Here is a 56130-nt window from a genome sequence, read left to right on the forward strand (position 1 = left end):
TGGAAACCCTCCTCAGCGACCCCGCCCTGCGCGACCGCATGGGCGAGACGGCCCGCACCAACATCCAGCGCTACGCCACCGACGAGATCGTCCAGCGCTGGGAGAACCTCTTCACCTTCCTCCAACGATGAAGCGGTGAAGCACGCCAGAGGTTGATCAAAGGATGAACCGTCCCTCCTGGCAGCGGCCACCGGCCTGTCTTCGCGGTGGCCGCTGCCAGGGGCTCATCGGACCGTGCCGGTGGCCACTATGGACGGGTCAGCAGGTGCGCCCCACGTAGTGCGCGCCGTCGATCTTCCCGGAAGACCCGAGCCAGGTGACCCCGGGGCCCACACAACGCTCGTAGTTGGGGCCGAACACCTCCACTTCGATGATCACGCGTGAGCCGTCGCTCGTGCAGTGGTGGTAGTACGCGTCCCTCGAAGTCTCGTAGAAGCCGCAGGGGTTGGCGGACGCGCCGGGAGCGCCCGCGACGGACATGCCGAGCGCGAGGGCCGTGGCGCCGAGAGTCGCCAGCAGGGAACGGCGAAGGCTCATGTGCATGACTCCTTGTCGAGGTAGGAAGATGTCGACCTTCCGATGCCGGGCGGGAGTCGCCTCGGCACGTGGAGAGCGTCGCTTCGGCCCCCCGGGACCGTCAGGTCGTCTCACTCGTACGGGGATCGGAAACCACCGGTTCGAGTGCTGTGGTGGATTACGTGAGTTCGGCGGGAGCGGTGGCCGGTGGCTCAAGGGCGAACCTCTCCGTCCGGTACTAATCAAGCTTGACTAGTTGCTCCGTCGGGCGTACTTTCCTTCTGCGCGGCCACGTGGGGTGGGCGCGCGTCCGAGACCGATCGAGGGGAACCGCGCGTGACCTTTCTGCCCGACACCGGCTACGTACCGACCGACGAGGACCGTGCGAGCCTGGACGCCTGGTTCGCGGAGTACGACGCACGGAGCGCGAAGCGCGACGTCGCGCGCATGGCCGACATGGCCGTCTTCCCGCTCAACCTGGTGAGTGACGACTCGGCCGGCGACGGCCGTTCGGCGCAGTGGGACCGGGAGCAGTACGTCGCGACCATGACCCAGGTGATGGGCGAGGGGAACGAGGACATCACCTTCACCTCCACCCGGACGCCGGTCTTCCTCTCGCCCGCGATGGCCGTGGTCTTCACGGACTCGACCATGACCCAGGAGGGCCGGAGCCAGCAGCTGCGGTACGCCGACATCCTGATCCGGCGGGACGGGCAGTGGGCGTTCCAGACCATGATCCAGGGCGGCTGGGGCGACAACCTCTGAACCCCACGCGGTCGCCGGTACGGCGCGTGAGCGGGGCAGTGTAAGGGGGCGGCGCACCGGGCGGGCGGAATTCATCGCGTTGCGCGAAGCGCTGAGTCGGTGCCTCTGTGCCCTCCGTAGAACTGGGTGCCCACCGTGCACGGGGGCCACTGCGCCATCACGGCGTACGTCCCCGTGTGCTCCCCCGTGGCCCAGTTGGAGGTCGGAGAAGTGAGCCATCGATACGTGAGCGAGAGCCATCGGCATGTGAACAAGCGGACCGGCGTCCTCGTCGGCGGCGCGGCAACAGCCCTCGTGGCGGCGGCGATCGTGCTGCCGCAGGCCAATGCGAGCGCGGAACGGCCAGGGCCGCCGCGCAGCTTCTCCTCCGAGTCGGCCGCGCGGGTCGCCTCGTCGCTGAAGGCGGATCTCGGCGCCGACCGGACGGCGGGCTGGTACCTCGACGCCGGGCAGGGGCGGCTCGTGATGAACGTCCTGTCGGCGGACGACGCCGGGAAGGTCCAGGCGGAGGGTGCCGTGGCGCGCGTCGTACGCAACAGCACGAGCGAACTGCGCGCGGCAACGCGCGCCTTGCGTGACACCGCGGCCGTCCCCGGGACCGCGTGGTCCATCGACCCCAGGACCAACCAGGTCTCGGTCGTCGCCGACCGTACGGTCACCGGTGCGAAACTCGCCGCTCTCACCGAAGCAGTGGAGAAGGCGGGCGGCGGTGGCATGGCGAGGATCAAGCGGACGGCGGGGGAGTTCCGGCGGTATCACGGCGGGGGGAGTGCCGCGGGGGCGACGATGGACACCGGCGGTTCGGAGGGCTCGGGTGGCTCCGATGGCGGTTCGGACAGCTCCGGTGGCTCCGGTGGTGGCTCGGACGGTTCCGGTGGCTCCGACGGTGGAACGGCCGACTCCGGTGGCGGCTCGGCCGGAGAGAGCGGCGGAGGTACGGGAGCGCTGCCGGTCGGAGGCAGCGCCATCTTCGGGGGAAACGCGCGCTGTTCGCTCGGCTTCAACGTCACCGTTCAGGGTGCTCCGGCCTTTCTGACCGCGGGGCACTGCGGCAAGGGCAGCACGACCTGGACGGCCGACCAGGCGGGGGCGCAGCCGCTGGGTACGGTGGCCGACGCCCGGTTCCCCGAGAGCGACTTCGCCCTGGTGACCTACGACGATCCGGCCGCCCGCCCGGACAGCGCGGTCGACCTGCGGAACGGCGGCACTCAGCAGATATCCCGGGTGGCGGAGGCCGCCGTAGGGATGCCGGTGCAGCGGTCCGGCAGCACGACCGGGCTGTCGGAGGGGACCGTCACCGGCCTGGACGCGACGGTGAACTACGGCAACGGCGACATCGTCAACGGGCTGATCCAGACGGACGTGTGCGCCGAGCCCGGCGACAGCGGCGGTTCGATGTTCTCCGGCGACGCGGCCGTGGGACTGACCTCCGGCGGCAGCGGCGACTGCACGCAGGGCGGCGAGACCTTCTTCCAGCCGGTCACCACGGCACTCGAAGCGACCGGCGCCGAGATAGGAGCAGCCGGCGGCGGCAGCGAAGCAGACAGCGGCGGCGGCGGGGAGCGTTCGGCAGGACGGTAGTTCACCGCTCGTCTGGGCCGTCCGGTGCCGGGTACCTGGTCTGGAACCTCGGCTCGTCCGTCCGAGCCTCGGGGGACCTTATGGACGAAGGGCCCGTATCGGCCCACGGCGGCGTCTCGCCCGCACCGACCGTCACCCGACCAGCTTGCTGGTCCCTTCCCTGTTCGAAGCGGGAGTGGCGGGGCTCCTGGTCGGGCTCGGCTACCAGCCGCTGTCGTCGGTCGTGGACTCGCTGTGGGCGCCGGACCCGCGCCTGCCACCCTGGTTGATCGGTACGTGCTACGCCGTGCTGCTCTCCGGCGTGCTCGGCCTCGCGGTGTGGCGCTCCGTGGTGGAGGGCGGGCCGCCCGTACCTTCCCCTCGGCGGCCGCCACCGCGGGAATCCTGGCGGGACAGGTCCTGCTGCCGCTGGTGCTGTTCCACGTGCAGGTGGCGATCTGCGGCTGGAGCGACATCGAAGCGTGCTTCACCGAGCAGCTGCCCTTGCGGGAAGCCGTCGTCTTCGGCCGCTGGATGCTGCTGTGCGGTGTGTACGTCGCTCTGGCAGCCATGCTGATCTTCGTCGCCGTACTCGCCGTAGGCGCCCTCGTTCCCGTACGCCCCCTTCTCTCCGTACGGTCCCTCCTCCCGCGACGGACAGGTCCGGCGTCCCGTACGCGGGTCCGTCCGGAATCGGCGCTGGTGTCGGCGTTGGTGTCGGCGCTGCACTTCTGGTGGGCGGGGACCGTGACCCTGTTCGGGTCGAGCGACGATCCCGGGCTGGTGGCCCTCGCCGCCGCCGGGCGGGGGAGCCTGCTGGATGAGAACGACCTGAGTGTCGCGCAGGTCCTCACCGACGCCGAGGCGCACTGCCTGTACCGGTTCCAGTCCCGCGGCACCGCGCGCGAGCAGGTACTCCGTCCACCGCACCGGTTTACGCCAGTTCCTCCCGCGCGTACGTGAGGAAGCCGCGCGGCGGGCGGCCGGTGACGCGCTCGACGGTGTCGGTGGTGCGATCCTCGGAGCCTGCGGCGATAGACCGGTCCAGGTCGGCCAGCAGCGCGGCGAACTCTTCGGGGATGCCGGTGGCCAGGCGGTCGCGGAACTGCTCGTGACTGAGCCGCCGGTGGATCACCGGCCGCCCCGTCACGCGTGTCAGAACGGCGGCGACCGTGTCGTAACTCAGCGCTTCGGGGCCGGTGAGGACCAGGTCGGTGCAGGGGGCGCGCCGGTCGGTGAGGGCATGCGCGGCGACCGCCGCGATGTCGGCCGCGTCGACGAACCCGACACGGCCGTCGCCGGTCGCGGTCGCGATGACACCGTCCTCGCGGATGCTCCGCGCGTGCGCGTGCTCGCCGCCGAAGTTCTGCATGAACCACGACGGCCGCAGGACGGCCCACTCCTCGAACAGTCCTGGCAGCGCGTCGTGCACCTGGCCGACGGCAGGGCCGCCCCGGGCGATGGCGGAGGAGCTGAGCAGCACCACGCGCCGCACCCCGGCCGCACGGGCCCGTTCGAGGAAGGGCAGGACGACGGTGGCCGGGTCGCGGTCCCCGACGGGCGGTACGAGGTAGATGCCGTCCGCACCGTGCAGGGCTTCGGCGTGCGTGGCCGGGTCGTACCAGTCGAAACGGACGGGCCGGGCGCCGCCCACGGGTGTCGCACGGCGGCTCGCGGCCCGGACCTCGCAGCCGAGCGCGGCCAGCCGGGCCACGAGTCGGCCGCCGGTGGTGCCGGTGGCCCCGGTGACCAGGACGGTGCGGTGGGACTGGGACTGGGCCCGGGATTCGGACCCGGACGGGGAGTGGGATACGGAATCGGGCATGGACGGCCCCTTCCCCTACGATGTGGACCGTAGGTCCGTTTAGCTGGACGAGGGCAACCATACGGACCGGCAGTCCGCTTTGTAAACGGGTGCCGCGACGACCGAAGGAGAGACCGTGGCCGTACGCAAGGAGCGCGTGGACGCCGCACGCAACCGGGAGGCCGTACTCGCCGCCGCCGACGCCCTCTTCGCCCGCAGTGACAGCCCGCGCGGCGTGTCCATGGACGATGTCGCGGCCGCCGCCGGGGTCGGCAAGGGCACCCTCTTCCGCCGGTTCGGCGACCGCACCGGTCTGATCCGCGCCCTCGTCGAGGCGCGGATCGAACCGCTGCGCCAGGCCGTCGAGAGCGGCCCGGCGCCGCTCGGCCCCGCCACCCCGCCGTACGAACGGGTACCGGCGCTGCTCGACGCCGTCCTCGGCTTCAAGCTGGCCAACCGGCATCTGGCTCTCGCCCTGGAGGAAACCGGCAGCGGCAGCCCGTACCAGGCAGAGCACTACCAGTGGTGGCACGCCACCCTCCGGCAGACACTGGACGGCCTCCCCGGCCTTGCCGACAGCAGCTTCACCGCGCACGCCCTGCTGGCCGCCACCCGCGCCGACCTCGTCGAGCACCTGGCCGGTACGGAAGGCATGACGGCCGAAGGGATGCGGACGCACATCGCGGCGTACGCGAAGCAGGTGCTGGGCCAGTAACAGCAGTACTGGGGCAGCAGGGACCGCGCCGCGCGCTCCGCAGCCGTACCCCGCCTACGCCGTGAGGTAGGACAGGGCCACCGCGCCGTGCACGGCGGCGCCGACGGCGAGAGCCTGTTCGTCGTGCACGACCCGGCTGGAATGGTTGTCGGGAGCCTGGCCCGGGGGCTGCCCCGGCGGGCAGGCGCCGAGGAACGCCATGGCGCCGGGCACCCGTTCCAGGACGAAGGCGAAGTCCTCCGCGGCCATGATCGGGTGGGGCAGCAGCTGGACCTGCCCGGGACCGAGGAGATCCGTCGCCGCACGGGTGACGAGACCGGTGAAGCCGGGATCGTTGGCCACCACCGGCGTGACGTCCGGCAGTTCCACGTCGGCGGTCAGACCGTGCGCCGCCGCCACACCGTCCGCCACCCGGACGATGCCGTCCCGGACCTTCTTACGGGTGGCGTCGGACAGGGTGCGGAAGGTGCCGGTGATCTCCGCCGTGTCGGGGATGATGTTGGACGCTGTACCGGCGGTGACACGGGTGACGGTGAGGACCGCCGGTTCGAAGACATCGACCGTACGGGTCACCATCGTCTGCAGCGCCTGGACGATCTCGCAGGCCACCGGCACGGGATCGAGGCCCCGCTGCGGCGCGGCGGCGTGTGCGCCCCGGCCGTGGACGGTGATGGCCAGCATGTCGGCGGCGGCGGACTGCGGACCTGGCCGCAGATGGACGGTGCCGGACGGGTGCCGGGTGGTGATGTGCAGGGCGAACGCCGCGTCCACCGCGCTGCCGTCCGGCGTCTCCAGCACGCCTTCCTCGATCATCGGCTGCGCGCCCCCGCAGATCTCCTCCGCCGGCTGGAACATGAACACCACCCGGCCCGCCAGCCGTTCGCGGCGGGCGGCGAGCAGGTGGGCGGCGCCCAGCAGCATCGCGGTGTGCGTGTCGTGTCCGCAGGCGTGCATGACGCCCGGCGTGCGGGAGGCGAAGTCTAGCCCGGTCTCCTCGGTCTGCGGCAGGGCGTCCATGTCGGCACGGAGCAGGACCGTCCGCCCCGGCCGGGTGCCGGTCAGCGTGGCGGTGACGGAGGTGAGCCGGTCGCCCGTGGTGACGGTCAGGGGGAGGCCGGACAATTCACGGAGCACGGTCTGCTGGGTGCGGGGCAGCGCGGTCCCCAGTTCCGGTGCGCGGTGGATCTCGCGGCGTACGGCGGTGATCCGCGGCAGCAGCCGCCGGGCGTCCCGGAGGAGCGTGCCGCAGCGGGGGCCTCCCCCGGGCCCGCTACCGGTTCCCTCGGACCCGCTACCGTTCCGCTCGGGCCCGCTGCCGTCACCCGCCAGTCCACTGCTGTCTCCCTCGGGCCCGTTGCTCTCTCCCTCGGGTCCGCCGTAGTCCGTCCTGGGCCCGCCGTCGTCTCCCATGGGCCCATGATGAGATCGCGGCGGCCGTACGGCCAGAGGGCGCGCCCCGGTTCCGGCCGAAGAGCCGCGGGGGGCGGAACCGGACTCCGGCGGTGGTGCGCGAGCCGCCCGTACGGCCCGCGCACCACCCTCGGATCAGGCCGCGGAGGCCTGCCGGGGACGCAGCCTCGTCAGAACCAGGTGCGCCACGACACCGAACACCAGCCCCCAGAACGCCGAACCGATGCCCGCGATGGTCACCCCGGACGCGGTGGCGAGGAACGTGATCAGAGCCGCCTCGCGGTCCTTCTCCTCCTTGACCGCGGCGGTCAGGCCGCCGGCCAGGGCGCCGAAGAGCGCGACTCCGGCCACCGCGGCGACCAGTTCCTTGGGCAGCCCGGCGAACAGCACGACGAGCGTCGAGCCGGACGCGCCGATCAGGAGGTAGAAGAAGCCGCAGGAGACACCGGCCACGTACCGGCGGCGCGGGTCGCGGTGCGCCTCGGGACCGGTGCAGATCGCCGCGGTGATCGCGGCCAGGTTGATCGCGTGCGACCCGAACGGGGCCAGGGCCGTGGACGCCACCCCGGTCGAGCCGATGAGCAGCCGGTCGTCCGGCCGGTAGCCGGACGCGCTGAGCACGCCCATACCGGGGGCGTTCTGCGACGCCAGCGTGGCCAGGATCATCGGTACGGCGATGCCGATGAGCGAACCGGCCGAGAACGACGGCGTGGTGAACACCGGCTTGGCCAGCTCCACATGGTCGATGTGGATGTCCAGCCGCGAGGTGAGCGCGCTGAACAGCACACCGGCCGCCAGCGCCAGCAGTACCGCGTACCGCGCGATGAAGCGTTTGCCCAGCAGATAGGCCACCAGCACCGCACCGGCGATCCACGGCGCGGTCTTCAGCGACGTGAACACCCCGGTGCCGAAGGAGAACAGGATGCCCGCGAGCATCGCCGACACCACGGCCGTCGGTATCTGCCGCATCAGCCGCCCGAACACCCCCGTCAGCCCGACGAGCGTGATGACGAGCCCGGTGACGACGAAGGCGCCGACGGCCTCGGCGTACGAGTACGCGCCCAGGCTGGTGACCAGGAGCGCCGCGCCCGGGGTCGAGAAGGCCGTGATGACCGGCATCCGGGTGCGCAGGCTGAGTGCGACGCAGGTGACGCCGCTGCCGATGGATATGGCCCACACCCAGGAACTGGTCTGCCCCTGGTCCAGATGCCCGGCGTGGGCGGCCGCCAGCACGATGACCAGCGGCCCGGAGTACGACACGACGACGGCCACGAAGCCGGCCAGCACGGCCGACAGCGAGGCGTCGCGGAACAGCCCGGGCCGGGTCTCCGGCGAACCGTCCGGTGGTGCGCCCTCCGTGAGGGGGCCGGCCGGCGGCTCCGGCGGGGGAGGGGTGCCGGTCGGCTGGATGTTGCTCGTGGTGTCCGAACTCAACGGTCTTCCTTTGCGGCGCGTTCCAGTGCCTGCTCCAGGTCGGCCACGAGGTCGGCCGGATCTTCGAGCCCGATGGACAGGCGGATCATGTCCTTCGGGGAAGTGCTGCCCGGCCCCTCGAAGGTGTAGCGGTGTTCGACCAGACTTTCCACCCGCCAGGGACGTGGCACGGGTGAGGAGTTCGCAGTGCTGCGCCGTACGCGGGGACCGCTGCCAGCCCCCGCTGACGTGCAGGGACAGCATCCCACTGAAGCCCCCGCCCAACTGCCGGACCGCGATCTTGTGACCGGGATCGCTCGGCAGCCCCGGGTACGCGACCCGGCTGACGTGCACATGGTCGGCGACGTGGCCGCCCGGCGCCCGCGCGGTGGCCGATATCTGCCGCATCCGCGGGAAGAACATACGGATGCCGCGACGCCGTCCGGTCTATTCGTGCGGAAGGCCGTCGGGAGGACGGGCAGCGTTTTCCGGCGGCAGCGGCTCGCCTGACCCCGGCTCACCCGCCCGCTCCCGCACCCGCTCCCGCTCGATCAGCTCGGACAGCTGGACTTGCAGGCCCCTGGCCTCGCCCGACCGGTGCTGGCTCCGGTACAGCTCCAGCGCCTGCTCCCACGCCTCACGGGCCTGGCCGAACCGGCCCAGGGCGGCGTGCGCCTGGCCGATGCCGTGCAGCAGAACGGCTTCGTGGTAGGTGTTGCCGATGTCGCGCAGGAGGCCGAGGGCCTGCCGGCCGTGTTCCAGGACGTCGGCGTACCGGCCCGTGCACAGGCCCAGATAGGCGTAGATGCCCAGCGACAGCGCCTCACCGTTGCGGTTGCCGTGGCCGCGGTGCAGGAGCAGACCCTTCTCGCAGTAGGCCTGCGCCTGCTCGAAATGGCCCAACTGCGCGGAGTACCACGCCGACTGGTTGAAGCCGCGGGCCTCCCACTCCTGGTCCTCCACCGCCTGGAACAGGGCGAGGGAACGGGTGGCGTGCTCCAGCGCGGACCGGGCCTGCCCCTGCTGCCCCCAGGCCCAGGCGAGGACGCGGTGGGTGTGCGCCTGGCTCCGCACGTCGGCGGTACGTTCGGCGAGGTCGAGCGCCTGGTGGAGGCGGTCCATGGCCTCGGTGTGCCGGCCTGTCAGGGCGCACGCTTCGGCGAGGAGGCGCTGCGCCGGAGCCTGGGTCGCCTCGTCCCCCAGCTGCCGCGCGGCGGCCAGCCCGTCGCCCGCGACGGCGACCTGATGGGAGAGCAGCCCGCGCCGCCAGTGATAGGTGTGCAGCGTCGGCGCCAGCTGCCACACGGCCCGGTGCCACCGCTGTTCCACGGCCAGCCGCTGCGCGGCCATCAGACAGGGATGTTCGGCGTCCAGCCAGGCCAGCGCCCTGGTCTCGTCCGGCAGCGGCTGGGGACGGCAGCCCGGCCGGGGCGGGGCCGGCGCCACCGACTCGCGGTGCGGATCGAGGGCCTGGTCACCGGCGTAGGCCGTGTGCAGATAGAAGTCCACCAGCCGCCGCAGCGCGTCGTCACGGCTGTCCGCCGTCTGGTGGGCGTGGGCCTGTTCGGACGCGTAGAGGCGGATCAGGTCGTGCATCCGGTAGCGGGAGGGGGACGGCTGCGAGACCAGGTGCGCGGTCTCCAGCTCCCGCAGCAGCGCCCGGGTCCGGGGCACGGACAGCCCGGCGAGCGAGGCCGCGGCCGGCAGACCGATGTCCGGTCCCGGCGCCAGCCCCACCAGCCCGAGCAGGACGGCCGCCTCGGACGTCAGCGCGTCGTACGAGGACGAGAACGCCGCCCGCAGGTTCAGCGGGATCTCACCGGCGTCCAGCTCGTCGAGCCGGGTGGTGTGGTCGCGCAGTTCCTCGGCGAGCAGACGCAGCGGGAAGCCGGGGTGAGCGGTGGCGCGGGCGGCCACGATGCTCAGCGCCAGCGGCAGCCCGCCGCAGCACTCCAGGAACGCGTCCACCGCCTCCGGCTCGGCCGCGACCCGCGCATCACCCAGATGACCGGCCAGCAACTGGCGGGCCTCGGCCGCGGGGAGCACGTCCAGGTCCAGCGGGCGGGCGCCGTGGGTGGTGACCAGGCCGGCCAGCTGACGGCGGCTGGTCACCAGCACCGTACAGGCCGAATCGCCCGGCAGCAGCGGGGTCACGTGCGGGGTGTCGCGGGCGTTGTCCAGCACGATCAGCAGACGCCGGTCGGCGACCAGACTGCGGTACAGCCCCACCTGCGCGTCGAGGTCCGCCGGCATCCCGGCCGGGTCCACACCCAGGGCGCCGAGGAACCCGCGTACCGCTTCCGTCGCCGTCACCGGCTCGCCGACGGGCGTGAATCCCCGCAGATCGACGAAGAGCTGGCCGTCGGGGAACCGGTCGATGTGCTGGTGCGCCCAGTGCAGCGCGAGCCAGGTCTTCCCGATGCCCCCGGCGCCGCCGAGCGCGGAGATCATGAGCGTGGCGCCGGTCTCCGCCGCGTCGTCGAGCGCGGCCGTCAGCGCGGCCAGTTCACCGGCCCGGCCGGTGAACACCCGCGGCGCGGCGGGCAACTGGTGCGGCACCACCGGGCGCTCACGCCCGGCGTGCAGGTGGACCCCGCCGTGCACCACACCGGCCTGCACCACGTGGCCCTCGACCGGCGCGGACACCTCGTTGCGCACATCGCGTACATCGCGTACGTCCGCTCCGGGCAGCTCGCGGCCCTGGCTGTCCTGTTCCGTCGTCACCGCCTCCACCTTCCGACCCGGCACTCCGACCCAGCACTCCGGCCCGTCGAGTGTCCCGCGTAAGCGGAACCGGTGGCGGGAGCCGGGCACAGCTCCACTCCCGCGAGTGAAGATCGGTTCGACGGGCGGTCAGGACGGCCGCCGGCCGGGGGAAGACCGGCCGAAAGCGCCTCATCCCCGCGGGAGCCGCGCCACCTCGGCGTCGTACTGCCCGGCCGCGAAACGGAAGTCCGGCAGGTCCGGGCCGCCGGTGTCGTTCACCCATGGTCGGCAATGCCAAGCTTTGATGCCGATTTGTTTGGCGTCGCCTCGGAAAGCGTTTGACGTCGGTCGATGCGGGGCGGTCGGATGGCGCCCCATGAGTGCGGAGCAGAGGCAGCAGACGCATCACTCCCGGCAGCCCGTCGACGACCTCGTACGTCGGCTGATCGCGGGGCAGTTCCCCCGATGGGCGGGCCTGGCCGTGAAGCGGTTCCCGTCGGGCGGCACGGTCAACGCCGTGTACCGGCTCGGCGACGGCATGGTTGTCCGGCTGCCGCTGGGCGCGGGAGGGGCCGGGGACATACTGCTGGAGCGGGAGTGGCTGCCGCGCCTCGCGCACCGGTTACCCGTGGCCGTACCTGAAGTACTGGGAGCCGGTGAGCCTGCCGAGGGATATCCGTGGCCGTGGTCGGTGTACCGCTGGCTTCCGGGGGCGAACCCCGAGGAGGGGGCGCTGCGCGACCCCGTGCCGCTGGCCGGGGACCTGGCCGGGTTCGTGGCGGCGATGCGGAGCGTCACCCTGCCGGGCGCGCCGACGGCCCACCGGGGCGGGCCGGTCGCCGCGCTCGACGCGGCGACCAGGGCGGCGATCGAGGAACTGCGCGGCATCCCGGAGGAGGGTGTCGACTGCGACGCGGTGACCGCCGTCTGGGAGGACGCGCTGCGGGCCCCGGAAGAGGACGGGCCGCCGGTCTGGCTGCACGCCGATCTGATGCCGGGCAACCTGCTGGTGGACGGCGGCAGACTGTCGGCAGTGATCGATTTCGGGTGCACGGGCACGGGGGACCCGGCCTGTGACCTCTTCCCGGCGTGGAATCTGCTGCCGGCCGACGCCAGGAAGGTCTTCCGCGAGGCGCTCGACGTGGACGACGCGACCTTGCGCCGGGGCCGGGGACGCACCCTCTCCCAGGCGCTGATCGCGCTGCCGTACTACCGGCACACGAACCCGGCGATGGCGCACAACGCCCGTCATGTGATCCGGGCGGTGCTGGGGGAGGTGCTGGGGGAAGGGTGAGCGCCGGGGTGGCGCGGCCCGGCACCGTACGGGCTTCGGCTGTTGTACGTGCTGCCGCTGCTGTACGTGCTACCGCTGCCGTACGGGCTGTCGCCGTGGACGGCCTGGTTCGTCATGGCGGTCTTCCGTGGCCCGGGGAGACAATGCGGCATGACCGAACGCCGTACACCTTGGGACAGCGGGCTGCTGCCCGGCCCCGACGGGGTGCTGTCCGCGGCCCGCGAAGCGCGGATGCGCCGGCGAGGTGAGGAGCTTGCCCAGGACGGTGCCCTTGCTGTCGAGGAGACACGGGCGGCGATGGGTGAACTCCTGCTGGAGATCGGCCGCCTGAGCCGTCTGGTCGCCTTGATGGACGGGGACGCCGGGGACGACGGGGAGGACAACGGACCAGGGGCCGACGGGGACGGCCAGACCCCGGGCGCGCCGCTGCCGGACGGCCGCTGCTGAGCCCGGCCCCGGATCGCGCACCTCGACGGGTGACGACGATCCGGGGCCGGGCTGCCGCGTGCGGACTCAGTTGCTCAGCCCGCGGAGGCGGGGGGTCAGCAGGTCAGGTTGCCGCCCGTGGAGGTGCCCAGGATCTGGGTGAACTTTTTGAAATTGTTGACCCGGCTCTGGACCTGGCCGGGGTTGTTGCCGTTGCACTCCAGGCTGCCGTTGATGCTGCGGATCGTCTCGCCGAAGCCGCGGTCGTTGACGATTGCGTCGTGCGGCGTCATCGTGCCCGGGCCGCGCTGGGTGTTCCAGTACCAGAGGCCGGTCTTCCAGGCGACGGCCGAGTCCGTCTGGACCAGGTTCGGGTTGCGCAGCAGGTCGATGCCGAGCGCGTCGCCCGCCGCCTTGTAGTTGAAGTTCCAGCTGAGCTGGATCGGCCCGCGGCCGTAGTACGCCGCCTGGCCCGCCGGGCAGCCGTACGGCTGGTTGCGGTCACAGTAGTGCGGGTAGTTGGCGGTGTTCTGCTCCACGACGTGGACCAGGCCGCCCGTCTCGTGGCTGACGTTGGCGAGGAAGGCGGCGGCCTCGCGCTTCTTGATGGTGTCACTTCCGGTGTTGGCGAACCCGGGGTAGGCGCTCAGCGCGGCCTTCAGACCGTTGTACGTGTAGAACGGGTTTCTGTTCGGGAACATCTGGTTGAACTGCGCCTCGCTCACCACGAAGCCGGACGGGTTGGTGCCGCCGCCACAGTTGTACGGCTCCCAGAACCAGGTGCTGATGACCGGGTCGTAGCCCGGGTTGTCGTGCTTGGCGCGGTAGTACTGGCCGTTCGTGTACTTGACGATGTCTCCGGTGCGGTACGCCTTGCCGGCGGTCCAGATGGAGAAGTTGCAGCTCGCGGCGGGTGTCGCGGGGCCGGAGGAGGGTGCTGCCGTGGCTGTGGGCGCAGCGACGGTGAGGGTCGCGGCACAGGCGGCGGCGGAGAGCACGGCGGCTATACGCTGCTTGAGCAACATGTGATCACTCCTCAGTGCGGCAGGGCCGCGTTCGGTCGGCGACGGACGGTCCGGCGCACGACGAGGACCACGGACCGCGCTCCGGTTCGCAAGCGCGATCACAGGTTGGTTGGTACTCAACTCGCTTGGTCTGTACCAGTCAAGATGGCACAGGTCCAGATTCCGGATCGGACAACAAGCGGTCACCGGCTCGGGCGAAACGGGCAGGACGGACGCCCGACCGGTGGCGTGGTCAGGTCAGCAGGCGGAACAAGTGGGCGCAGGCCGCCGCCTCGGTCGGATGGCGGCTGATGACGTGCGGGGCGCCGCGTTCGTACGCGCCGGTCTCCCACGCGCCGTCCGGGGCCTGGCGCAGGAACAGGAAGTCCGGGGGCGTGGGGGCCGGTTCGTGCACCCCTTCGATGCGGTAGTGGCCGTCGGCGACCCCTGCCGCGCGCAGCGCGGTGCGCACCGCGCGCCGGTCCTGGGGAGCATCCATGCCCGTCGAGGAAGCCATGCTGGTCACTTCACCACGATGTTCCCGCGGTCGTGGCTTTGAAGTCGCCACGATGTTCCTGCCGTCGTGGCTCCCAGCCACCACGATGTTCCCGCCGCCACGGCGTTCAGGTGGCCACACGGGTGAGGAAGCCGTGCTCGACGAGCCACTTCACGTTCAGCCGCTGCCCCTGGCCCGGGTCCAGGAACACCGCGTCCAGTTTGATCTGCTGTCCGCCGCCGGGCTGCTCGAACCACGGGGCGATGCTGCCCTGCCACACCCAGAACGGCTTCGCGACCTTGTAGACGTGGTAGTCGCACGGCGCCGCGGGCTCGCGCGTGTTGAGGTTCTGCGGCGGCAGGGAGCGTTCGGCGTAGGCGTCGCCCGCCGGTGCCAGGAAGCCGCCGAACTCGGAGCCGAACCGGTCCAGCCGCTGGCCCGTGCGCAGCTTCGCGGGTTCCTTGTCGACCGTGCCGTTGACCTCGCCGAAACCGTCGTTGGGCGGGTATTTCCAGCCGCCCGTGTCCGCCGGCCCCGCCCAGTACTTCTTGAGGAAGGCCGGAGCCGGCAGCTTCCCGGTCCGCTGGTAGCCCTTGAGCAGCGGGCCCACGGGTGCCTGCTGCTTGCCGGGCAGCCACTTCGGGCCGAGCCGGGCGTCACCGTGGTACGCCCCCGTGCAGGGTTCGGGTTCGTGCCGCGAGGCCGCGACCGGTGCGGTGGCGGGCCGGTCGTCCGGCTGCGGCGCGGCGCTCGCGGCAGGCGCCGCCAGCAGACCGGCGGCGAGGCCGAGAGCGGCGCACAGGGTGCGTATGCGATGCGGGTTCATGCGGGGGTTCCTTCACACGCTGAAGATCCGTCAGGACGGTCCGCAGAGTAGACGTACCGTCCCGAAGCGTGTCATGCGCGCGTCGCCTTCCGGCCAGGGGCGGGCTCCTCCGCGCTGACCCGCCCGCACGACCGTCGCGCCACGTTCCGCCCCCCGTGGGGTCAGCCCTGCCCCTCGCAACCAGCCGAACGGGACCGCAGAGCCGCGAAGAACGCGTCCAGTTCGCCCCGCACCCGATCTCCGCCGTCGAAGCCCTGCCAGTACGGCCGCATCCGTCCCACCAGGTCGTAACACGTGTCGATGGGCACCAGATGGCACTCGACCCGCTCACCGTGGCGGCGCAGCAACAAGGCCTCCACGTCGTCGGCCAGGTCGGACACGCCCGGGCTGACGGCCATCACCCGCTCCCAGGCGGCGTCCGGCAGCAGCGACTCGGTGGCGCCGCCGGGGCTCGGGTAGAACACCACGTAGCGGCCGAGGCGGGAGTTGCGGAAGCTGAAGACCACACCGACCGGCAGTTGCAGCGCTTCCCACTGCACCGGGCCGAGCACGAAGTCCCGTACGTGCCGGTAGCGGTCGGGTACGCCGAGGTAGCGCCCGGCGGGCACCCCGCTGTGTGTGTGCAGCATCCGGCACGCCGGGCAGACACACAGCAGACCGCGGTCGTCCAGATCGACCACATGCCCGCGCGGGCCGGTGCCGAGGGCCGCTGAACACAGTGCGCAGCGTGCGCCGGACGGGCTGCCGGCAGGTTCGCGGAAGCGGCGCAGGCCGTGGCCGGTGGTCATGCCCGCGCCCGGCGGCCGACGGGTACGGGACGCCGCGCCCAGGCTGGGAACCGGCGTGTGCTGGCGGGCATTCGTTCAACTCCCCACGTGGAGGACGATGACGCAGGTGTCGTCCTCCGGATTGATGTGCAGGACGGACAGCAGGGTCTCCAGGTGCTCCTCGGGGGTGCCGGCGGCTCCTCGGCGGGCGGTGGCCAGCAGCAGGTCCTCGCGGTCGCCGGCCCGGTCGGCGCGGCGCTCGACCAGGCCGTCCGTGTAGAGGATCAGGCGGTCGCCGGGGGCCAGCGCGAGTGTCTTGCAGACGTACCCGGGGTCGAGGCTGGCGCCGAGGGTGGTCCCGTCGCGGTTGACGAGTTCGGTGGCGCGTCCGTCGCGTACGAGCACGGGCGGCGGGTGACCGGCGCGGGCCCAGGACAGCGTGCGCCGTACCGGATCGAAGTGGCCGACGGCGGCGGTCGCCGTCAGCGACTCGTCGTGGCCGTGGAAGGCGACGAGGTTGAGGCATTCGAGGACGTGCGCCGCGTCGGCACCGGTGTACGCGATCCCGAGCAGCGCGTTGCGCAACTGGGCCATGCCGGCGGCGGCCTGGAGCCCGTGCCCGAGCACGTCGCCGATGGCGATCAGCACCCGGCCGTCGGGCAGCGGCGTGGCCTCGAACCAGTCACCGCCCACACGGGCGCAGTTCTCGGCGGGCAGGTAGCGGATGGCCGCCCGCAGGCCCGGCAGGGCGGTGTGGGCCCGCGGCAGCAGGGCCAGTTGCAGCTCCTCCGCCATCCGCAGCTGCCGCCGTTCGGCTTCCCGCCGGGAGGCGTCCAGCGCCGCCTCCACCCGCCGGACGCGGGAGACGTCCTGGACGACTCCGCGCAGCGCCACCGGGTTGCCGAGACTGTCGCGTACCAGCTCGACGTTGACACTCACGTGGCGCAGCTTGCCGGAAGCCCGCGTACGGACCTCGAACCACACCGGACCGTGGTCGCGGGAGAGTGACTGCACGGCCCGGACGACGGCGGGCAGATCGTCCTCCACGACGTACCCGGAGAGCGCGCCGAGCGACAACGGGCCGCTGTCCGGGGCGAGACCGAAGATGTCGTACATCCGCCGCGACCAGGTGGCCTCGCCGGTGGCCAGGTTCCACTCCGCCCAGCCGAGGTCGGCCAGCCGTTCGGCATCGTCGACGCGGGCCGTCAGCCGCGCCTGCTCGTCGTGGAACTGCCAGCTCACCAGCAGCCCGCCGCCCACCCGCCGGGCGCGCACGCTCACCACGGCCGGACGCAGGACACCCCGCAGCGGCTCCTCGTACGGGAACGGGCCCCGGTCCAGCGGCACTCCGGTCTCCAGGACCGTCACACAGGCGTCGAAGATCCCCGAGAGGAGCATGCCGGGGAAGACGTCGAGCAGGCGGCTGCCGCTGATCTGCTCGGGCGTACGGCCCAGAAGCCCGGTGGCGTGCGCGTTGCAGCGGTCGACGGTGAACTCGACCACCCGGCCGAGCGGGCCGCGTACCGGGAAGAGCAGCGCCGCCGGTACGGGGATGGCGTCGAGGACCGCGCCCAGCCAGGCCGCCCGCACGTCGTCGTCCGGCAGCCCCAGGGCGGCCAGCCCGCGCAGCCGCTGCCCGGCGCAGTCGGTCAGCTCCTCCAGCCGCCTCCGGGCCGCGGGGGCCCGGGGCGCGGAGCCCGGCCGGACGACGCTGACCATGCAGACCGCGGCGGTGCGGGGCGCGCGCGGCGCGTCGCACCTGGCCGAGATCCAGGTCAGCGTCTGGCCGCCGTCCTCGTCGTCGAGCCACACCTGGTGGTCCGCGCCGGCCGTGCGGGCCGGCGGGAGGATGCGGTCCAGGGGCACCTGCGACCAGTCGCAGTCCGCCTGGGCGGCCGGGCCGGCGGCTCCGCTCATGCGGAGCATGCCTTCCGTGTCGAGGACGGCCAGCAGTACCGCCGTGGCGCCCCAGAGTTCGGCCCGTTCGTACAACCGCTGTGCCAGCTCGGCCGGGCCGGGGGCAGTGGCGAGTTCCCTGGCGCCGTCGGGCGGGCCGGGGGTGGGGGCCGGGCCGGTGCCGGGGCCGCGCGTGGCCCCTCCCCGCGCCCCCGCGTCGCGCACCGCCTCCCCGGCCGTCGCTCCCGGAGCCCCCAGCAGCCCGCTCGCGCAGGCCCGTGCCTGCGCCGCGTCGCATCCGAGATGTCTGACGAGGAGCTCCGTGACGCGCGCGGCACTCGGCGCAGCCCCGGGCACCGGCCCGCTCCCCCGTGGGGGACCTCCCTTGCCCGGCCGGGAACCGGCAACGCCGCTGTCACACCGGACCATGGCACCTCGTCGCCTTTTCGAAGGCACCCGCGCCCGCCCCACGGTTGCTGCGGACGGCGCACGCAAGGCGCGCGCCCGCGACCGGCCGGGGAAGCCTGCCTCATGACGGCTGATATCTAACAGTTCCCGTCCGATCACCGTGCGAAGTGACCGGTAATGACCCATGCCTTTGCCGTACTGCCCTCAAGAGGAAGGGGACGAGCGGCCGCTGACCGCTATCGATCGGTACGCCGAGGGCAGGCGGCCAGGCCACCCTCTCCAGCAACTTCACGCAATATGTGTTAACAATGCAGGGAACTTCTGCTGAGAACGCCGTCCGCCGTCATCCGCGCGATGCCGCCCGCCGACTCCCGAGGGACACCCGCCCATGCCCGCTCCGCTGCCCGCCCACGTGCCCGCGACCATGCGCGCCGCCGTACTGCACGCGCCGAAGGACCTGCGGATCGAGGAGCGGCCCGTGCCGGTCCCCGGGCCGGGGCAGGTGCTGGTCCGCGTCGAAGCCGTCGGCATCTGCGGCTCCGACGTGCACTACTACGAGCACGGACGGATCGGCGGCTTCGTCGTCCGCGCCCCGATGGTGCTCGGTCACGAACCGGGCGGCACCGTCGTCGCCCTCGGCCCCGGTGCCACCCTGCGCCGGCCGGGACAGCTGGTCTCGCTCGAACCCGGCATTCCGTGCGGTACGTGCACACAGTGCCGCCACGGCCGCTACAACCTGTGCCCCGAGGTGTCCTTCTACGCGACACCGCCGGTCGACGGCGCCCTGTGCGAGTACGTCGTCATCGACGAGCGCTTCGCCCACCCCGTGCCGGACCCGCTGACCGCCGAGACCGCGGCCCTGCTGGAGCCGCTGTCCGTCGGCGTGTGGGCGGCGCGCAAGGGGCGGGTCGGCACCGGCTCGCGGGTGCTGGTCACCGGCGCCGGGCCGATCGGCCTGGTCGCCGTCCAGACCGCCCGCGCCTTCGGCGCCACCGAGGTCGTCGTCACCGACATCGCACCCGAACGCCTCGAACTGGCGCGGGAGTTGGGTGCCACCGGCACCGTCGACGTACGGACCGCCCGGCTCGCCGACACCGGGTACGTCCCCGACGTGCTCCTGGAGTGCTCCGGTGTCCCGGCCGTCGCCGACGAGGGCATCCGGACCGTCGGCCGGGCCGGCCGCGCGGTGCTGGTGGGGATGGGCGGGGACACCGTGCCGCTGCCGCTCGCCCATGTGCAAAACTTCGAGATCGAGGTCACCGGCACCTTCCGGTACGCCAACACCTGGCCCGCCGCCATCGCCCTGGCCGCCTCGGGCGACGTACGGCTGGACCGGCTGGTCTCCCACCGGTACGGCCTGGAGCAGGCGGAACAGGCGCTCACCGCGGCCGCCCGTGACCGTACGACGATCAAGCCCGTGGTGTGTCCGCTGCCCAGCTGACCGCCGTGGGCGCGGAGGGAAGGAACGCCGGATGTCCGCCAAGGCACGGCTGTCGCAGGCCGCCGTCGAGCAGCGGCGGCAGGCCGTCCTGCGGTACGTCGCCGACCGCGGCGCCCTGCGCATCGACGCGCTCGCCGACCGCTTCGGCGTCAGCCTGATGACGATGCACCGCGACCTGGACGACCTCGCCGGGCGCCATCTGCTCCGTAAGGAGCGGGGGCGGGCGGTCGCCTTTCCCGCGCTGACCATGGAGACCGCCACCCGCTTCCGGGAGTCCGCCGGCCTGGCGGTCAAGACGGCGCTGTGCGCGGCGGTGGCCGAACACATCACGCCCGGCAGCACCCTGCTCATGGACGACTCCACCACCCTTTACCCGCTGGCCGGAATGCTGGCCCGGCAGGGCCGGGCCGCGCGGCTCACCGTGATCACCAACTCCATCGGCCTGGCGCAGCGCCTGGGCGCGGCACCCGGCGTGGACGTCACTCTGCTGGGTGGCCGGTACCAGAGCGAGTTCAACTCCTGTACCGGACCGGAGGTCACCCGTGGCCTCGCCCGGCTCCACGCCGACCTGGCGCTGATGTCCGCCACCGCCGTCCTCGACGGGCGCCTCTTCCATCCGTTGCGGGAGTATGCCGAGGTCAAGGAGGCCATGCTGGCGGCCGCCGGCCGGGCCGCGCTGGTGGTGGACAGTTCCAAGACGGGCAAGCGGGCCACGTACGCATACGGCACCGCCGCCCGCTACGGAACGGTCGTCACCGACACCGCGACCCCCGCGGCGGAACTCGCGGCCCTGCGGGCCACCGGCGCCGCCGTCGAGGTCGTGGATCCCGGCGCGGGGTGAGATCGGGGCCCGGTCAGACGCCGTCCGGAGGGAGGGCGGCGACCGTGTCGAGCAGGCGGTCGACGTCGGCCAGGGCCTCCCGGCCGGTGTCGGAGTCGCGCTGAGCGGGGTCGTCGAGGAAGTCGGCGGTACAGGCCAGCAGCTGGTACATGGCGCCGATGGGCTTCAGGCCCCAGGAGGCGCTCAGCAGGATGTGGGTGATGACGGGGGCGGTGAGCCGCCCGCCGTTGTCGTCACGGGCGAGCACCAGGGCCAGGGCCAGGTTGCGGTCGGCGTCGTCCGGCTGCCACGGCCCGCCGAGGTCGCGGGCGAGGGTGGTGGCCTGGGACCGGATGTCGGATGCCGCGTTCATGGTCCGACGGTGCCACACCGCGCCCCGCTTCCGGCGGGGGCGCCACCGGACCCGGCGCGCGCGTTTCGCGTGCGTCCCCGGCTGCGTCACTCCGCCGGGTGAAGACGGCCGCCGTCCGGCGTACGGCGGTGCGGCGTTGGGCAGTCCCTGGGCGCGCAGGGCGCGGCGGTCCCGAAGCGGTCGGGAAGCCGGGGCCACCGCGCGAAGAGGGGAGCGCTGTGGAAGCGGACATCGTGTACGAGCCGCCCGTGGTGGAGGAGCTCGGCTCCTTCGCCGAGCTGACGCTCGGGTCGAGCACCGGCACGTTCTTCGAGGGCGGCTATGCGCCCTGGTACTGGCAGATCCCGCCGACGGGCTGACCGGACTTGACCGGCGACGTGTGGTTCACGGTCCTCCCCGACGGCGAGAACGGGCTGGCCGCGGCGAGCGTGCTGCGGTCCGGCGCGACCGAGGTGGTCTCCCACCACTCCGGCCGCCCGTGGCTGGTGGGCAGCTGGCCCGCCGGTCAGCTGGTGACCGCCGCGGTGGGGGCGGCGCGGATGGTGGTGATCGGGCGCTGCCCGGTCACCACCGACGCGCTCACGGACCGGCTGCGCCGGGTCCGGGACATGACCGGCGCCGAGGGCGCGCTCACCGGCCTCGCGGGAAGCTTCCACGCGGTGCTCTCCGCGGGCGGCCGGGTCCGGGTGCGCGGCAGCGCCTCAGCCGTACGCCGGGTCTTCCACGCCCGGGTCGGCGGTGTGACGGTGGCGGCGAACCGCGCCGACATCCTGGCGTCGGCACGCGGCGCGCCCGTGGACGAACGGCAGTTGGCGCTCCGCCTGCTGGCGTCACCTCCTCCGTATCCGCTCGCCGACGGCGGCTGTCTGTGGCGCGGAGTCCACGCCGTACCCGACGGCCACAGCCTGCTGCTGGAAGCCGACGGCCGGGCCACGGCCCGGCGCTGGTGGACCCCGCCGGGCCCCGAACTCCCGCTCGCCCAGGGGGCGGACGCGGTACGGCGGGCACTGGCCGCCGCGGTGGACTCCTGCACCGCCGAACGCAAGACCGTCAGCGCGGACCTCTCCGGCGGGATGGACTCCACGAGCCTGTGCTTCCTCGCCGCCCGCGGCCCGGCCCGCCTGGTCACCTTCCGCTGGGAGAGCGTCGACCCGGCGAACGACGACGCCGCCTGGGCCGCCCGGGCGACCGCCCGGCTCCCCGGCGCCGAGCACGTACTCCCCGGCCGCGCCGGCGCACCCCTGTGGTTCAGCGGCATGGACAGCCTGGACGGGGCCGGGGACGAGCCCGGTGTCTGGGTCCGGGACAGCGCCAAACTCACCACACTCGCCGGGCTGATGACCGCGCGCGGGTCGGCGCTGCATCTGTCGGGCGGCGGCGGGGACGAACTGTTCGCCGCTCTTCCGCCGTATCTGCACGACGCCCTGCGCAGCGACCCGCGGACCGTACCGGGCCGCATACGCAGACAGCGGGCGGTCCACCGCCAGCCCCTGTTGCCGCTGCTGCGCGGCCTGGCGGACCGCAGCACCTTCAGCCGGTGGCTGACCGCCTGGGCGGACCACCTCGTCCCGGACCCGGCGAAGCCGCCTCCCGCGCGCTTCACGTCCGGCACGGCCTGGGGGACGTTCGCGGCCATGCCGCCCTGGGCCACCCCGGCAGCGGTCAGCGCGGCGCGGTCCGTCCTGCGCGAAGCGGCCGCCGACGCCCCCGAGGCGCTCGCGGCGCAGCGGGGCCAGCATGCCGCGCTGGCCGGTGTGCAGATGTGCGGCCGCGCGTTCCGGCAGGTCGACCAGGCCGCGACCGGGCTGGGACTGCCGCACGCCGCGCCCTTCCTGGACGACAGCGTGATCGAGGCCGCGCTGTCCGTACGGGTCACCGACCGCGGCGCCCCCGACCGCTACAAGCCGGTCCTCGCCACCGCCATGCGGGGCGTCGTCCCCGACGACCTGCTGGCGCGGACCACGAAGGGCGAGTACACCGCCGACTTCTACTTCGCCCTGCGCCGTAACCGTGCCGCCCTCGCCGAGCTGTTCAACGAGTCGCGGCTGGCCCGCGCCGGGCTCCTGGACACGGCGGCCCTCGCCGCCGGGCTGGCCCGGCCGCATCTGCCGCCCGCCGTGATGCGCGCCCTGGACAACACCCTGGCCTGCGAGGTCTGGCTGCGTCACGCGATCAGGCCACCCGGCGGGTGACCGCACCGGCGGGCACGCGAGGCGCCCGCCGGCCCGGGGTCACGGCTTGGGCAGGACGCAGCCCGGCCGCCCGAGGTCGAGCTTGTTGCCGGTGCCGAAGCACTTGGGTATCTCGTACGTCTCCTGGGCGTAGCCGATGCCCCGGCGGACGCTCACCTGGCCGTTGGCGTCCACCTCGCACGGGTTGTTCAGCGTGCAGCGCTGACCGCTCTCGTTGAGCGTGTTGTTGACGGCCGCCACCTTGCCGGAGGCGACGTCGACCACCGGCGACCCCGAGGTGCCGCCGATGACCTTGCAGGCGGCGGTGTAGCGGACCGAGTCCTTCCAGGTCCAGCCACCCTCCTTCAGCCGGTAGGCGAAACCGTCCACGTTGCAGTTGTAGGTCTTCTTCCAGTAACCGGAGACGACGCTGATGGCGGCACCCTGCACGGGGTGCGTGGTGGCCATGTCCAGCGCCTTGATGCCGAAGCGCTGCTTGATCTGCGCGTAGGTGGAGGAGAGTTCGTAGACCGAGACGTCGGTGTCGGTCATCGTGCCGTACGCGATCTTGGTGGCCCGTACCGTGCCGAGGTTGCCGGCCGAGGCGCTGAGCACCGTGAAACTGCGGCTGGAGGGGCGGTCGACGACGACCTCGCCCGCGCCGGGCATCCCGGTCTCCAGGCAGTGGCCGTTGGACATGACCAGGGCCGGGTCGTCGTCGGCCGAGGTGGGCATCCGGACGATCGACCCCGAGCAGTTGCTCAGAGCCACCGTGCCGGCGAAGGACACCGCCCGGGGAGCCGCCGCATCGGCTCCGGTGAGCGTGGCGTCCGCCGTGCGCTGGAGCGAGGGCGCCGCCGTGTGCCCGGCGGCGTCCTGGGGTGTGGCAGCACCGGCGGTTCCGGCGGTGCCCACGAGCGCGGCGGTACCCAGGACGGCCGTGGCCAGGGCACCGACGAGAGGGCTTCTCATGTGGGGGTCCTCTCACAATCTGTGGCCGAAGTTCCTTCGGCTTTGACGTGCGCATTGTTGGAGCAACAGAGGCCGCTGGCAACAACTTCGCCGTAACCGGTGGGAAGTTGTTCGAATCTGCGAGGGGCGGGAGGGGAGGCTGGGACCTTGGGGGAGAGCGGGGGCGAGGGCCGGGGACGCACGCCGAGCGCGCGTTCCGTCCGCGCGCCCTCGCCGCGGCACCCACCGGTCCGCTCCCGGCCGCGCCGCCCCGGGGCCGGGCCGCCGGTCCCGACACCCTCCGCATCCGAACGGTTGGCTGCCGCCGTGCTTTCTCATGCATTTCTCACAAAGACAGGCGGTATCGCCCGGGGATAGCTCGGTGATACCCCGTTGACCTGCACCGCGGTCCAAGTTCAGGAAGTTCGCGGACGTTGTGGACATGAGGCAGGTGAGGTGTCGTACGCTAAACTCCGCGATCCGTTCGCGCATTTTCCGCTGTTTACCGTGAAACTCGGACAGGTTGCCGCCGCACCGTCGTTAAGGACCCGGATGCTTTACGCTGCGCCCCATCACCCTCCCGGCCCGCAGGGAGAGGTGCGGCGGCCCAGACTGCGTGTCCTCGACGGGCTGCGCCTGCTGGCCGCCCTGATGGTCCTGGCGTATCACTACATCACCCTCCGCGACGGCTGGGGCGATGATCCGCAGGCATTCTCCCCGCTCGTCTACCACCTGTCGGAGTACGGGTGGCTGGGTGTCGAAGTCTTCTTTCTGATCAGCGGGTTCGTCATCTGTATGAGCGCGTGGGGGCGGTCCCTGGGTGATTTCGTGACATCCCGCGTCTCCCGCCTCTATCCGGCCTATTGGGTCGCCGTGCTGCTGACGGCGGCGGTCCTGACGGTGTGGCCGAACGTCCGCAGCGCCGACAACTGGGAGACGGTGCTCACGAACCTCACCATGCTCCAGCAGGGGCTCGGCGTGCCCGACGTGGACGACGCGTACTGGACGCTGTTCATCGAGCTGAAGTTCTATCTGCTGTTCGCGGTCGTGGTCTTCCGCGGGGTCACGTACCGCCGTTGTGTGCTCTTCTGCGGCCTGTGGACCGTGGCCGGGGTGGTGGCGCTGAAGTCCAACAGCGATCTGCTCTCGGTGTGGGCGATCGCGCCGTACTCCCCGTACTTCATCGCGGGCATCGCCTTCTATCTCATGCACCGGTTCCGGCCCACCGTCCTGCTGTGGGCGATCGTGGCGGTCTCCTTCCTGCTGGCCCAGCACTATCTGCACGGCCGGCTGGTGATGAACCTCGGTGCGAAGGCGGAACTGGCACAGGGCTGGCCGGTACGGCTGGCGGTCCTGGCGGCGTTCGCGCTGATGGCCGCCATCGCGCTCGGCTGGTTCGACAACCTCCAGTGGCGCTGGCTGTCCACGGCCGGATCGCTCACGTATCCGCTCTATCTCCTGCACATGTACGTGGGTTTCACCCTTATCGACCTGCTGCGCGACCGTGTTCCCGCGCTGGCCCTGCTGCCGGGGATCGTCATCCTCATGCTGGCCCTTTCCTGGCTGGTGCACCGCTTCGTGGAACGGCCGCTGGGCCGCAAACTCCGGACGTCCATGCAGAAAAGCGTGGAGGAAATGCGCTTCCACTCGCGAGGGAAAGCGACCGGTGCATCCGCCGCACCGGCGGAGAAAAGCAGGAAAATCGTGCGCGAGGAACGGAAACCGGACGCGGAATTGCTGCACTGACCGCCTGGGGTGATCGCGCCGGCCCGCGCGGAACTCCCGCCCCGCCCGTCCCGTACGTCCTCCCCTGCACCTTTTCGCGCACACCGTTTCGCTACGTCGCTTCGTACGCATCGTTTCCTTTCGCCGCTCGTTGAAGCGGATGCCGGCGGCGCCGGACGAAGAATGCCGGTGCCGACGGGCATTGCCCACGCGACGGAGGGAAGACGTCAGGGATGAGCGGTGAGATGTGGGCGATCGTGGTGATTCTGGCGGTCCTGCTCGCGGCGATGGTCGGCGCGGCGATCGTGCTCCTGGTCAAGGTGGTCCGCGCGCGCCACGCGCTGCGCGACGCGGGCGTACCGCTGGAGAACAAACTCGCGTACTGGGGAGCGCTGCTCTACGTGATCTCCCCGGTCGACCTGCTGCCGGACCCGGTCCTGCTCGACGACATCGGCGTGCTCCTGCTGGCCCTCCGGTCGTTGCAGGCGGCGGCCGACGCCTCGGGCGTGGGCAAACGGAAGCGGTCCGCGACGGCGTCGGAGGTGGAGGCGGAGGCCTGAGACGTGGTGGTGCGGACCAGAGGCGTGGCGCTGTGCGGCCCGGACAGTGGCCACCGGCCAGGGAAGAGGCCATCGGCCAGGCCACCGGCCACCGGCCAGGACGTCCGCTGCCTGGGTGCGGCACACCCGGGCAGCACACCGGGCCCCCGCCTAACCTTGCCCTCATGGACGACAACCACCTGGGAGATTTCCTGCGCGCACGCCGCGCCGGCCTGCGGCCGGAGGACGTCGGTATGGCGAGTTACGGGCCCCGCAGAGTCGCCGGGCTGCGCCGCGAAGAGGTCGCCGTCCTGTCCGGAATGAACGCCGACTACTACACCCGCCTGGAACAAGGACGCGAGCGCAATCCCTCACCGCAGGTGCTGGACGCCCTCAGCCGCGCACTGCGCCTCGAAGCCGACGCGCGGACCCACCTGTACGGGCTGGCCGGGGCCGCCCCGGCGGGCCGGCCTTCTCCGTATCCCTCCCCGCAGGTCACCCCCGCCCTGCGCCAGTTGATGGACGGATACCCGAACACCCCGGCCTTCGTCCTCGGCCCGACCCTGGACCTCCTCGCCGTCAACGCCCTGGCCGAGGCCCTTTTCGCCCCGTTCCGGCCGGCGGACAACCTGGCCCGTATGGTCTTCGCCGACCCCGCGGGCCGGAGCTTCTACGCGGACTGGAACCGGGCGGCCGAGGCCACCGTCGCCAACCTGCGCCAGGCGACCGGCCACGACCCGGACCACCCGCGGCTGCGCGAGCTCGTCCGCACCCTCACCGGACACAGCCCGGACTTCGCCCGCCTCTGGGCGGCCCACGCCGTACGCGGCAAGACCCGGGACGCCAAGCACCTCCTGCACCCGGACGTCGGCCCCCTCGCCCTCACCTACCAGGCTTTCGACGTGCGCGACGCCCCCGGCCAGCAACTCGTCATCTACCACGCCGAGCCGGGCAGCCCGAGCGCCCAGGCCCTCAACCTGCTCGGCACCCTGCACGCCACCCGCCACCAGGACGAGTCGCGCGGTCACACCTGCTCCTGATGGACCGCGCCCCCGGTGGGTGCGCGGTCGCGGACGGCCTCCCACACCGCCCGGCCCCGCACCTCGGCGGCCCATCGGTCGACATTGTCGCCGGAGTCGTGGAAGAACCACGTATCGAAGTGTTCAAGAGCGCGCAGTTCGGGAACGGGGTCGTACCGAAGTTCGCAGTGCACGTGCACGTAGTGATCGTGCTCGCCGTCATCGTCCGCGACCTCGAACTGCCGGGTCAGGTCCAGGGTGAACGCGGGCGGGCCGTCGGTGGCGTACGTCCCGTACTGGAACAGCAGGCCGTCGGCGTCGGGGGCTTGCGGGACGGCGAAGCGCTGCCGGGCGAAGCGTGTGTACGCGAGCCATGCTTGCGCCGCGGTCGTGGCGGCGAGCGGCGCCGTCCGGCCTGCGACGGCTTGCAGCTCCGCCCGCAGCAGGTGGACCGCCTCGGCCAGGGGCCGGGTGCCGGACATGTCGTGCTTCATGGTCTCTTCCTCGCCGGTGCGACCGACTCCCGCTCGATGAACTCCGTCGGCAGTGTGGTGTGTTCGGGAGGGTGCGCGCCGCCCTGGACGCGGGCGATCAGGGCGTGGACGGCCTGGGCGCCCAGTTCCTGGACGGGCTGGGCGACGACGCTGATGCGGGGGCGTACGGCCCGGGCCCAGTCGGTGTCGTCGAAGGTGATCACGGACAGGTCCTCGGGGACGCGCAGGTTCAGTTCGCGTGCGGCGGACAGCACGCCCAGGGCGACCAGGCTGTCCGTGGCGAAGACGGCGGTGGGCGGTTCGGGGGAGTCCAGCAGGTCGCGGGCGAGGAGGGCCGGGTCCTGGCCGTGGAAGGCGCCGGTGCGCAGGTAGGCCGCGGCGTCGTCGATGCCTGCTTCCCGGAGGGCGGCGCGGTAGCCCGCCATGCGCGCGAGGCCGGTGGAGCCGGGATCCACCGGGTCGTCGGTGGCGTCGTTGCCGACCAGGCTGACCAGGGCGATGCGCCGGTGTCCCACGGCGAGCAGGCGGCGTACCGCGTCCTGCGCCGCGCCGTGGTTGTCGACGGTGACGGAGTCCAGGTCGAGGTGGGGCACGCGCCGGTCGAGGAGGACGACGGGGCAGCCGCCGGTGTGCGCGGCCGTGAGGTGGGCGGTGTCCGTGGTGGAGGCGGGGGAGACGATCAGGCCGTCGACGTGCCGGTCGCGCAGGGTCTTCACGGCGGCCCGTTCGGCCGCCGGGTCCTCGTCGGTGTTGGCCAGCAGGATCTGGTAGCCGGCGGCGCGGGCGGCGTCGGTGATGCCGCGGGTGACGCCCGCGAAGAACGGGTTCTGGATGTCGGCGACGACCGCGCCCAGGGTGTGCGTACGGCCGGTGATCATGGACCGGGCGAGCTGGTTGGGGCGGTAGCCGAGTTTCCGCGCGGCGGCCCGTACGCGTTCGCGGGCCTCGGGGCTGACGGAGCCGTAGTCGGCGAGGGCCCGGGAGGCGGTGGACCGGGAGACGCCCGCCTCGCGGGCGACGTCGGGGATCGTGGCGGGCCGGTGCGGGCCGCTGCGTCGGTTCGTCGTCATGGCCTCGCCAGGCTATCGGCTGTGCACGGGTATTGACGCCCCGCGAAGAGCGGTGGGAAGGTTCCCAGCATTCCCCGTGGGAACGTTCCCAAATTCTGTGTCACGGGGCGTTTCCGGCCCGATGTGGGAACGTTCCCAACCTGCTCGGAGAGGATCCGCGTGACCACCGCAACCCTGCCCCTCAAGCCCATCACCGAGGACTTCAAGGAGGCCGTGGCCTTCGCCCTGAGCCAGCACGGGACGGCCCGCGCCTTCGTGGACGAGGTCGTCGCAGCCGGTCTGCGCAATGTCTTCCTGGTCGGCTGTGGAGGCTCGCTCACCGCCTCTTACCCGGTGCACTTCCTCCTGGAGACCCGCGCCGGATTCCCCGTCTTCCACATGAACAGCGACGAGTTCAACCTGCGCAAGCCCGCGCTGCTCGGCGAGGGCTCCCTCGTCCTGGTCTCCTCGCACACCGGCACCACCAAGGAGACCGTCGCCGCCGCCCACTACGCCCGCTCCACCGGGGCCAGGGTCGCCGCGCTCACCCGCGACGCCGACAGCCCCCTGGCGCTGGCCGCCGACATCGCCTTCACGTACCGCAGCGAGGACACCGTCGTCGCCCCCAAGGGCGTCCTCTTCGGCCAGCTCGCTTACGCGCTGTTGGAGAGGACGGGCGTGGAAGGCGACTACGCGGCCGTCCGCACGGCGTACGAAGCGCTGCCCGACGCCCTCTACACCGCCCAGGAGGAGGGCGAGGCGCTCGCCCACTCCATCGCCACCGCGCTCGCCGACGAACCGGTGACGTACGTGCTCTCGGCCGGCCCCAACTACGGGGCGGGCTACGGCTTCACCATGTGCTACCTGATGGAGATGCAGTGGAAGCACGGCGGCAGCTACCACGCCGGTGAGTTCTTCCACGGCGCCTTCGAGGTCGTCACCGAGGACCAGCCGGTGATCCTCTTCCTCGGCGAGGACGCCACCCGCCCGATGGCCGAACGCACCAAGACGTTCCTCGACAAGTACACCCGCAAGGCCCACTACGTCGACTCCCGGCTCTTCTCGCTGCCCGGCGTGCCGGAGGCGGTACGCGGTGACATCACGCCCATCGCGCTGGACGTCTTCGGCACCCGGCTGGCCCGGCACTACGAGTCCGTACGCGGCCACGACCTCGACAAGCGCCGCTACATGTTTCAGGTCGAGTACTGAGCCCACGCCGCTGCGGCCGCCCGGTCCGGTGCGCTTCGGCGCGCCGGACCGGCCCCCACCGGAGCCAACTGGAGGAAAGAGCGGTATGCGCATCTGTGGACTCGGCGACAACGTCGTCGATCGCTACCCCTGCCGCGGGCTGATGTACCCGGGCGGCAATGCCCTCAATGTCGCGGTGCACGCGGCCCGTTGCGGTGCCGAGGCCGCGTATCTCGGCGTCACCGGCAGCGACGCGGCCGGCCGGCACGTACGGGCGGCGCTGGCGGCCGAAGGCGTAGCGACGGAACGGTCCCGTATCGCCGAAGGGCCCAACGCCTACGCCACCGTCCACCTCGACCGCGACGGCAACCGCACCTTCGGCGACTGCGACGAGACGGTCTCCCTCTTCACCCCGGACGACGCCGACCTGCGCTGGCTGCGCGGCTTCGACCTGGTGCACACCGGAGACTGCAGCGGGATGGAGGAGCAACTGCCACGGCTGGCCGCCGCCTGCCCGGTGAGCTTCGACTTCTCGGACCGGCCCTGGAGTTACGCCGGACCACTGCTGCCCTACGTGCGCAGCGCCGTCCTCTCCCGCGCGGACGCGGACGACGCGGAGGCCGCCGGGCTGACGGCCCGCGCCCACCGTCTCGGCGTGAAGCTGGCCGTGGTGACGCGCGGCGCCCGGGGCGCGTACCTGTCGTACGAGGGCACCACGCACCGCCAGCCGGTGGTGCCCGTCCGCGCCACCGACACCCTCGGCGCCGGCGACTCCTTCATCGCCGCCCTGCATCTCGCCCTCCACCGGGGCCGCCCGCTCGCCGACGCGGCCGGGTACGCCGCCACGTACGCGGCGGCCGTGTGCACGCTGCCCGGCGCCTTCGGCCGGCCCCTCGCCCTCGACGGCGCGGACCCCCGCGACCCGTCCCGATGTCCCTGACCGCCTCGCCCGAACTCCCCGCCAGGAGAGAGCCGATGCGCCGCACCCCCGCCACCGTCGCCGGCTGCCTGCTCGTCACCCTGCTGACCCTGCTGGTCAGCGGGTGCGGGCAGGCCCCCGTCCGCGTCACCCCGAACGCGTTCGCCCTCGACGGGCCGCCGCGCGGGCACCTCACCGTCCTGGAGAAGTGGGCCGATCCGGAGTACGCCCCGTACTTCAAGGAGGCGGTCCGCGCGTACGAGCGCCGGAACCCGGGCGTCAGCATCGACCTCCAGGCCGTCGGCGACCAGCCGTACAAGGACCGCATCGCGGTGCTGGCCGCGTCCCGGGAGATGCCCGACATCTATTTCGCCTGGCCCGGGCGGTACGCGCGGAAGTTCGCCGACGGCAAGCTCGCCGCGGACCTGTCGGAACCCCTCGAAGGCACCGCGTGGGGCCGGTCGTTCGAGGCGGACGCACTGGACGCGTTCACCTTCGACGGGCGCCGGTACGGGGTGCCGCTGAACATGGACGCCAAGGTCTTCGCGTACAGCAGGGAGATCTTCGCGCAGGCCGGGGTCGCACGGGAGCCGCGCACCTTCCCCGAGCTGCTGACGGCCTGCGACCGGATCTCCGCGACGGGCCGCACCCCGCTCGCCTTCGGCAACCAGTACGGCTGGCCCGCCGGGCACCTGCTCACCCAGTTCAACGCGATGGAGGTACCGGCCGCCGTCCTGGCCAGGGACTACGACGGCGACGGGGGCCCGGAGGCCTTCAGCCACCCCGGCTACGAGCGCGCTTTCGACGACCTCGCCCGGCTCAAGAAGCACTGCATGGGGCCGTCCGGTACGAGCATGAGCCACGAATCCGCGCAGACCCGGCTGCTGTACGGCAAGGCGGCCATGCAGTACCTGGAGACCCTGGAGTTCTCCTACCTGAGCACCAAGGGCGGCGCCCCGGAGAAGTTCGCGGCGGGCTGGGACTTCTTCACCATGCCCGCCGTACCGGGCGCCGCGGGCTCGGCCGGCGCCGTCGCCGGGGGAGCGGACGGGCTGCTCGTCGCCAACTCCTCCCCGAACAAGGCGCTCGCCGTCGATTTCCTGAAGTTCCTCACCGGCCCGGAGCAGGCCCGCAAGGTGGTGCGCGACCTGGGCTGGCTCAGCGCGGTCAAGGGCACGGCGGGCGCGGCGCGCCTGAAGGGGCTGCCCGAGGCGCAGCGCACGCTCGCCGGGAAGGACATGGCGCTCTGGCTCGACACCCGCGCCGACGACAAGATCGTCAACCCGTACCTCTCGGCGGCCGAAGCCGTCCTCGGGGGCCGCAGCAGTGCCGCACAGGCGCTGCGCCAGGTACGCGAGGGCGCGCGGCAGGCCCACCGGTTCCGCGTCCGCGACTGAATCGCGTACGCCCGTGTCCCCGTACCCCTGTGCCCCCGTACGTGCCCCGCGGCCCGTACGCCCGACTTCCCGCTTCCTGCCCGACTTCCCGCTTCCCGAAGGAGGTGCCGCCGTCATGCAGCGACGCCGATTCCGCCACGCCCTGTACGCCGCCCCCGCCCTCGCCCTGATCGCCCTGTTCGTCTACTACCCGATCGTCGAGAACATCCGGCTCAGCCTCTTCAAGTTCAGCGTCTTCCAGCCCGGCATGCGCTACGTCGGCCTGGAGAACTACCGGCAGGCCCTCCAGGACCCTGTCTTCTGGAAAGCCCTCGCCAACAACCTCGGATACGCCGTCACCTCGGTGATTTTCCAGGTGGGAGCGGCGCTGGTGCTGGCCGCGATCCTGGAAGGACTCATCGGGCGGCGGCTGCGCGGGCTGCTGCGCACCGTCTACTTCGTCCCCGCCGCCGTCTCCATGACGGTCGCGGGCCTGCTCTTCCAGTTCCTGTACCAGCCCGACGCGGGCCTCATCAACAGCGCGCTGGAATCCCTGGGGCTCGGCCGGTTCGCGCACGACTGGCTGGGCGACCCGGGCACCTCCATCTGGGGCGTCGTCACCATGAGCCAGTGGCAGTCCTTCGGCTACACCACGATGCTGCTGACCGTCGCCGTCCAGCGGATTCCGCGGGAGCTGTACGAGGCGGCGACGGTGGACGGCGCGGGCCGTGTCCGCACCTTCTTCGCCGTCACCGTCCCGATGGTCCGCGAGATGACGACCCTGCTCGTCATCCTCACCGTCTCCGGCGCGTTTCTCGTGTTCAACGAGGTGATGGTGATGACCGGCGGCGGCCCCTCCAACTCCAGCCAGACGCTCGGCACATGGCTGTACTCCAGCGCCTTCACCGGGGACGACATGGGGTACGCCGCGGCCATCGGCACCGTCATGTTCGCCATCACCTTCGTGGCGGGTGCCGTCCAGCTCCTCCACTCGCGCCGGAAGGCGGTAGCGGTATGACACTGGCCCTGCACGAGCCCGCACCGGCGAAGGCCCCGCCGGCTGTGCCCGGCGAGCGCCGCGGCAGGCCCGCCCGTTCCGGCTCGGTGGTGCTGCGGGTCCTCACGTACTGCGGACTCGCCGCCCTCGCCGTCGCGGTGGTCTACCCGCTGTGCTGGATGGCCCTGTCCGGCCTCAAGACGAACGGGGAGATCTTCTCCGACCCGTGGGGGCTGCCCGCGCACCCCGGCTGGGGGACGTACGCCGACGCGTGGCACCAGGGGGTGCTGGGCTATCTGCTCAACAGCGCGCTCGTCACCGCCGCCAGCGTCCTCGCCGTCGTCCTGATCAGCGCCTGGGCCGCGTACGGGCTGACCCGGCTCGCCCTCCCGTTCTCACAGCCGGCGCTGCTGCTCGTCCTCGGCGCCATGATGCTTTCGCCGACCGTGGCGCTGGTCCCGCTGACGCAGCTCCTCCAGGCGCTGCACATCTACGACACGTACTGGGCGCTGATTGTTCTCTACACCGCGTTCAAGGTGCCCTTCACCACCTTCCTGATCCGCGCGTACCTGCTGGGGCAGCCGGTGGAGGTGGAGGAGGCGGCGCTGATCGACGGGGCGAGCCGCTGGCAGACCTTCTGGCGGGTGGTCGTCCCGATGGCGCGGCCGATCCTCGTCTCCGCGGCGCTCCTCCAGGCGCTCTTCTCCTGGAACGAATACGCCTTCGCGCTCGTCTTCATCACCGACGAGCACCTCAAGACGCTGCCCGTGGGGCTCGCCGACATGGCCGGGCGCCTCAACTCCGACTGGCCGATGCTCTTCGCGGGCCTGACCATCGCCGCGCTGCCGATGATCGTGATCTTCCTGGTCGCCCAGCGGCACTTCGTGCGCGGGCTGTCCGAGGGGATCGGCAAGTGAGCGGGGGAGGTGCGGCGGGCCGTCGGCGCCGGTGATCGTGCGGGTGCGGCGGGACCGTTGCAGGATGGCTGCATGCTGCTGGCCCGTCTCGCCCATGTGTCCGGGGAGGTCGCCGCCACCTCGGCGCGGTCCCAGAAGATCAAACTGCTGGCCGAACTGTTCCGCCGGGCCGAGCCCGACGACGCGCCGGTGGCCATCGCCTACCTGGCCGGGCGGTTGCCGCAGGGCCGTATCGGGGTCGGCTGGAGCGTCCTGCGGGACCCGGTGCCGGCCGCGGGGACCGCCACGCTGACCGTGCTCGGCACCGACGCGGCCCTGACCGCGCTGGCCGCCGTCGCCGGGCCCGGCTCCCAGGCCGAGCGGCGCCGCCTCGTACAGGAGCTGCTGGCTGCGGCGACCGAGGAGGAGCAACGTTTCCTCATCGGGCTGCTGACCGGCGAGGTACGGCAGGGCGCGCTGGAGGCCGTCGCCGCCGAGGCGATCGCCGCGGCGGCCGAGGTGCCCGTCGCGGACGTACGGCGGGCCGTGATGCTGGCCGGGTCCCTGGAGGAGGTGGCCCGCGGCCTGCTCGCCGAGGGCGCCTCGGCGCTGACCGCGTTCCGGCTGACCGTGGGGCGCCCCATCGGGCCCATGCTGGCGCACGGCGCGAAATCCCTGGCCGAGGCGGTCGACAAGGCCGGACGGTGCGCCGTCGAGGAGAAGCTGGACGGCATCCGGGTGCAGGTGCACCGCGACGGTACGGACGTACGGATCTACACCCGCACCCTCGACGACGTCACCGACCGGCTGCCCGAGATCACCGAGGCCGCCCTCGCTCTGGAGGCGCCGTGCTTCGTCCTGGACGGTGAGGTGATCGCGCTCGGCGACGACGGGCGCCCGCTGCCCTTCCAGCGGATCGCGGGTCGGTTCGGCTCACGGGTGGACGTGGCCGCCGCACGGGCCGCGCTGCCGCTGTCCCCGGTCTTCTTCGACGTCCTCGCCGTGGACGGCCACGACCTGCTGGACCTGCCCGGCGACCGGCGGCACGCGGAACTGGTCCGGCTCGTCCCGGAGGAGCGGCGGGTGCGCCGGACGGTGGTCGACGACCCGGCCGACACCGCGGCGCGTCAGGAGGCCGAGGACTTCTGGGCCGAGACGCTGCGCCGCGGGCACGAAGGGGTCATGGTCAAGGCGCTGGACGCGCCGTACAGCGCCGGCCGCCGGGGCGCCGCCTGGCTGAAGGTCAAGCCGGTGCACACACTCGACCTGGTGGTGCTGGCCGCCGAGTGGGGGCACGGCCGCCGTACCGGCAAGCTCTCCAACCTCCACCTCGGCGCGCGCGGCCCGGACGGCACGTTCGTCATGCTCGGCAAGACCTTCAAGGGGCTCACCGACGCCACCCTGGCCTGGCAGACGGAACGGCTGCGGGAGCTGGCGGTGGAGGAGAGCGGGTACGTCGTGACCGTACGCCCCGAGCTGGTCGTCGAGATCGCGTACGACGGCTTGCAGACCTCGACCCGCTACCCGGCGGGCGTGACGCTGCGCTTCGCCCGGGTGCTCCGCTACCGCGACGACAAGACGGCCGCCGAGGCGGACACGGTGGAGACGGTGCTCGCCGCACACGACCGGGCGGGGCCGGAGGCATCCGCCGGATCGGGGCAGGGCGAGGCACCGGGCGCCCCGGAGGAGCCCGGCGCCGCGGGCTGAGTTGCGCGCGTACCCGGATGTCCGCCGTGCCCGCCCGCTCTGGCACTATGACAGGACAGGGCCTCGACTGCTGGTCAGGGCCCCGTGTGAAGGCAGCGCCTTCATGAAATCGATTTCCCGATCCGTGTCGAAGGGGAGGTGTCCGGTGGCACCAGCCGCGGTCGGCCTCGCCCGCCCGGTCGGCGCACCGTCGTCCGCCCGTGCTCTCCGGTAACAGCCCTTCTGCTGTGCACCCCAAGATCCACTTCAACACCTTCAGCTGAGCAAAGGGGCTCTTCCGTTGGCCAGAAAGATCATTCTCGACTGCGACCCCGGGCACGACGACGCCATCGCCATGCTCCTGGCGTACGGCAATCCCGACATCGACCTGGTCGCCGTGACCACCGTGGTCGGCAACCAGACCCTGGAGAAGGTCACCCGCAACGCGCTGTCCGTGGCGCGCATCGCCGGTATCACCGGTGTGCCCTTCGCGGCCGGCAGCCCGCGGCCCCTCGTCCGGACCATCGAGAACGCGCCCGAGATCCACGGCGACACCGGACTGGACGGCCCGGACCTGCCCGAGCCGAATTTCGAGCTCGACCGCCGGCACGCCGTGGACCTCATCATTGACACGGTCATGTCGCACGAACCGGGCGAAATCACCATCGTCCCGACCGCCGGTCTGACCAACATCGCGCTCGCCGTGCGCAAGGAGCCCCGGATCGCCGAGCGCGTCCGCGAGGTCGTCCTGATGGGCGGCGGCTTCCACGAGGGCAACTGGAGCGCGGTCGCCGAGTTCAACATCGTCATCGACCCGCACGCCGCGCACATCGTCTTCAACGAGCGCTGGCCGGTCACCATGGTCGGCCTCGACCTGACCCACCAGGCCCTGGCGACCCCCGAGGTCACCAAGAAGATCGCCGACGTCGGCACCAAGCCCGCCCAGTTCGTCCTGGAACTGCTGGACTTCTTCCGCGACGCCTACCGGGAGAACCAGGGCTTCGAGTTCCCGCCGGTGCACGACCCGTGCGCGGTCGCCTACGTCATCGACCCGGACGTGATGACCGTACGCAAGGCCCCGGTGGACATCGAGCTGACCGGCGGCCTGACCATGGGCATGACCGTCACCGACTTCCGCTGGCCGATCCCCGAGGACTGCCGCACCCAGGTCGCCGTCAAGCTCGACCACGAGCGGTTCTGGAACCTCGTGGTGGACGCCCTGGAGCGCATCGGCGACGTCGAGGCATGAGCGCGCCGCACACCGCCCGGCCCGCCGAAGCGACGGGCCCGGGGCGTTCCGTACGGATCGGCGTGCTGGTCACGGCGCTGCTGACGGCCTGTGTCGCCTTCCAGCTCAACGCCAGCATGCTCAGCCCCGCGCTGAAGAGCATCGAGGACAGCCTTGGCGCCACCTCGGCCGAGATCGGGCTCACCCAGACCGCGTTCTTCACCTCCGCGGCGCTGTTCTCGCTGTTCCTGCCGCGGCTCGGCGACATCGTCGGCCGCCGCAAGGTGCTCGCCGGGATGATGGCCCTGATGGTCGTCGGCTGCATCGTGGCCGCGCTGGCGCAGAGCGTGCCGATGCTGTTCGTCGGCCGCGTCATCCAGGGTGTGTCCGGGCCGACCGTCCCGCTGTGTCTGATCATGCTGCGGGTCGAGGTCACCGAGCCCAAGCGGTACGGCACGCTGCTCGGCGTGATCACCGCGGTCAACGGCGGCATCGCCGGCATCGACTCGCTCGCCGGCGGCTACCTCGCCGACCGGCACGGCTTCGCCGCGGTCTTCTGGGCCATGGCCGTCGTCGCCGCGATCGCCGCCGCCCTCGTCGCCGTCATGGCGCCGGAGTCGAAGGTACCCGACAGCCACCGGATGGACTGGCCGGGCGTCCTGCTGCTCGTCGTGTCGGTCGGTTCGCTGCTCGTCGCGCTCAACGAGGCGGGCAAGCTGGCCGCCGCGAACTGGCCGCTCATCGCGGTCCTGGTGGTCGTCGCGGCAGCCGCGTTCTGGCTGTTCTGGCGCACCGAGGACCGCTCCCGGCACCCCCTGGTCGCAACGAGGCACCTGCGGCAGCGCTCGACCTGGGCGACGCTGCTGACCACGATGCTGACGATGACGGGCGTCTTCGCCGTCATGAACGGGCTCATCCCCGCCTTCGCGCAGGACGCGCAGGCCGGGCTCGGCATGTCGGCCGAGCAGTCCGCCTGGTGGACGCTCACGCCGTACGCCATCGCGGGCCTGGCCATGGGTCCGATCGCCGGCCGGCTCGCGGCGACGTTCGGGTACGGGCGCATCCTGCGGCTGGGCCTGGTCGGCGCGGCGGTGACCGTCGTCCTGATGATCGTCACGCTCTCCGCCCACTCCAAGGGGCTGCTGCTGGCCGCCTCCATCCTGGTGGGCATCACCTACGCGGGCGTGGCGAACATCGTGCTCAACGGGCTCGGCATCGTGCTGTCGCCCAAGGAGAACCCGGGCTTCCTGCCGGGTCTGAACGCCGGTGCCTTCAACCTCGGCTCCGGCCTCAGCTTCGCGGCCCTGTACGCGGTCAAGACCGCGATGCCGGCCGACGACCCGTCGTCCGCCTCCGGCTACACGGCCGGAATGATCGCGGGGGTCGTCATCATGGCCGTCGCCCTGCTGGCATCCTTCCTGATCCCGAAGCCGGTGGAAGCCGAAGCGCATGAGTGAGCGCCGCTGAGCGGCACCGGACGGCCCGGTCTCTCCTCGCCCGAGAACGCGAGGAGGGGCCGGGCTGTCGTATGCAGCCCGGTGCTTCTACAGAGAGCTGAGGTCCGAGCGCATGGCTGCCGAAGGGCCTCCAGCGCCTCGCTGAGGGCTGCTTGGGTCGTTGACCACCCCGGATCCCTGTTCACGTCAGGCTCGTCGAAGCGATCCCGCAGGCGCAGCAGCCTCCGGAAGGCGTGCACGGCCACGTCATCGAGAGATTCGGGCGCCATGATGCGCATCTGATAGAGAAGCTGAAAGGCGTTGGCGGCCCCGAGGATCTCCCCGGACTGCTCGCGGCGCTCCTCCCAGGTGAGCTCCGTGCTCCGCTGCAGATCGCGAAGCCGGTGCCTCGTGAGCCAGAGCGCCGCGAGGTATTCGCTGTACAGCTGTTGCTTCGCGGCCCGTTCGCGGGACGTGTTCTCCCGGTGCCACCGCGACCGTTCGCCCAGAAGGGTCGTACTGACACCGAGAAGAGCACCGAGCGCGGTGCCCGCGAGAGTCCCCCAGTCCACGGGGCACATCGTAGGGACGCCGTGCCGTCGGGCCCAGAGCGCGCAGGTACCTTCCTGCGTTCTGCCCGAAGGGCCGGACGGCAGGCCCTAGGCCCGCTGCCCCGGGACGATGGCGGCGATCCGCCCGAGCAGGGCGGCCAGTTCGGCGGGCGCCGCCAGGAAGGGGGAGTGGCCGGTGCCGAGCCGTTCGACGCGGGTGGCGTTCGCGGACATCTTCGTCTGCATCGCGGGCTGGAGCGCCTGGTCGCCCTCGCAGATCACGTATGTGGAAGGCACGGTCCGCCAGGCCGCGCGGGTCACCGGCTCCTGGAAGGACCGCCGGCTCTGCTCGACAAGTCGGCCGACGGCCCGCTCGGCCACGTCGTCCGGCACGTCCCCGTACAGCGACGCGCGCGGGTCCTCGAAGATGGACGGCTGGACGCCGTTGAGGTCCACGCCCTTGGACGCGTCGCGGCCGTGCAGGCTGCCGAGTGATTCGCCCTCCGCCGGCATGTAAGCCGTGAGGTAGACGAGGTGGGCGACGTGTGCGTGACCGGTGGCGGCCTCGGTGACGGGGATGCCGCCGTAGGAGTGGCCGACGACGACCACCGGGCCCTCGATCTCGCCCAGCCGCGCGGATATCGCTTCGGCGTCGTCGTACACACCGGCGGCGGGCGTGCCCTGGGGGCCGGAACTGGGCAGGTCGACGGTGTGGGACGCGAAGCCGTCGGCGGCGAGGGCGTCCCGCAAGGCGGACCAGCACGTGGACCGGTGCCAGGCGCCGTGGACGAGGAGGAAGGACGGGCGGGCTGCGGTGGTGGACACAGGGGGTGCAACTCCTGATGGTCGGACGGGCGACGGCCTTTCGAAGGAGCATGCAACACGACGTACGGAGCCCGGCGCCAGCGCATTTCACCTGCGCGGATCCGACACCGCGCGCCCTGGCAGCGCATTCCGACCCCCCCGGGAGCCGTCGCTTCAGCGGACCGGCGCCACGTCCTCGACCACCATCGCGACGAAGTCCGTGGTGGCCCTGCGGCGGGCGAAAGGATTGCGCAGGGGGCGGGAGGGCGCGGCCGGGGGCGTGGTGACGGAGCCGTGCAGGCGGAGAGCCTCATCGATCACGGGGTGCCACTCCGGAGCGAACGTCTCCAGGGCGTAGCGGCCGGCGTCGCCCTTGGAGATGATTTCCCCGGTGGCCGCGGTGTGATGGAGACGGCTGACACCGAGCACTCCCCAGGCCGGCGCCCAACCGCCCAGGGCGGCCAGCCCCGTCAGGGACAGCGTCTTGCGGTGCGTGGTGTGCCAGCGCCGCCAGTAACCGTCGAGATTCCCCAGCGTCCACTCGCGCAAAGAGGCCCGGTCCACCCCGACTTCGAAGCCACCGGGCACCGGGCCGCGTGCCGGTACGGCGTTCTTCGCGAGGACGGCCCAGGTCACCGGGTTGACCTCGAAAGCGTCGTCCGTACGGAACCTCCCCAGCAGCGTGTACGGAACGGCGGGGCACGCGGCGTAGCCCGCGGCGAGGTCCTGCCAGGTGACGTGGACACCGTCGAAGTACGGGCGCGTGTGCTGGGCGCGCGTCTCGGCGTGCGCCTGCCGCAGAGCCGCGACGTCCTCCGCCGTGAGACGCCGCGCGGTGACCGCGACGAAGTCGACGTCGCTGCGCCCCGGCCGGAAGTCGCCCAGAGCGATCGACCCGGTCAGATACAGCCCCTCGACCAGGCCGGGACGCGTCCGGTCCACGCTCGCGAGAAAGGCGCGCACCACGGCTTCCACCGAAGGGTGCGCCCTGCGTCTCCGTGCGCTGCCCGATTCTCCGTGCATGGTCCTGTGTCCTCCCGTCCGCCGGCCGCCGCGGCGGTGGTTCCGGTCGAGTGCCCCGTGTCCCGTGTCACGCGTGTGACGGGCGAACGGTTCCGGTGCGGAATCCGTCCGCCCGCCGGCCGGCCGCGGTCAGCGGTAGCAGTACGAGTCGGACGACGCGTCACCGCCCTGCAAGCGCGTCTGGTGGACGCGCAGCCCGCGGAAGTCCTCGCCGTGCGGGAAGAATCGGGGGTCGGGGGTGAGGCCGCCGTGGTCCGGGTCGGCGTCGAGTTTGGCGAGCCAGGGGTGGATGCCGTCGGGGTAGAACTGGTCGTCCCACGAGCCGTACAGGGAGTTGGTCAGGTACACCCGGCGTCCGTCGCGGCTCAGTTCGACCATCTGCGGGCCGCCGGTCAGCGGCAGGCCCGGTGCGGCCGGGTGCGGCTGCCGGGCGGTGATGCCGCCGAGCCGTACGGACGCGGTCTTGCGGGGGTGTGCGGGGTCGCTCACGTCGTACTGGTGGAGCTCGCCGGTGCCCCAGGCGGACACGTACAGCCAGCGGTCGTCCACCGACAGGTTGATGTCGGTGACCAGCGGCGGCACCGCGCCGAACGGCTTGAGGACCGGCGGCAGCGCGTCCTTCTCGGCGGGCTCCGCCGGGATCGTGATGACCTTGTGCGCCGTGAACCGGCCGTCGTCCTCGCGGCGCCACATCCATACGGACGCCGACAGGTCCGCCACGCTCACCACGACGCCCGCGAAACCCCACGTCGCCGCCGGGTCGTGCGCGGGCCGCAGTTCCAGCACCATCTGGTGCTCGTCGCCGAGATCGACGCGTTGCAGGTGGCGGCCGGAGTCCAGCTCCCAGAAGTGCAGCGCGTGGCCGTAGGCGCGGCCGAGCAGCAGCTCGGGATCGACGCCGTTCTCGACCATCGATGGGGTGCCCCACTCGCTGGTCACCGCGATGTTGTGCTGGAGGTGCCACCACACGTCGTAGGCCAGGCGCTGCGGGCCGCGGTCCGTCTCCCAGGCGCGCAGGACGTCGAAGGTCTCGTGGTCGAGCAGCGCGACGCCGCCCGGGCCGTCGGCGCCGTGCGCGCCGCCGAGGCAGGAGAGCAGGACGCCGCCGGGGCCGCAGTGCAGGGTGTGCGGCCGCGAGTAGCCCGCCGCGTCGGCCAGTTCGGCGGCTTCGGTCACCTTCACGAGGCGGGGGCGGGCCGGGTCCGGGCGGGTGTCGAACACGTGCAGCCGGGAGGAGCGGAGTCCCGGCACCAGTAAGTAGCGCCGTTCGGGCTGGTGGTGTCCCTCGTGGGCGAGGGCGCTGGAGCACGCGTTCCACCCGAAGTGGTGGAGTTCGTCCCCCAGGCCGGGGACGTCGGCGAGGTGCAGCACCCGGCCGTACGAACTCGACGCGGGATCGGTGTCCACGACGATCAGCGCGTCCGGGCGCCGGGCGGAGCGGTCGAAGCCGACGAGGTAGGCGAGCTTCTCCGGGGGAGCGGCGACGGCCTCGGAGGGCGTGCGGTAGAGGGTGGGGTCGGGGCGGCCGGAGTGGTGTGCGTCAGTGCTGTGACGGGCGTGACGGGTGTGGTCGGTGCCGTCGGGGTGCGCGGTGCGGGAGGTCCGACCGGCATGATCAGAAGCAGTCATCTTGTGGCTCTCCTCGGCTCCGTGGCCGGCTCCCTGGCCCTGCCTGCCGACCGGGCCGGAAACCGCGCCGGGCTGTCCGTGACAGGCGGCCGTATCGGCATGGGTACGAACCGGGGCCGGCGGGGCGGCACGCCCGGACCCGGCTCCGCGATGGCTGCGAGCCTGGCACAGGGCCCGCGCGCCGCCAAGGGCACACCGGCCGCGGACGGCCGGGCGGTGGCCGGAAGTCACCGACTCCGATGTCCGATTGTCGGACCCGTACGCGATGATCGCCTGTACGGACCGGCCGGAACCACCGGCCGGACCGGGCAGTGAACGGGCCGCCGACATCCGGCGGTTGCCGTCCGAGCAACCAGATACGGGGTAATTGATGCGACGTTTGGGCACTGTGCTGACCGCGGTCGTGCTGGCCGGCGCGGCGATGTCGGCGACGGCGGTCTCGGCGGCGGCCGCCCCGGCGACGGGGGCCGCACCGGCCGCCGCGCCGTCGGCCACGTGCGACACCGGCGGCTGGGGGAGCGCCCTGAAGTCCGCCGACGCGCGCGACCACCAGCCGCTGAAGCAGATCAGGGCCGGGCAGCACGCCTGCTACGACCGGCTGGTCTTCGAGGTGCCGACCGCGGGCGGCAAGCCGGTCGGCTACCGGGTCGGCTACGTGAAGGAGCTGCACCAGGACGGTTCCGGCGACCTCATCGAGGTCGGCGGCGGAGCCATTCTGGAGATCAGGGTGGCGGCGCCGAGCTACGACCCCTGGACGGGCAGGCCGACGTACCCGGGCAAGGCCGGCAAGCCGCTTCCGGGGGTGGACGTCAAGGGCTACAAGGCCTTCAAGGACACCCGGTTCGGGGCCAGCTTCGAGGGGGACACGCAGATAGGTCTGGGGGTCGCCAAGCGGCTCCCGTTCCGCGTCATCCAGCAGAAGAACCAGCTCATCGTGGATGTGGCCCACTCCTGAGCTGTGACTGGCGCGCGCACACCACGCCGGTGATCCGGGCCTGAAGGCCGGCCGGCCGGTTGACCGGCCTTCAGGCTCGCCCGCGAGAAAAGGGTTGCGTAACCACTACGTCTGGAGCACTCTATGCGAAGTGGTTGTGGCGCGTGGCAGGTCCGCGCGTCCGCACGGCCGACCCTGACCGCGACGCGCCCACCGCGTCGCCGGCGGAAAAGAGGACCATCTTGCGCAAGCTCACCTACTTCGTCGCCTGCTCGATCGACGGCTTCATCGGCGACCCGGACGGTGACGCGTCGTCGATGATGCGGTACGTGGACGAGGAGTTCCTGGAGTTCCTCAAGACGGAGTACCCGGAGACCGTCTCCGCCGAGGGCCGCGCCGTCCTGGACTTCCACGACGCCGAGAACCAGCAGTTCGACACGGTGATCCAGGGGCGCGGCAGCTACCAGGTGGGCCTGGACGCCGGTGTCACCAGCCCGTACGGCCATCTCCGCGAGTACGTGGCCTCCCGCAGCCTCGGCACGTCACCCGACCCGAACGTGCACCTGATCACCGACGACCTCGTGGGCACCGTCCGGGCCCTCAAGGCCGAGGAGGGCGGCCTGGGCATCTGGCTCTGCGGCGGCTCGCAGCTCGCGGGCGACCTGCTGGACGAGGTCGACGAGCTGGTGATCAAGACCTACCCGCAGGTGTACGGCTCCGGCATGCCGATGTTCGGCGCGGACTTCAGGGCCACGGACTTCACCCTGGACTCCGTCCGCACCTTCAGCAACGGCGTGCTCGTACGGAAGTACAGCCGCGCGCGCTGAGCCCCGGCCTACGGGCACACGGGCGTGCAGACATCCGGGCGCGTACGGGCGCCCGTGGTCGGCACGGGACCGGCCCGCCGAGCCTCAGGACGGCCGTGCGGCCCGCCGGGCTCAGGACGGCCGTGCCGTCACGATCCCGATCGTGACCAGGGCCAGCACCACCCAGGAGAACCAGAGCCAGCCACTGCCGCCCAGCGCCGCGGTGTAGGCCGTCGCCATGACCAGCCCGCCCACCGTGATCGCCGCCATCGCCTTAGCAGATCCGGGCATCCCCGCAACCTCCTCACGGCGGCCCGGCGGCCCGACGCCACGGGCCGCGGCCTCAAGGACATCGTCCCCGGCCGCGGCCCGTACCGCTACCTGTCGTGCCTGACCTCCGGTCAGTAATCGGTCACCCCGCGCCGCCGCCTTGGCCACGGGCCTGGAGGGAGGCCAGGTACGCGTTGTAGGCCGCCAGCTCCTGGTCGCCGTCCCGGGCCGCCGCGCGGTCCTTGCGCTGGTTCTGCCGCTCCTCGGACTTGTACCACTGGTAGAGCAGGGCGACGAGGACCAGTACGGACGGGATCTCGCTGAAGGCCCAGGCGATGCCGCCCGCCGCGCTCTGGTCGCTGAGCGCGTCGATCCCCAGCGAGGCCGGCGGGTTCTCGAACGTCTTGATCATCGTCTCGGTGCCCATCATCAGCGCGATGCCGAAGAACGCGTGGAAGGGCATCCCCGCGAACAGCTCCAGCATCCGCATGACGTAGCCCGGCCGGTGCGGCCCGGGGTCCACGCCCATGATCGGCCAGAAGAAGACCAGGCCCACCACCAGGAAGTGCACCATCATCGCGATGTGCCCGACCCGGTACTGCATCAGGAAGTCGAACAGGGGCGTGAAGTACAGCGCGTACAGGCTCGCGATGAACATCGGGATGGTGAACGCCGCGTGCGTGATCACCCGCATGTACCGGCTGTGCAGCAGCGCCACCAGCAGCTCACGCGGCCCCTTGCGGCCCCGCCCGGCCGCCGGCAGCGCGCGCAGGGTCAGCGTCACCGGCGCGCCGAGCAGCAGCAGGATCGGCGACAGCATGCTGATCACCATGTGCTGCACCATGTGCACGCTGAACATCGCCATGCCGTAGTCGTTGAGCTTGGTGCACATCACCAGGGCCACGGTCAGCACACCGATGACCCAGGCGACCGTCCGGCCCACCGGCCAGTGGTCGCCGCGCCGCCGCAGCCGCAGCACCGCCCACCCGTACAGAATCAGCCCCACCAGGCAACCGACCAGGAAGAACGGGTCTCCGCCGAACTCCATGCCGCGCCCCAGCGTGAACGGCGGCAGATCCATGTTCATGCCGTGCCCGCCGTGATCCATCCGCTCGCTCCTGATTCGTACCGATACTCCGCGACCAGACTAGAACCGCCCCCGGCCGGGGCGTCGGCCGGGGGCGGTTGCACGGCCGCATGGCACCCGTACGCACGGCCGGGGGCGCCGCGCGGCACCGGTTCGGGCCACGGGGCTTCCGGCTACGGGACTTCCGGCTCCACCGGGCTTCCGGCTACAGGACGCACTCCGTCTCGGCGTACCGCTCCCCGGGCACCGTCTTCAGCGTCTCCACCGCCTCGGCCAGCGGCACCAGCGTGATGTCCGTGCCGCGCAGCGCCGTCATCATCCCGAACGCGCCGCGGTGCGCCGCCTCCACCGCGTGCCAGCCGAAGCGGGTCGCCAGCACCCGGTCGTACGCGGTCGGCGTGCCGCCCCGCTGCACATGGCCCAGGATCACCGCGCGGGCCTCCTTGCCGAGCCGCCGCTCCAGCTCCAGCGACAGCTGCCGGGCGACCCCGGCGAACCGCTCGTGCCCGTAGACGTCGGTGCCGCCCACGTCGAAGGCCATGGTGCCCTCGCGCGGCTTGGCGCCCTCGGCGACCACCACGATCGCGAACTTCTTGCCCGCCTCGAAGCGCTCACCGACCTTGCGGGTCAGCTCCGCCATGTCGAAGGGGCGCTCCGGGACGACGATGGCGTGCGCGCCCGCCGCCATCCCGGAGTGCAGGGCGATCCAGCCCGTGTGCCGTCCCATGACCTCGACGATCAGGACCCGCTGGTGCGACTCGGCGGTGGTCTTCAGGCGGTCCAGGGCTTCGGTGGCCACCCCCACCGCCGTGTCGAAGCCGAAGGTGACATCGGTCGCGGCGATGTCGTTGTCGATGGTCTTGGGCACGCCGACGATCGGCAGTCCGGCGTCGGACAACAGCCGGGCCGCCTTCAGCGTCCCCTCGCCGCCGATCGGGATGATCGCGTCCAGTCCCAGCTCGGCGACGTGGCCGCGGGCCCGTTCCACGCCGTCCCGCAGGTGTGCGGGCTGCACCCGGGAGGAGCCCAGGATGGTGCCGCCGCGCGCCAGGATGCCGCCCACGGCGTCCAGGTCCAGCTTGCGGTAGTCGCACTCCAGCAGGCCCTTCCAGCCGTCCCGGAAGCCGATCACCTCGTCTCCGTGGTCGGCGGTGGCGCGGTGGACGACGGAGCGGATGACGGCGTTCAGACCGGGGCAGTCGCCGCCGGAGGTGAGCACACCAATACGCATGTTTTCGCAGACCCTCTGCACATCGGAGCCCGCCCTCCGGACCACGGCCGGGCGCGGGCGCGGGCTCTCGACCGGACGCCCGGACTCCGTCGTCCGGCTGGATGGCGCTCACCCTACAAGCGCAAGGGCCCTGCGGTACACGTACGCCCGCAGTGCGGACACTGCGGGCGTACCCGGTCGTACGGTGTTCGGCGAATCGTTACGCGGGCTGCGTGGCCGCGGCGATGCGCTCCTGCCGCAGGGCCTCGTACCAGCGGTCGTCGGCCGGCGGCAGCGCGTTCACGTCCAGCGCCAGCTTGATCAGCAGGTCGGCGATGTGCGGGTTGCGCGCCATGACCGGGCCGTGCATGTACGTGCCGAAGACGGTGTCGTTGTACGCGCCCTCGTAGCCGTCGCCGACGCCGTTGCCCTTGCCGAAGCGGACCCGGGCGAACGGGCGGGCCGTCTGCCCCAGGTGGGTCACGCCCTGGTGGTTCTCGAAGCCGGTCAGCGGCGGCAGGTTCAGCTGCGGGTCGATGTCGGCCAGCACGTCACCGACGCACCGCTCGCCTTCGCCGCGGGTGCTCACCACGTCCAGCAGGCCCAGGCCCTGCTCCCGCTCCCCGAGGTCGTTGATGAACTCGTGGCCCAGGATCTGGTAGCCGGCGCACACCGAGAAGACGATCGCGCCGTTGGAGACCGCGCGGTTCAGGCCGCCGTCGCGGCGCAGCCGCTCGGCCGCCAGCCGCTGCGGCCGGTCCTCGCCGCCGCCGATCAGGTAGATGTCACCGGAGGTGGGGATCTGCTGGTCGGAGCGGACGTCGAGGCGCTGGACGTCCAGGCCGCGCTGGCGGGCCCGGCGCTCCACCACCAGGGCGTTGCCCTGGTCCCCGTACGTGCTCAGCAGGTCCGGGTAGATCCAGACCAGCCGCAGGCTGTTGTCACTCATGCTCGCTCGTCCTTGTCGGGAAGGTCGCTGGTTCACGTCAGTTCCCCACTCGCCGGCGGAGGTCCTGGAAGGCGGTGTAGTTGGCGATGACCTCGATACGGCCCGGAGGCGCCGACTGCACCGCCTCGTCCACCGTGTCACACACCCGGAAGTCCAGGCCCGCGACCTCCAGGCGGACCGCCAGGTCCAGCTTGCGGTCGCCGATCACGAAGATCGGGTGACCGGCCAGCCGGGTGTAGTCGACGTCCCACAGCCAGGAGGTGTCCGTACCGTCCGCGCCCCGCGCGTTCACCGACAGGATCACCGGGGTCGGCGGCGGGTCGATCAGCGAGAACGTCTCCAGCCAGCCCGCCGGGTTCTTCGCCAGCAGCAGACGCAGGTCGCGCTGCAGGAACGAGACCACGTCGTAGCGGCCCGCGACGGCCTGGACGGAGTACATCCGCTCCAGGGCGACCTGCGGCGGCACGCCGAACGCCGCGGCGACCGCCGCCGACGTCGTGGCGTTGGCCTTGTTCGCCCGGCCCGGCAGCTGGAGCCGGATCGGCCAGGCGCTGCCGTGCGGGTCGAGGACGTGGTCGCCGGAGAGCGCCCAGCTCGGCGTCGGCCGGCGGAAGCCGCACTCGCCGCAGAACCAGTCGTCGCCGGGGCGCTGCATCACACCGCCGCAGGACGGGCAGGACCAGGCGTCGTCCTTCCACTCCTGGCCCGCCGCGACCCACACCACGTTCGCCGACGACGAGGCCGCCCACACGATCAGCGGGTCGTCGCAGTTGGCGATGATCAGCGCCTTGGAGCCGGCCAGCCCCTCCCGCCAGTGCTCGGCGAGCATCCGGGTCTCCGCGGCGCGGTCCAGCTGGTCGCGCGAGAGGTTCAGCAGCGCTATGGCCTTGGGTGTCACGTCCCGCGCCACGCCCGCCAGGTACTTCTCGTCCACCTCGATGACGCCGAAGCGGGCGTCGGAGCCACCGGCCAGCGCGGAGGTGATGCCCGCCGGCATGTTGGCACCGAGCGCGTTCGAGACGACCGGGCCGCTGGCCCGCAGCGCCTCCGCGATCAGCCGCGTCGTGGTCGTCTTTCCGTTGGTCGCCGACACCAGCACCACGTCCAGGTGCCGGGCGAGCCGGGCCAGCAGGTCGGGGTCGAGCCGGAGCGCCACCTTGCCGCCGATCACCGATCCGCTGCCGCGGCCCGCCGCGCGCGACACCGCCGCCGCGGCCTTGCCCGCCGTCACGGCCAGCTTGGCCCGCGGCGACAGCGGCTCCGTGTTGCCTGCCATCGTCCTTGATCCTCCTTGCATCCGGCGCCCTCCCGCCCTTGGGGCTGCCGGTGGAACGCCTCCTCCGGAGCCGATGACCGGCCGGAGGCTTCGGTCGGGGATCAGCCTATCGAGATCCGGCGGCGGCCCCGAATCCCGCCACCCGTGCCACGGCCCGTGCACCCCGCGACGACCTGCATCGTCACACGTTCCAGAACGTACGCTTACCCTCATGCGTTCCCGCTCGATCCCCGGCAGCTCCGGCCGCCCGCGTCCCTTGCGCCTGCTCGGCGACCCGGCCCTGGCCGCGGCCTGCCGGGACGTCACCGACTTCGACGCCGGGCTCGCCACGCTCGTCGAGGACCTGTTCGCGACGATGTACGCGGCCCAGGGCGTCGGCCTGGCGGCCAACCAGGTCGGCGTACCGCTGCGGGTGTTCGTCTACGACTGCCCGGACGACGACGACCGGCGCCACCTCGGACACCTCGTCAATCCGCGCCTGGTGGAGGCCGACGGCGTCGTGGTGCGCGGCCCCGAGGGCTGTCTGTCGGTGCCCGGCATCGAGGCCGGCACCCCGCGGTACGACCACGCGGTGGTGGAGGGGTTCAGCGTGACGGGCGAGCCGCGTACCGTGTCCGGCACCGGCTTCTTCGCCCGCTGCCTCCAGCACGAGTGCGACCACCTCCAGGGCGGCCTCTACCTCGACCACCTCACCGGCCTGCGCCGCCGCCGGGCCCTGCGGGCCGCGTCCCGCGCGCCGTGGGCGGGACGGGAACGGGCCACGGGCTCGTGATCGGGCCCGGCCCTCAGAACCCGGGGCCGCCCAGCCGGTCCCCGGCCGCCGCCAGCCGCCCCCACAGCAGGTCCGCCAGGTGCTGCACCAATTGCGCGCGCGAGCAGGGGCGTTCGCGCAGCCACCAGTCGCCGGCCGCGTGCATCATGCCGACGATCCCGTGGCCCCACACCCGGGCCAGCTCCTCGCCGCCCGGCCCCAGGTCCAGCCGCTCACCTATCACCTGGGCCAGTTCCTCGCCGAGCCGGCGCAGCAGCGGCGCGGAGTGCCGGCCGACGTCGAAGCCGGTGTCCTTGTCGGCACCCTGCCCCTCGTCGGAGGGGTGCATCAGGAACCGGTAGACCTGCGGGCGCATCTCGATCGCGGTCAGATAGGTGTCGAGCGTCGCCTCGACGCGGTCCCGGCGCGGTACGGGGGAGTCCAGTGCCGCGCGCAGTCCGTCCAGCAGGGCGTCGGTGTGCCGTACGGCCAGGGCCCGGTAGAGCCCGCCCTTGTCGCCGAAGTGCCGGTACAGGATCGGCTTGGTGATGCCGGCCTCCGCCGCGATGGCGTTCATCGAGGCGTCCGGGCCGTCGCGCAGCACCACCCGGTCCGCGGCCTCCAGCAGTTCGCGGCGCCGCCGCTCGGTGGCCGTCTGCTGCCGCCGTACCGTGTGCGGCGGGCCCGCCGCGGCGTCGTGCCGCGCGGCGGGCTGCTCCACCGCGGTGGCCTGCTGCCGGCCGTCGTGCTGGGTGTTTTCCATGTCCCACTCCCCGCCCTTGTGAATCCGTGACGCTCGCGCAACGTAACACCCGCACTGCGGGGTGATGGGGGGCCCGGGGGAGTTGACATCCCTTACTGATGGGTAACACACTCATGTTACCGCAAGTAACATGCGACGTGGCACTGCCCGGAGTCCGTCCCGGGAAGGCAAGCGCTGGAGGGGTCATGGCTGAGTTCACCATGGAGCTGAGCGACGAGCAGAAGGAGGTCAGGGACTGGATCCACGGCTTCGCCGCCGACGTCATGCGCCCCGCGGCCGCCGAGTGGGACGAGCGCGAGGAGACCCCCTGGCCGGTGATCCAGGAAGCCGCCAAGATCGGCTTGTACTCGCTCGACTTCTACGCCCAGCAGTTCTTCGACCCGACCGGCCTCGGCATCCCCATGGCCATGGAGGAACTGTTCTGGGGCGACGCCGGTATCGGCCTGTCCATCGTCGGCACCGGCCTGGCCGCCGTCGGGGTGCTGGCCAACGGCACCGAGGAGCAGATCGGCACCTGGATCCCGCAGATGTACGGTGACGCCGCGGACGTGAAGGTGGCCGCCTTCTGCTCCTCCGAGCCCGACGCGGGCTCCGACGTCTCCGCGATGCGCACCCGCGCCGTCTACGACGAGGCCAAGGACGAGTGGGTGCTCAACGGCACCAAGACCTGGGCGACCAACGGCGGCATCGCCAATGTCCACGTCGTCGTCGCGGTCGTCGACCCGGACCTCGGCCCCAAGGGCCACGCCTCCTTCATCGTCCCGCCGAAGACCCCCGGCCTGTCCCAGGGCCAGAAGTTCAAGAAGCACGGCATCCGCGCCTCGCACACCGCCGAGGTCGTCCTGGAGGACGTGCGCATACCCGGCCACTGCCTGCTCGGCGGCAAGGAGAAGCTGGACGAGCGCCTGGCCCGGGCCCGCGAGCGGGCCAGGAACCCCGGGGGCGAACGCTTGAAGAACGCCGCCATGGCCACCTTCGAGGCCTCCCGTCCGGCCGTCGGAGCCCAGGCCGTCGGCATCGCCCGCGCCGCGTACGAGGTCGCCCTCGACTACGCCAAGGACCGCGTCCAGTTCGGCCGCCCGATCATCGACAACCAGGGCGTCGCCTTCCAGCTCGCCGACATGCGCACCCAGATCGACGCCGCCCGCCTCCTGGTCTGGCGCGCCTCCTGGATGGCCACCGCGGGCAAGCCGTTCACCTCGGCCGAGGGCTCGATGTCCAAGCTGTTCGCCGGCGAGACCGCCAAGAAGGTGACCGCCCAGGCCATGCAGATCCTCGGCGGCAACGGCTACACGCGGGAGTACCCGGTCGAGCGGATGCACCGCGACAGTTCCATCTACACGATCTTTGAAGGGACGAGCGAGATCCAGCGGCTGGTCATCGCCCGGACAGTGGCGGGAGTGCCGATCCGCTAGCGGGCGCCGCCCGCTGCTGCGCGGCGCTGCCCAGGAAGGCGCGGACCCGGCTGAGCCGGTCAGCCCGGGTCTTCGCCACCCGGGCGATGGTCTCGGCCGGGGACAGCTCGGCCCGGTTCCCTCTGCGACCGGCAGGACAGGGCGACCGCAGTGGGCAGGGCGGACGCGCACGCCCGCCTCAGCGACTTCTCCGCCGCCTGCCGCGACGTCCTGCTGCGCGACGGCGACGGCTGAACCGCGGCGCTTCGGCCCGCTCAGGCGGCGGCGTCCTGTCGTGGCACGACCTTGAACACGTCACCGTGCGCGGAGTACACCACGTGCACATCCTCACCGGCGGCGCGCAGCACCTCCACCACCGCGTCCAGCATCGGCAGCGACCGGGCGCTGCCCGCGGGCAGCTGGCGCGGTAACGACACGGCGGGCACGCGAAGCGGTTCCTGAACGACGTTCATGACATCAGCCCCATCTCGGCACGGAACATCCCCCGTCGGCACCACCGCGCCGTCGGCACAGCCAGCTTGCGACACGGCGATGAACAGAAGCTCAACGCCGCGTTCGGCGGCGTCAATCCGGCCCGGTCCGGCCGTACGTCTTCCCCTCAGCAACGGCGATCCCACCAGGGCAGGTCTTCCGGCATGTGCGGGTCGTGAAGTGTACGGGAGAGGAAAATGTGGTCCAGGGGCTCGACGAGGGCCCGGAGTTGGCGCGCGCTGCGGCGGGGGAGGGCGTGCAGCGCGAGTTCCAGTTCCGTGCGTCCGTGCCCGCCGTCGCAGCAGCAAGGGCAGCCGAACGGTGTCGTATCAGTCGGAGAACGGCCCGCCAGCCGTACTTGCTGCCGCCAGCTCTTCAGGGCCTTGGCCACGGCTCCGGGCGCCAGGCGCGCCTGTTCGAACCTGCGGACATCGAGCTGGGCGGCGGCGTCGAGGCCGTCGACCACCGTGAAAGCGGCGGGCCGCCGGGGTGCCAGGCCGTCCCGGGCCTGGGCGGGGCGCCTACGCGTCATGGGCCTTCCGCACCGGGCGCGGGTGCCGGCCGGCGGATATGTGTGGGGTGTGCATGAAGGGATCTTCGCACGGAGGCGGCTACCGGGCACCCGGATTCCCGGCCGCTGACCGGCCCGGTCACGCGGTGGGCGCCGGGCCCGCCTCCGGTGCCAGGGCGGCCGCGACCGCGCGTACGTACGCCTCCGGATTGTCCAGCATGATGTTGTGCCCGCAGTCGGGCACCGGCACCACCCGTACGCCCGCCGCCGCCAGTGCGCCGGCGCCCGGCAGCGGGCCGTCGGCCGCGGGCAGCAGGAACGTACGCGGAATCGCCAGCTTCATCAGCAGCTCCCGCATGACCGGCTCGCTGCCCCGGGCGAGATGGACCGCGCTGCGGTGCAGCGCCTCCAGGCCGGCCAGCCGCATCGTGGACCACCAGTGCGCGCCCGCGGCGTCCCGTATCCGCTCCCAGCCGCCCGCGAGGAACTCCTCCTCGGAGAGCGCGGCGATGCCGCCGCTGCCCGAGGCGCCGTGCCGTGGCTCGATCCGGTCGAGGTTGGCGTCCACCAGGACGAGTCGTGCCACCAGGTCCGGGTGACGGGCGGCGAGCACGATCGCCACCGAGCCGCCCATGCTGTGGCCGACCACGTCCGCCGCGCGCACACCGGCGGCGCGCAGCGCCTCGGCGACCGCGTCGGCGTGCGCCTCCAGGGTGTACGGGAAGCCGGTGGGCCGGTCGCTGATGCCGAAGCCGAGCAGGTCCAGGAGGAGGGAGCGGTGGCCCACCAGGAGCGGGTGCGCGGCGGTCTCGGTGAAGTAGGCGGGGGAGGTGGCGCCGAGGCCGTGCAGATGGACCCGGACCGGTTCCGCGCCCGGCAGTTCGGCCCAGCGGATACGGTCGCCCTCCGGCGTGACCACGGCGTTGCGCACGGTCGTCCCTCCAACTCGTCGGATGCGGGCGGCGGGCCCGGGGCGGTTGCGGACGCGGGCCGCCCGGGGCGCGTCGCGGCGCGACCAGGGCCCGGGCACACCTTCTCAGGCCGGCGAATTCGCCGGCGAGGCGGGTGCTGACGGCTCACCATGGGCGGTGATGCAGCCCACGACGGGAATCCTGGTCCTGTGCGGCGCCGCCGGGGTCGGCAAGTCCACGACGGCGTACGAGGTGTCCCACCAGCTCGGCCGCGCCGACGTCCCGCACGCCCTGATCGACACCGACCAGCTGGACCAGGTGCACCCCTGGCCGCCGCCCGGTCTCGGGCCGGGCGAGCTGTCCCGCCGCAACCTCGCCGCACTCTGGGCCAACCTGGCCGCGGTCGGCCACACCCGGCTGATCCTGACGGGCGTGTTCGTCACGCTGGAACGGGAGGTGGCGTGGATCGCCGACGCCGTGCCGGACGCCGGCATCACCTCCGTACGGCTGACCGCCGACGCGCCCACCCTGGAGCGCCGGGTCCGCGGCCGGGAGATCGGGTCCGGGGCGGCGGACCAGCTCGCCCGTACGCTCCGTCAGCACGCCGACCTCGCGCGCCCGGAGCCGCCGGGCACGTCGGTGATCGACACCACCGGACGGTCGGTGGTCTCGGTGGCGTCCGAGGTGATCGGGGTGTGGCTCGGCGGGGGAGCGGGCCGGGACGGGGCCGACGAGCGGCGCGGGGACGCTGCCTTGTGAGGCCGTAGGGAATCAGAGTCCCGTGCGCTCCATGAAGAGGGCGCGCAGATGCGCCAGGCTCCGCTCGGCCGGGGGACGCGGGGCGGGAGCCGCGGACAGGGCGTCGGCCCGCAACCGAGCCGTGGCGTCGGGGCCGGGGGCGCCCGTGGCCTTGGTGGCGAAAGCCGGTTCGGCGAGCCACGTGTCCAGAAGACCGGGCGTGACCTCCAGGTGGAACTGGATGCCCCAGGCAGCCGGGCCGGCGCGGAACGCCTGGCACTCCGTGGTGCCCGTGCGGGCCAGGACGCGGGTGCCGGGGCGGGCACGGTGCGGCCGTCGTGCCGGTGAAGTACGGCCGGAGCGTCGGCCAGCGGGCCGAGGAGCGGGTCGGCGCGGTCCACGTCGTCCAGCGCGGACCAGCCGACCTCGCTTCCCGGCCGAGTTCGGCACCGGTTCGTACGGCCAGGCCCTGGGCGCGGGTGAGGAGATGGGCTCCGAGGCACGCGCCCAGCGTCGGGACGCCGGCCCGCAGTGCGTCTGCCAGGAGGTCCCGCTCCACCTTCAGCGCCGGGTGCTCCGTGGTGTTGTCGGCGTTCACGGGGCCGCCCAAGACGAGCAGCCCCGCCAGGTCGGACAGCGGCGGCAGGCCGTCCGCCGAGGCGCCCGGCGTGTCGATCCGGTTGCGGATGCCGACGTGCAGGCCGCTGCCGTTCAGGGCGTCCAGGATCAGGCCGGGCTTCTGGTGCGGTCTCCTCCGTGGGGGGGCGGCAAAGGGGTGACAGGGGGATGAGCGGCTCAACGTGCCTGGTCAGGGCCGTGTCCCGGTGCTTGGGCCGATGCCCTCGGGCCCGTCTCGGCCGCGCCTTCGCGCCCTTCGTCGCACCGGCCTGCCGGGGTTCTTCTCTGTACGGCGATCCCTTGACGGCGGGAAGAAGGCGCTCTACTTTCTTCGTTACTTCCGCAGAGTAAAACAAGTATTCCACTATGCGGAAAGAGCTTAGCTCGCGCTTCTCGCCCTGGGCTGGAGCGCGACCCCGACCGGCCGACGCAGGAGTACTCGATGCCTCGAATGACCGCCGCCCGTGCGGCTGTGGAGATCCTCAAGCGCGAGGGCGTGACCGACGCGTTCGGTGTGCCGGGCGCGGCGATCAACCCGTTCTACGCGGCGCTGCGGGCCGGGGGCGGCATCCACCACACGCTCGCCCGCCATGTCGAGGGCGCCTCCCACATGGCCGAGGGCTACACCCGCGCCCGCCCCGGCAACATCGGCGTCTGCATCGGTACGTCCGGGCCCGCCGGCACCGACATGATCACCGGCCTGTACTCCGCGACCGGCGACTCGATCCCGATCCTGTGCATCACCGGCCAGGCACCGACCGCGGTGATCCACAAGGAGGACTTCCAGGCCGTCGACATCGCCTCGATCGCCGCCCCGGTCACCAAGGCAGCCACCACCGTCCTGGAGGCCGCCCAGGTCCCCGGCGTCTTCCAGCAGGCATTCCACCTGATGCGCTCCGGGCGGCCCGGACCGGTCCTGATCGACCTGCCGATCGACGTGCAGATGACGGAGATCGAGTTCGACCCGGAGACGTACGAGCCGCTGCCGGTGCACCGGCCGAAGGCGACGCGCAAGCAGGTCGAGAAGGCCTTCGCCATGCTGAACGCCGCCGAGCGCCCGCTGCTCGTCGCGGGCGGCGGCATCATCAACGCCGACGCG

General features: G+C 72.2%; 55 protein-coding genes and 1 pseudogene (1 of these 56 only partly in view). 27 read left to right on the forward strand and 29 right to left on the reverse strand.

Annotated features, from left to right (window positions below; all coding sequences use genetic code 11):
• Positions 1-258: 258 nt before the first annotated feature.
• Positions 259-537, reverse strand: a complete 279-nt coding sequence (locus tag JXZ78_RS35870) for a DUF6355 family natural product biosynthesis protein (RefSeq protein WP_030018699.1) — start codon at positions 535-537, stop codon at positions 259-261.
• A 315-nt stretch (positions 538-852) separates the two neighbouring features.
• On the opposite strand from JXZ78_RS35870, the gene JXZ78_RS35875 reads away from it, so the two are divergent.
• The 3 genes from JXZ78_RS35875 to JXZ78_RS35885 all read left to right on the forward strand — a co-directional run bounded on the left by JXZ78_RS35875 (position 853) and on the right by JXZ78_RS35885 (position 3804).
• Positions 853-1281, forward strand: coding sequence for a DUF4440 domain-containing protein (locus JXZ78_RS35875; RefSeq protein WP_030018698.1), 429 nt, complete (start codon positions 853-855; stop codon positions 1279-1281).
• Positions 1282-1506: 225 nt separating this feature from the next.
• Positions 1507-2862, forward strand: coding sequence for a S1 family peptidase (locus tag JXZ78_RS35880; RefSeq protein WP_238783603.1), 1356 nt, complete (start codon positions 1507-1509; stop codon positions 2860-2862).
• Between the two features lie 318 nt (positions 2863-3180).
• Positions 3181-3804: a hypothetical protein gene (locus tag JXZ78_RS35885; protein ID WP_030018696.1), complete on the forward strand. Its 624-nt coding sequence runs from the start codon at positions 3181-3183 to the stop codon at positions 3802-3804.
• On the opposite strand, the gene JXZ78_RS35890 is transcribed toward JXZ78_RS35885, so the two are convergent.
• Positions 3776-4666 carry an NAD(P)H-binding protein gene (locus tag JXZ78_RS35890; RefSeq protein ID WP_078624044.1) on the reverse strand — a complete coding sequence of 297 codons (891 nt, stop codon included), beginning with the start codon at positions 4664-4666 and terminating at the stop codon, positions 3776-3778. The genes JXZ78_RS35885 and JXZ78_RS35890 overlap by 29 nt on opposite strands.
• A 115-nt stretch (positions 4667-4781) precedes the next feature.
• Here JXZ78_RS35890 and JXZ78_RS35895 point away from each other — a divergent pair, with 115 nt between their 5' ends.
• Complete coding sequence (locus JXZ78_RS35895) at positions 4782-5360, forward strand: TetR/AcrR family transcriptional regulator (RefSeq protein WP_030018694.1); 579 nt, start codon at positions 4782-4784, stop codon at positions 5358-5360.
• 54 nt (positions 5361-5414) lie between these two features.
• On the opposite strand, the gene JXZ78_RS35900 is transcribed toward JXZ78_RS35895, so the two are convergent.
• The 5 genes and pseudogenes from JXZ78_RS35900 to JXZ78_RS35915 form a co-directional block, all read right to left on the reverse strand.
• Positions 5415-6770 (reverse strand): M20 metallopeptidase family protein, encoded by a 1356-nt coding sequence (locus tag JXZ78_RS35900; RefSeq protein ID WP_238783604.1) that lies wholly within the window; start codon positions 6768-6770, stop codon positions 5415-5417.
• A 135-nt stretch (positions 6771-6905) separates the two neighbouring features.
• Positions 6906-8204: a benzoate/H(+) symporter BenE family transporter gene (locus tag JXZ78_RS35905; protein ID WP_030018692.1), complete on the reverse strand. Its 1299-nt coding sequence runs from the start codon at positions 8202-8204 to the stop codon at positions 6906-6908.
• Positions 8201-8356, reverse strand: a complete 156-nt coding sequence (locus tag JXZ78_RS35910) for a PLP-dependent transferase (RefSeq protein WP_238783605.1) — start codon at positions 8354-8356, stop codon at positions 8201-8203. Before JXZ78_RS35910 ends, JXZ78_RS35905 begins: the two co-directional genes overlap by 4 nt.
• 49 nt (positions 8357-8405) lie before the next feature.
• Positions 8406-8606, reverse strand: a pseudogene (locus JXZ78_RS40515) (PLP-dependent transferase); the annotation flags it as partial.
• 24 nt (positions 8607-8630) lie between these two features.
• On the reverse strand, positions 8631-10907 hold the full coding sequence (locus tag JXZ78_RS35915; protein ID WP_238783606.1) for an ATP-binding protein: 2277 nt from the start codon (positions 10905-10907) through the stop codon (positions 8631-8633).
• A 358-nt stretch (positions 10908-11265) separates the two neighbouring features.
• On the opposite strand from JXZ78_RS35915, the gene JXZ78_RS35920 reads away from it, so the two are divergent.
• Together JXZ78_RS35920 and JXZ78_RS35925 are read left to right on the forward strand one after the other, a co-directional pair.
• Positions 11266-12183 carry an aminoglycoside phosphotransferase family protein gene (locus JXZ78_RS35920; protein WP_030018690.1) on the forward strand — a complete coding sequence of 306 codons (918 nt, stop codon included), beginning with the start codon at positions 11266-11268 and terminating at the stop codon, positions 12181-12183.
• Between the two features lie 48 nt (positions 12184-12231).
• Positions 12232-12630, forward strand: a complete 399-nt coding sequence (locus tag JXZ78_RS35925; protein ID WP_157851491.1) for a hypothetical protein — start codon at positions 12232-12234, stop codon at positions 12628-12630.
• Positions 12631-12725: 95 nt separating this feature from the next.
• On the opposite strand, the gene JXZ78_RS35930 is transcribed toward JXZ78_RS35925, so the two are convergent.
• From JXZ78_RS35930 to JXZ78_RS40905, 5 genes are all read right to left on the reverse strand, one after another.
• On the reverse strand, positions 12726-13631 hold the full coding sequence (locus JXZ78_RS35930; RefSeq protein WP_030018688.1) for a glycoside hydrolase family 19 protein: 906 nt from the start codon (positions 13629-13631) through the stop codon (positions 12726-12728).
• Between the two features lie 235 nt (positions 13632-13866).
• A complete protein-coding gene (locus tag JXZ78_RS35935; RefSeq protein ID WP_238783607.1) occupies positions 13867-14130 on the reverse strand; it encodes a hypothetical protein in 264 nt (87 codons plus the stop codon).
• 106 nt (positions 14131-14236) lie between these two features.
• Positions 14237-14935 (reverse strand): TNT domain-containing protein, encoded by a 699-nt coding sequence (locus tag JXZ78_RS35940; protein ID WP_030018686.1) that lies wholly within the window; start codon positions 14933-14935, stop codon positions 14237-14239.
• A 161-nt stretch (positions 14936-15096) separates the two neighbouring features.
• Positions 15097-15723 carry a DUF5947 family protein gene (locus tag JXZ78_RS35945; RefSeq protein WP_030018685.1) on the reverse strand — a complete coding sequence of 209 codons (627 nt, stop codon included), beginning with the start codon at positions 15721-15723 and terminating at the stop codon, positions 15097-15099.
• Between the two features lie 75 nt (positions 15724-15798).
• On the reverse strand, positions 15799-17955 hold the full coding sequence (locus JXZ78_RS40905; protein ID WP_157851490.1) for a PP2C family protein-serine/threonine phosphatase: 2157 nt from the start codon (positions 17953-17955) through the stop codon (positions 15799-15801).
• A 439-nt stretch (positions 17956-18394) separates the two neighbouring features.
• Between JXZ78_RS40905 and JXZ78_RS35955 the strand changes: the two genes are divergently transcribed.
• Both JXZ78_RS35955 and JXZ78_RS35960 read left to right on the forward strand, forming a co-directional pair.
• Positions 18395-19447, forward strand: coding sequence for an NAD(P)-dependent alcohol dehydrogenase (locus JXZ78_RS35955; protein ID WP_030018683.1), 1053 nt, complete (start codon positions 18395-18397; stop codon positions 19445-19447).
• A gap of 31 nt (positions 19448-19478) precedes the next feature.
• Positions 19479-20288 (forward strand): DeoR/GlpR family DNA-binding transcription regulator, encoded by an 810-nt coding sequence (locus JXZ78_RS35960; RefSeq protein WP_030018682.1) that lies wholly within the window; start codon positions 19479-19481, stop codon positions 20286-20288.
• 13 nt (positions 20289-20301) lie between these two features.
• Here JXZ78_RS35960 and JXZ78_RS35965 read toward each other — a convergent pair whose 3' ends face one another.
• Positions 20302-20640 (reverse strand): hypothetical protein, encoded by a 339-nt coding sequence (locus JXZ78_RS35965; protein WP_030018681.1) that lies wholly within the window; start codon positions 20638-20640, stop codon positions 20302-20304.
• A gap of 218 nt (positions 20641-20858) precedes the next feature.
• On the opposite strand from JXZ78_RS35965, the gene JXZ78_RS40910 reads away from it, so the two are divergent.
• Both JXZ78_RS40910 and JXZ78_RS35975 read left to right on the forward strand, forming a co-directional pair.
• Positions 20859-20999, forward strand: coding sequence for a lasso RiPP family leader peptide-containing protein (locus JXZ78_RS40910; RefSeq protein ID WP_157851489.1), 141 nt, complete (start codon positions 20859-20861; stop codon positions 20997-20999).
• A gap of 6 nt (positions 21000-21005) precedes the next feature.
• A complete protein-coding gene (locus tag JXZ78_RS35975) occupies positions 21006-22832 on the forward strand; it encodes an asparagine synthase-related protein (protein WP_030018680.1) in 1827 nt (608 codons plus the stop codon).
• Positions 22833-22871: 39 nt separating this feature from the next.
• Here the strand turns inward: JXZ78_RS35975 and JXZ78_RS35980 are convergent, their stop codons facing one another.
• A complete protein-coding gene (locus JXZ78_RS35980) occupies positions 22872-23783 on the reverse strand; it encodes a trypsin-like peptidase domain-containing protein (protein WP_030018679.1) in 912 nt (303 codons plus the stop codon).
• 531 nt (positions 23784-24314) lie between these two features.
• Between JXZ78_RS35980 and JXZ78_RS35985 the strand changes: the two genes are divergently transcribed.
• The 3 genes from JXZ78_RS35985 to JXZ78_RS35995 all read left to right on the forward strand — a co-directional run bounded on the left by JXZ78_RS35985 (position 24315) and on the right by JXZ78_RS35995 (position 27066).
• Positions 24315-25508, forward strand: coding sequence for an acyltransferase family protein (locus JXZ78_RS35985; RefSeq protein ID WP_030018678.1), 1194 nt, complete (start codon positions 24315-24317; stop codon positions 25506-25508).
• Positions 25509-25720: 212 nt separating this feature from the next.
• Positions 25721-26047: a YkvA family protein gene (locus JXZ78_RS35990; RefSeq protein ID WP_030018677.1), complete on the forward strand. Its 327-nt coding sequence runs from the start codon at positions 25721-25723 to the stop codon at positions 26045-26047.
• A gap of 164 nt (positions 26048-26211) precedes the next feature.
• A complete protein-coding gene (locus JXZ78_RS35995; protein ID WP_030018676.1) occupies positions 26212-27066 on the forward strand; it encodes a helix-turn-helix transcriptional regulator in 855 nt (284 codons plus the stop codon).
• Here the strand turns inward: JXZ78_RS35995 and JXZ78_RS36000 are convergent.
• Positions 27051-27539, reverse strand: a complete 489-nt coding sequence (locus tag JXZ78_RS36000) for a hypothetical protein (RefSeq protein ID WP_078624040.1) — start codon at positions 27537-27539, stop codon at positions 27051-27053. The two genes, JXZ78_RS35995 and JXZ78_RS36000, sit on opposite strands and share 16 nt — an antisense overlap.
• Entirely contained in the window at positions 27536-28609 is a 1074-nt protein-coding gene (locus JXZ78_RS36005; protein WP_030018674.1) for a LacI family DNA-binding transcriptional regulator, read from the reverse strand. Before JXZ78_RS36005 ends, JXZ78_RS36000 begins: the two co-directional genes overlap by 4 nt.
• Before the next feature lie 159 nt (positions 28610-28768).
• Between JXZ78_RS36005 and JXZ78_RS36010 the strand changes: the two genes are divergently transcribed.
• From JXZ78_RS36010 to uriT, 8 genes are all read left to right on the forward strand, one after another.
• Positions 28769-29797 carry an SIS domain-containing protein gene (locus JXZ78_RS36010; protein ID WP_030018673.1) on the forward strand — a complete coding sequence of 343 codons (1029 nt, stop codon included), beginning with the start codon at positions 28769-28771 and terminating at the stop codon, positions 29795-29797.
• Positions 29798-29882: 85 nt separating this feature from the next.
• Entirely contained in the window at positions 29883-30716 is an 834-nt protein-coding gene (locus tag JXZ78_RS36015; protein ID WP_030018672.1) for a PfkB family carbohydrate kinase, read from the forward strand.
• Between the two features lie 35 nt (positions 30717-30751).
• The gene (locus JXZ78_RS36020) at positions 30752-32092 is read left to right on the forward strand and encodes an ABC transporter substrate-binding protein (protein ID WP_030018671.1); all 1341 of its coding nucleotides are present in this window, start codon (positions 30752-30754) and stop codon (positions 32090-32092) included.
• A 115-nt stretch (positions 32093-32207) separates the two neighbouring features.
• Positions 32208-33089 (forward strand): carbohydrate ABC transporter permease, encoded by an 882-nt coding sequence (locus tag JXZ78_RS36025; protein WP_030018670.1) that lies wholly within the window; start codon positions 32208-32210, stop codon positions 33087-33089.
• On the forward strand, positions 33086-33985 hold the full coding sequence (locus tag JXZ78_RS36030) for a carbohydrate ABC transporter permease (protein WP_078624038.1): 900 nt from the start codon (positions 33086-33088) through the stop codon (positions 33983-33985). Before JXZ78_RS36025 ends, JXZ78_RS36030 begins: the two co-directional genes overlap by 4 nt.
• Positions 33986-34057: 72 nt before the next feature.
• Complete coding sequence (locus JXZ78_RS36035; RefSeq protein WP_030018668.1) at positions 34058-35671, forward strand: ATP-dependent DNA ligase; 1614 nt, start codon at positions 34058-34060, stop codon at positions 35669-35671.
• 280 nt (positions 35672-35951) lie between these two features.
• Positions 35952-36899 carry a uridine-preferring nucleoside hydrolase UriH gene (gene uriH, locus JXZ78_RS36040; RefSeq protein ID WP_030018667.1) on the forward strand — a complete coding sequence of 316 codons (948 nt, stop codon included), beginning with the start codon at positions 35952-35954 and terminating at the stop codon, positions 36897-36899.
• Positions 36896-38335, forward strand: coding sequence for a uridine transporter UriT (uriT, locus tag JXZ78_RS36045; RefSeq protein WP_030018666.1), 1440 nt, complete (start codon positions 36896-36898; stop codon positions 38333-38335). The genes uriH and uriT overlap by 4 nt, the downstream gene beginning before the upstream one ends.
• Here the strand turns inward: uriT and JXZ78_RS36050 are convergent.
• From JXZ78_RS36050 to JXZ78_RS36065, 4 genes are all read right to left on the reverse strand, one after another.
• Positions 38236-38886 (reverse strand): hypothetical protein, encoded by a 651-nt coding sequence (locus JXZ78_RS36050; protein ID WP_030018665.1) that lies wholly within the window; start codon positions 38884-38886, stop codon positions 38236-38238. The two genes, uriT and JXZ78_RS36050, sit on opposite strands and share 100 nt — an antisense overlap.
• Positions 38887-38973: 87 nt before the next feature.
• Positions 38974-39690: an alpha/beta hydrolase gene (locus JXZ78_RS36055; protein ID WP_033037211.1), complete on the reverse strand. Its 717-nt coding sequence runs from the start codon at positions 39688-39690 to the stop codon at positions 38974-38976.
• A 153-nt stretch (positions 39691-39843) separates the two neighbouring features.
• Positions 39844-40692: a nucleotidyltransferase domain-containing protein gene (locus tag JXZ78_RS36060; RefSeq protein WP_050502182.1), complete on the reverse strand. Its 849-nt coding sequence runs from the start codon at positions 40690-40692 to the stop codon at positions 39844-39846.
• Positions 40693-40821: 129 nt separating this feature from the next.
• Positions 40822-42321, reverse strand: a complete 1500-nt coding sequence (locus JXZ78_RS36065) for a selenium-binding protein SBP56-related protein (RefSeq protein WP_030018662.1) — start codon at positions 42319-42321, stop codon at positions 40822-40824.
• Between the two features lie 370 nt (positions 42322-42691).
• Between JXZ78_RS36065 and JXZ78_RS36070 the strand changes: the two genes are divergently transcribed.
• Both JXZ78_RS36070 and JXZ78_RS36075 read left to right on the forward strand, forming a co-directional pair.
• A complete protein-coding gene (locus JXZ78_RS36070; RefSeq protein ID WP_030018660.1) occupies positions 42692-43276 on the forward strand; it encodes an AMIN-like domain-containing (lipo)protein in 585 nt (194 codons plus the stop codon).
• Between the two features lie 221 nt (positions 43277-43497).
• Positions 43498-44082: a dihydrofolate reductase family protein gene (locus JXZ78_RS36075; RefSeq protein WP_030018659.1), complete on the forward strand. Its 585-nt coding sequence runs from the start codon at positions 43498-43500 to the stop codon at positions 44080-44082.
• 111 nt (positions 44083-44193) lie between these two features.
• Here the strand turns inward: JXZ78_RS36075 and JXZ78_RS36080 are convergent, their stop codons facing one another.
• The 5 genes from JXZ78_RS36080 to JXZ78_RS36100 form a co-directional block, all read right to left on the reverse strand.
• The gene (locus tag JXZ78_RS36080) at positions 44194-44352 is read right to left on the reverse strand and encodes a hypothetical protein (RefSeq protein WP_030018658.1); all 159 of its coding nucleotides are present in this window, start codon (positions 44350-44352) and stop codon (positions 44194-44196) included.
• A 121-nt stretch (positions 44353-44473) separates the two neighbouring features.
• Entirely contained in the window at positions 44474-45439 is a 966-nt protein-coding gene (locus JXZ78_RS36085; RefSeq protein WP_030018657.1) for a cytochrome c oxidase assembly protein, read from the reverse strand.
• Between the two features lie 184 nt (positions 45440-45623).
• On the reverse strand, positions 45624-46649 hold the full coding sequence (locus JXZ78_RS36090; RefSeq protein WP_030018656.1) for a 6-phosphofructokinase: 1026 nt from the start codon (positions 46647-46649) through the stop codon (positions 45624-45626).
• A gap of 199 nt (positions 46650-46848) precedes the next feature.
• A complete protein-coding gene (locus JXZ78_RS36095) occupies positions 46849-47577 on the reverse strand; it encodes a type 1 glutamine amidotransferase (protein WP_030018655.1) in 729 nt (242 codons plus the stop codon).
• A gap of 37 nt (positions 47578-47614) precedes the next feature.
• On the reverse strand, positions 47615-48853 hold the full coding sequence (locus JXZ78_RS36100; RefSeq protein ID WP_030018654.1) for a MurT ligase domain-containing protein: 1239 nt from the start codon (positions 48851-48853) through the stop codon (positions 47615-47617).
• A gap of 211 nt (positions 48854-49064) precedes the next feature.
• Here JXZ78_RS36100 and def point away from each other — a divergent pair, with 211 nt between their 5' ends.
• Positions 49065-49625: a peptide deformylase gene (def, locus tag JXZ78_RS36105; protein ID WP_030018653.1), complete on the forward strand. Its 561-nt coding sequence runs from the start codon at positions 49065-49067 to the stop codon at positions 49623-49625.
• Between the two features lie 13 nt (positions 49626-49638).
• Here def and JXZ78_RS36110 read toward each other — a convergent pair whose 3' ends face one another.
• Positions 49639-50367 (reverse strand): TetR/AcrR family transcriptional regulator, encoded by a 729-nt coding sequence (locus JXZ78_RS36110; protein WP_238783609.1) that lies wholly within the window; start codon positions 50365-50367, stop codon positions 49639-49641.
• A gap of 185 nt (positions 50368-50552) precedes the next feature.
• On the opposite strand from JXZ78_RS36110, the gene JXZ78_RS36115 reads away from it, so the two are divergent.
• A complete protein-coding gene (locus JXZ78_RS36115) occupies positions 50553-51782 on the forward strand; it encodes an acyl-CoA dehydrogenase family protein (protein ID WP_030018651.1) in 1230 nt (409 codons plus the stop codon).
• A 254-nt stretch (positions 51783-52036) separates the two neighbouring features.
• Here the strand turns inward: JXZ78_RS36115 and JXZ78_RS36120 are convergent, their stop codons facing one another.
• The 3 genes from JXZ78_RS36120 to JXZ78_RS36130 form a co-directional block, all read right to left on the reverse strand.
• Positions 52037-52198: a hypothetical protein gene (locus tag JXZ78_RS36120; protein ID WP_238783610.1), complete on the reverse strand. Its 162-nt coding sequence runs from the start codon at positions 52196-52198 to the stop codon at positions 52037-52039.
• A gap of 182 nt (positions 52199-52380) precedes the next feature.
• On the reverse strand, positions 52381-52785 hold the full coding sequence (locus tag JXZ78_RS36125; protein WP_050502181.1) for a hypothetical protein: 405 nt from the start codon (positions 52783-52785) through the stop codon (positions 52381-52383).
• Positions 52786-52903: 118 nt separating this feature from the next.
• Positions 52904-53695: an alpha/beta fold hydrolase gene (locus tag JXZ78_RS36130; protein ID WP_030018649.1), complete on the reverse strand. Its 792-nt coding sequence runs from the start codon at positions 53693-53695 to the stop codon at positions 52904-52906.
• Positions 53696-53855: 160 nt separating this feature from the next.
• On the opposite strand from JXZ78_RS36130, the gene JXZ78_RS36135 reads away from it, so the two are divergent.
• On the forward strand, positions 53856-54434 hold the full coding sequence (locus JXZ78_RS36135; RefSeq protein ID WP_050502180.1) for an ATP-binding protein: 579 nt from the start codon (positions 53856-53858) through the stop codon (positions 54432-54434).
• Between the two features lie 1039 nt (positions 54435-55473).
• Positions 55474-56130: the start of a glyoxylate carboligase gene (gene gcl, locus JXZ78_RS36140; protein ID WP_030018646.1), read on the forward strand. 1122 nt of this gene lie beyond the right edge of the window; only the first 657 of its 1779 coding nucleotides appear in the window; the start codon lies at positions 55474-55476; the stop codon falls past the right edge of the window.

The sequence above is a fragment of the Streptomyces monomycini genome, from assembly GCF_022271435.1.
Lineage (GTDB): Bacteria > Actinomycetota > Actinomycetes > Streptomycetales > Streptomycetaceae > Streptomyces > Streptomyces monomycini.

Bases quoted from the DNA above. Each gene is read 5' to 3' on its own strand.
- JXZ78_RS35870 (WP_030018699.1), bottom strand. From the start codon at position 537: ATGAGCCTTCGCCGTTCCCTGCTGGCGACTCTCGGCGCCACGGCCCTC.
- JXZ78_RS35890 (WP_078624044.1), bottom strand. From the start codon at position 4,666: ATGCCCGATTCCGTATCCCACTCCCCGTCCGGGTCCGAATCCCGGGCC.
- JXZ78_RS35900 (WP_238783604.1), bottom strand. From the start codon at position 6,770: ATGGGAGACGACGGCGGGCCCAGGACGGACTACGGCGGACCCGAGGGA.
- JXZ78_RS35920 (WP_030018690.1), top strand. From the start codon at position 11,266: ATGAGTGCGGAGCAGAGGCAGCAGACGCATCACTCCCGGCAGCCCGTC.
- JXZ78_RS35935 (WP_238783607.1), bottom strand. From the start codon at position 14,130: ATGGCTTCCTCGACGGGCATGGATGCTCCCCAGGACCGGCGCGCGGTG.
- JXZ78_RS35940 (WP_030018686.1), bottom strand. From the start codon at position 14,935: ATGAACCCGCATCGCATACGCACCCTGTGCGCCGCTCTCGGCCTCGCC.
- JXZ78_RS35945 (WP_030018685.1), bottom strand. From the start codon at position 15,723: ATGACCACCGGCCACGGCCTGCGCCGCTTCCGCGAACCTGCCGGCAGC.
- JXZ78_RS35955 (WP_030018683.1), top strand. From the start codon at position 18,395: ATGCCCGCTCCGCTGCCCGCCCACGTGCCCGCGACCATGCGCGCCGCC.
- JXZ78_RS35960 (WP_030018682.1), top strand. From the start codon at position 19,479: ATGTCCGCCAAGGCACGGCTGTCGCAGGCCGCCGTCGAGCAGCGGCGG.
- JXZ78_RS35965 (WP_030018681.1), bottom strand. From the start codon at position 20,640: ATGAACGCGGCATCCGACATCCGGTCCCAGGCCACCACCCTCGCCCGC.
- JXZ78_RS35980 (WP_030018679.1), bottom strand. From the start codon at position 23,783: ATGAGAAGCCCTCTCGTCGGTGCCCTGGCCACGGCCGTCCTGGGTACC.
- JXZ78_RS35985 (WP_030018678.1), top strand. From the start codon at position 24,315: ATGCTTTACGCTGCGCCCCATCACCCTCCCGGCCCGCAGGGAGAGGTG.
- JXZ78_RS35990 (WP_030018677.1), top strand. From the start codon at position 25,721: ATGAGCGGTGAGATGTGGGCGATCGTGGTGATTCTGGCGGTCCTGCTC.
- JXZ78_RS35995 (WP_030018676.1), top strand. From the start codon at position 26,212: ATGGACGACAACCACCTGGGAGATTTCCTGCGCGCACGCCGCGCCGGC.
- JXZ78_RS36000 (WP_078624040.1), bottom strand. From the start codon at position 27,539: ATGAAGCACGACATGTCCGGCACCCGGCCCCTGGCCGAGGCGGTCCAC.
- JXZ78_RS36005 (WP_030018674.1), bottom strand. From the start codon at position 28,609: ATGACGACGAACCGACGCAGCGGCCCGCACCGGCCCGCCACGATCCCC.
- JXZ78_RS36015 (WP_030018672.1), top strand. From the start codon at position 29,883: ATGCGCATCTGTGGACTCGGCGACAACGTCGTCGATCGCTACCCCTGC.
- JXZ78_RS36020 (WP_030018671.1), top strand. From the start codon at position 30,752: ATGCGCCGCACCCCCGCCACCGTCGCCGGCTGCCTGCTCGTCACCCTG.
- JXZ78_RS36025 (WP_030018670.1), top strand. From the start codon at position 32,208: ATGCAGCGACGCCGATTCCGCCACGCCCTGTACGCCGCCCCCGCCCTC.
- JXZ78_RS36030 (WP_078624038.1), top strand. From the start codon at position 33,086: ATGACACTGGCCCTGCACGAGCCCGCACCGGCGAAGGCCCCGCCGGCT.
- JXZ78_RS36035 (WP_030018668.1), top strand. From the start codon at position 34,058: ATGCTGCTGGCCCGTCTCGCCCATGTGTCCGGGGAGGTCGCCGCCACC.
- uriT (WP_030018666.1), top strand. From the start codon at position 36,896: ATGAGCGCGCCGCACACCGCCCGGCCCGCCGAAGCGACGGGCCCGGGG.
- JXZ78_RS36060 (WP_050502182.1), bottom strand. From the start codon at position 40,692: ATGCACGGAGAATCGGGCAGCGCACGGAGACGCAGGGCGCACCCTTCG.
- JXZ78_RS36065 (WP_030018662.1), bottom strand. From the start codon at position 42,321: ATGACTGCTTCTGATCATGCCGGTCGGACCTCCCGCACCGCGCACCCC.
- JXZ78_RS36070 (WP_030018660.1), top strand. From the start codon at position 42,692: ATGCGACGTTTGGGCACTGTGCTGACCGCGGTCGTGCTGGCCGGCGCG.
- JXZ78_RS36080 (WP_030018658.1), bottom strand. From the start codon at position 44,352: ATGCCCGGATCTGCTAAGGCGATGGCGGCGATCACGGTGGGCGGGCTG.
- JXZ78_RS36085 (WP_030018657.1), bottom strand. From the start codon at position 45,439: ATGGATCACGGCGGGCACGGCATGAACATGGATCTGCCGCCGTTCACG.
- JXZ78_RS36090 (WP_030018656.1), bottom strand. From the start codon at position 46,649: ATGCGTATTGGTGTGCTCACCTCCGGCGGCGACTGCCCCGGTCTGAAC.
- JXZ78_RS36095 (WP_030018655.1), bottom strand. From the start codon at position 47,577: ATGAGTGACAACAGCCTGCGGCTGGTCTGGATCTACCCGGACCTGCTG.
- JXZ78_RS36100 (WP_030018654.1), bottom strand. From the start codon at position 48,853: ATGGCAGGCAACACGGAGCCGCTGTCGCCGCGGGCCAAGCTGGCCGTG.
- def (WP_030018653.1), top strand. From the start codon at position 49,065: ATGCGTTCCCGCTCGATCCCCGGCAGCTCCGGCCGCCCGCGTCCCTTG.
- JXZ78_RS36110 (WP_238783609.1), bottom strand. From the start codon at position 50,367: ATGGAAAACACCCAGCACGACGGCCGGCAGCAGGCCACCGCGGTGGAG.
- JXZ78_RS36115 (WP_030018651.1), top strand. From the start codon at position 50,553: ATGGCTGAGTTCACCATGGAGCTGAGCGACGAGCAGAAGGAGGTCAGG.
- JXZ78_RS36125 (WP_050502181.1), bottom strand. From the start codon at position 52,785: ATGACGCGTAGGCGCCCCGCCCAGGCCCGGGACGGCCTGGCACCCCGG.
- JXZ78_RS36135 (WP_050502180.1), top strand. From the start codon at position 53,856: ATGCAGCCCACGACGGGAATCCTGGTCCTGTGCGGCGCCGCCGGGGTC.